Genomic DNA, 56,357 nt, shown 5'->3' with positions numbered 1-56,357 from the left:
GTGCGGCCGGGCCAGCAGGTGCGCTTCACGCTGGCGGTGGACCGCGCCGCGGCTGGTTTTGTCTCGGTCAGCGGCCAGGCCGCGGTCGACGGGCAGCGGGTGGCCGAGCTGTCGTTTGTGCTAGGCCTGGCCGGTCCGGCCGAGCTGGGTTTGTCATGACCCTGGCGCTTCGGATTGCCAGCTTGCGCAAGGTCTACGACAGTGGCTTTGTCGCGCTGCAGGACCTGAGCCTCAGCGTGCCGCGCGGCGAGGTGTTTGCGCTGCTGGGCCCCAATGGCGCCGGCAAGAGCACGCTGATCAACATCGCCTGCGGCATCGTGCGCGCCAGTGGCGGCACGGTGCAGGTCGAGGGATTCGACACGGTGCGCGAAGCCCGCCAGGCGCGGGCCCGCATCGGCCTGGTGCCGCAGGAGCTGCCCAGCGATGCCTTCACCACGGTGCAGGCCGGCGTGGCCTACAGCCGAGGGCTGTTCGGCCATGCGCCGAACCCGGCCCGCATCGAGGCGGTGCTGCGCAGCCTGTCGCTTTGGGACCAGCGGCGCAGCCCGATGAAGGCGCTCTCGGGCGGCATGAAGCGCCGGGTGCTGATCGCCAAGGCCCTCGCCCACGAGCCCACGCTGCTGTTCCTGGACGAGCCCACCGCGGGCGTGGACGTGGCCTTGCGGCGCGACATGTGGGCCACCATCCGCCAGCTGCGCGAACAGGGCGTGACCATCATCCTGACCACCCATTACCTCGAAGAAGCCCAGGCGCTGGCCGACCGCATTGGCGTGCTGCGGCGCGGCGAGCTGGTGCTGGTCAGGCCGACAGCCGAGGTGATGCAGGAGCTTGGCGGCAAACGCCTGACGCTGCAGCTGCAGCAGCCGCTGGTCGAACTGCCGGCGGGCCTGGCCGACCTGGCGCTGCAATGCTCGGCCGACGCGATGCAGCTGAGCTGCGACTGCACGCCGCGCGAAGGCTGGCCCGGCATCGGCCCGCTGCTGCAGCGGCTGGCCGCGCACGGCATCGCGGTGCAGGACCTGCAGACGGCGCAGCGCTCGCTGGAAGACATCGTGATCGACCTGGTCGAGGAGACCGGGGCATGAATCGTCATGCCGTGAGGGCCATGTACTTTCATGAACTGCGGCGCATGCGGCGCACGCTGACGCAGAGCCTGATCGCGCCGGTGGTCACCACCACGCTGTACTTCATCGTCTTCGGCGCCATCGTCGGCGCGCGGGTGCCCACGGTGGCCGGCGTGAGCTACGGCGCCTTCATCGTGCCGGGGCTGCTGATGATGGCGCTGATGTCGCAAAGCCTGTCGCACGGCTCGTTCAGCATCTTCTTCCCGCGCTTCACCGGCACGGTCTACGAGCTGCTGTCGGCGCCGGTGTCGCCCTACGAGATCCTGCTGGGTTTTGTCGGTGCGGCGGCAACCAAGGCGGTGCTGGTCGGCGGCGTGATCCTGCTGACCGCGCGCTGCTTCGTGCCGCTGCAGATCCAGCACCCGGTGTGGATGCTGGTCTTCAGCCTGCTGGCGGTCCTCGCCTTCGGGCTGGTGGGCTTCCTGATCGGGCTGTGGGCCGACAGTTTCGAGAAGCTGCAGATGGCACCGCAACTGGTGCTGACGCCGCTGACCTTCCTGGGCGGCAGCTTCTACGCGCTGGAGATGCTGCCGCCGGCCTGGCAGCAGCTCGCGCTGTTCAACCCGCTGGTCTACCTGATCAGCGGGCTGCGCTGGAGCTTCTATGGCCAGGGCGATGTGCACCTGTGGACCAGCCTGGCGGTGGCGCTGGGCTGCGTGGCAGCAGCCACTGCCACCGTCGCCTGGACCTTCCACACCGGCTACAAGCTCAAGGCCTGAGCCTCCCCGACCCATGCCAGCCTTGTCTGCCCTGCGCTACACCCAGCCCTTCACCGTTGCGGTGGCACCGTGGGGGCCGGCGCGGCTGCTGACGGTCGAAGTCTCGGCCGGCCCGGAAGACGAAGCACCCGCGCTGCGCGTGCGCTGCCTGGCCGACGGTGAGTCGCGCGAGCTGATGGCCTTGCCGACCATCCGCCCGCTGTGGCTGCGCTGCGGCCAGCAACGCTTTGCGGTCGTCAGCGCCAGCGAGGTGCAGCTGTTCGACGCCCACGGGCCGGTGGCGCGGCTGCCGCTGGGCGGCGTTTCGGCCGCCGAGTTTGCGGACGACGACGCGTTGTGGCTGCTGCAAGGCCAGCGGCTGTACCGCGCTGCGGCCGACACGCCGGGCCAGCCGCTGGCGGTGGCCTCGGGGGTCGCGGCCTTCACGCTGGGCGCCGAAGGTGCGGCCTGGATCGAGCGCGACGAAGCCGGGCTGGCCGACCTGGTGCGCTTTGACGGGCGGAACCAGCAGCGCCTGCCGCTGGGCAGCGTGCCGGGCCAGCGCCTGTCGCTGTGCCTGTCTGCCGGGCTGGCCTGGGTGATGGCCCAGCCGGCCTTTCACACCGGCCGCCAGGGCGCGGTGATCCATCGCCATGCGCTGGCCGACCCTCGCGCGCTGACCCCCCTCGCGTTGCCGGCGCTGCGCCACGCCGGGCTGCGCAAGCTGCCGCTGGTCGGCTGGGGCGAAGCGGGCGTGCTGACGCTGGCCGAACCGGGCGACGAGATGGCGGTCTGCCTGCTGCCGGCCGATGGCGGCCCGCTGCAAAGGCTCACGCCCGCAGGCGACGAGGTGCTGGACTTCGACGCCGATGCAGCGCACGACACGCTGGCCTGCCTGAGCCAGGCCACGGCCGCGCCGGGCCAGGCGCGCAGGCTGAAACTCTGGCGCGGGCTGCTCGCCGGTGCGCCGCGGCTGTCGCAGCACGACGGCGTGGCGCCGGCCTTTGGCCTGCAGGGCGGCAACCTGGGCTTTGTGCAGGCGACTGGCGCCGGTTTCCAGGCCTGCGTGGACGGCCAGGACCATGCGCAGGCGCAGGTGCAGGTGCTGGACCGCTGGGCCCGGCATGCGCTGCCGGCGCTGCCGGTCTGGTCGGCAGCGCCCCAGGGCGGCTGGCGCTGCCGCGGCCAGGCCACGCCGGGCCGGCCCTTGGTAGTCGTGCTGCCGGGGCTGCACAAGATCGTCACGCCCGAGCTGCAGACCAATTTCCTGCAGGACTTCCTGACCCGCAGCGTGGCCGACCTGGCGCAGCAGCAGGGCTTCGACGTGGGGCTGCTGCAGGTGCCCGGCAGCGCCGGTGCCGGCAAGGCCTACCGCGAGGCCGCGGGGCTGGACGACCTGGCCGCGCTGGCCTCCCAAACGGCTGCCGCGCTGGAAGCCCTGGCCGATGCGGCGGGCGGCCCGCTGGGCGTCGTCTCGGCCAGCCTGGGCACGCTGGGCCTGTTGCAGGCACTGGGCTGCACCGAGGCGGTGGCCGCCTGCGCGCTGGTGGCGCCGGTCTACACACCGGCTGTGCTGGACGGCGCGCCGGCGCACCAGGCGGACTTCCCGACCCATTGGCCCACGGGCCGCTGCGAGCTGCTGCTGCTGCACGGCGAGCGCGACGAGGTCACCCCGCATGCCCACTCGGCCGCCTTCGTGCGCGGCCCGGCCGAGGCCAGGCGCCGGCTGTTCACGCTGCCCGGCGAAGGCCACATCTTTGCCCACCCGGCCGCCTGGCAACGCGCGGCGGCCGAGCTGTGTTCCTTCTTCACGGCCACGCTGCAAGCCCGGCAAACCACCTGATGCGCAACGACACGATCACCACCTTCGGCGTCTCGGAAATCCAGCGCCGCTTTCTCGCGGCCGAGGCCAGGCATGCGCAGCTCGCGCCGCACCTGCAGCGCTCGGTCTGCCTGCTGCCGGCCGGCGTGGACCTGGGCCGGCTGCGCCAGGTGTTCGCGCAGGTGAGCCAGTTGCAGGACGCTTTTCGCACCTCGTTCGAGCGCGGTCCTGACCTGTTCACCTTCTTCCAGCATGTGCAGCCCGAAGGCGGCCTGCAGCTGGACGAGCAGGCCTTCGACGGCAACGCCGACGACCTGGTGCAGGCGCTGAACCATGGGCCCTTGTTCGACCAGCTTCACCCCGGCATCGACCCCTTCGGCCGGCCGCCGCTGGCCCGCGGCAGCCTGCTGCACACGCAGGACGGCGTGACCGCGCTGGCGCTGTCGGTGCACCACGCGATCTTCGACGGCTGGTCGGCCGTGGTGCTGTTCGGCCAGCTGATCGAGCTGTTCGAGGCCGAGGACGCCGCCGCCTGCATGGCCGGCATCCAGGCCCGCTTCGACCCGTACCCGGCCTTCGTCGAACACGAGCGGCAGACGCTGCAAGGCGAGCGGCTGGTCGCGCTGCAGGGCTTCTGGCGCGATTACCTGGCCGACCCGCCAGGCGTGGCGGCTGCCGATGCCGCCGCTGCGGCGCTGTCCCTCGGCCAGGAGGGCGAGGTGCGGCACACCGAGATTGCGCTGCCGGCGGACATGGTGCAGCGACTGGACGCGCTGGCCGGCGCGCACCGGCTGACGACCCATGTGCTGCTGCTGGCCTGCATGCAATGGGCGATGGCGGCGGGCAACGGTGTGCTGGACGTGCTGACCTCCACGCCCACGCGCAACCGACCGACGCGTTTTGCCGAGACCGTTGGCTGCTTCGTGAACCCGGTCATCGTGCGCCAGCGCATGGACCCGCAGCGCTCGCTGCTGGACAACCTGGCTGCCCTGCGCGGGGCGGCCACCGCCGCCTACCGGCACGGCGCCTTCCCTGCGGCACGCGTGGTGCGCGAGCTGTTCCCCGAGCTGCTGCGCCAGCGCATTCCGCTGGCCAGCAGCTGGTTCGCGATCCAGGTCGGCACCGCGACACAGGAGGTGCAGCAGCGCCACCAGTTCCGCCTGCTGAACCTCGCGGCCGGCCGCGCGATGGGCGCCGGCCACGCGCTGGAGCTGCGGCCGGTGGACGGCGTGCTGCGCGGCCCTTTCCTGACCCGCCGCCACTTCGATCCTGACCACCTCGCCCCGCGCCGCTTCCTCGACCTGGTCCACGCGCTGCTGAGCGACCCGCAGCAAACCCTGGCCCAGGCCTGGCGCCGTCCACTGTCGAACTGAAAACCCATGGACTCACTGAAGCAGACCGCCGAGCGCCTGCTGGCGCAATCCGACCTGGTGGCCCGCCTGCAGCCGCTGGGCGAGCCTTATGTGCACGGCAGCTTCGACCTGGACCTGATGGTCTGGCCGGAAATCGACGTCTTCCTCGCGGTGGACCCGCCCAGCGTGGCCATGGCGTGCGCGGTGACGCAAACGCTGTCCGAGGCGCTGGCGCTGCGCGACATCCACATCATCAACCAGGTCGACCACGCGCCCCGCTTCGCGCTGAAGGACATGGTGCTGCTGGACCTCAGCACCGAGTTCGAAGGCGTGGAGTGGAAGCTGGACATCGGCATCATCCCGACGGCCATGCTGCCCAGCGTGCGCAAGTACAACGCCACGCTCAAGCCGCTGCTGGCGCCGGCCACGGCGCAGGCCATCGTCGACATCAAGCGGCAGAGCCTGGCTTCGCCGCGCTACCGCCGGCACAACTGGAAGTACATCGAGGCTGGCGACTGGTTCTTCTCCGGCGACATCTACCGCGCCGTGGCCTTCAACCAGGTGACCAGCTTCGACGAGTTCGCCAGCTTCCTGAAGCGCACCAAGGGATTGGACCCGCTGCCGGCGTGAGCCGGGACGCTGCGGGCTCAGGGAATGTCAGAGCGGCGCCTCGGGCGTGCCGACCGGCGCGGCCTGGGCCTGGCGCACCACGTCGGGCTGCAAATGCGGTGCGAAGGTCTGGATGAAGTCGTAGGCGTAGCTGCGCAGCAGGCCGCCGCGCCGCACCGCCACGCTGGTGGTGTTGATCGAGAACAGGCTGCGCGCCTCGATGGCCCGCAGTTGCGTGTCGCGCGCTTCGTCGTAGGCGATGGAGGCCATGATGCCCACGCCCAGGCCCAGCTCGACGTAGGTCTTGATCACGTCGGCGTCCATCGCGGTGAGCACCACGCGCGGCGCCAGGCCGGCGCGGCTGAACGCATCGTCGATGCTGCCGCGGCCGGTCAGCCCGGTTTCGTAGGTGATGACCGGGTGTTCGGCCAGGCGCTCCAGCGTCAACGGCTGGTCCAGCAGCGCATGGCCCACCGGCACGACGACCGAATGCGTCCAGCGGTAGCAGGGCAGCGCGACCAGCTCCGGGTTGTCGGCCAGCACATGCGAGGCAATGCCGATGTCGGCCTGGCCGGTCAGCAGCATCTGCGCGATCTGGTCCGGCGAGCCCTGGTGCATCTGCAGCTGCACCTTGGGGTGCAGCGAACGGAAGTCATGCACTGCGCCGGGCAGCGCGTAGCGGGCCTGCGAGTGGGTGGCAGCAATGCTCAGCATGCCAACCTCGCCGAGGCGGAAGTCCTCGCCTGCGCGGTGCAGGTTCTCAGCGTCCAGCAGCAGCCGCTCGACCCAGGGCAGCACGCGCTCGCCGGCCGGTGTCAGCCCGGTCAGCCGCTTGCCGGCGCGCACGAAGATCTCCACCCCCAGCTCGTCTTCCAGCTCGCGGATCTGCCGGCTGATGCCGGGCTGCGAAGTGTGCAGTGCCTCGGCCACATCGGTCAGGTTGAAACCCCGGCGCACGGCCTCGCGCACAGAGCGCAATTGCTGAAAGTTCATGATTTTTGTGAGCCGCTGGCGAAACACAGCGGCAGGAACGGGTGATCAGACGTTTTCCGCATTATTGAAAATCCCGCCCCCAAACACCAACAACTCAAAAAGCGATTCCTTCATCGCTGAGCGAATAAGGGCGGCGCGGCTGCCGACTCATCCGGCCTTGTCCCGCAGCCGCACCGGGCCGACGATCGTGTCGCGGCCGGCATGCTTGGCCTGGTAGAGGTACAGGTCCGCGGTACGCAGCAGCTCGCTGGGGTTGACCGGCGGGGTGCCGAAGGCCAGCCCGAGGCTGGCGGTGACGGGCAAGTCGCCGGCAATGTCGGTGAACGAGGTGGCGCGCAGCCGTTCGCGGATCTCGTCGCCGCGCACCATCGCGGCGTCGCAGGGGATGCCGCACCAGGCCAGCAGGAACTCCTCGCCACCGAGCCGCGCCGCAAGCATCGGCGTGCCCGGCCCGCTGTCGGACCGGTTGAACACCTCGTTCAACATCGCACCGAAGCGCTGGAGCACCAGGTCGCCAGCCGCGTGTGAACAGGTGTCGTTGATGCGCTTGAAATGATCCAGGTCGGCGATGGCCAGGCTGAGCGGGGCGTCGGCGTGCTCGGCCAGCCAGCGTTCGGCGTGGCGGCGGTTGGGCAGGCCGGTGAGCGGGTCCGTCATGGCCAGTTGCTCGAAGTGCCTGGACTGCCTGCGCGCCTCGTCGACCGCCACCGCCTGGCTCGATTCGGCCACCGCCCGGTCGCCCTCGATGGACCGGACCTGCTCATACGCCGCCACATGGCGGACCATCCATTGGTAGGCCTCTTCCCAGCGCCGCAGCCCGGCCATCACCCGCGCACGCACGTCCAGGTCGCGCGCATTGGTCCAGGCGGAACTGGCGTCGCGGGCGCGGCGCCGGGGGTGTTCGAGCATCGCCAGGGCGCCGGCCGCGTCGCCGCGCGCCAGCGCCACTTCGGCGCAGCTCAGCCAGGGGTCGCCGTTGACGTCGCAGCAGCCAAGTTGTTCCTCCAGCCGCAGGGACTCCTGGCAGGCGCGCTCGGCGGAGGCAAGCTCCGACAGCGCCAGCCGGGCCCGCGCCACGGACTCCCAGCTGAGCGCGGAGGCGGCCTCCGGGTGGCGCCGCATGATGGCCTCGGCCTCATCGGTGAAATGGCTGGCCATGCCCAGCCCGCCACACTCGGCGCAGACTTCGGCAAAGTTGGCCGCCGTCGCCGCCATCATGGCCGGCAGGCAAGCGGCGCGGACCGCAGCCATGGCCTGGTGCACCAGGGTGTAGTCGGCCCCGGCGCGGCTGGTCGAGAACAGCGCCGCCACCATCAGCGCCTCGGCATGCCAGGCCGACAGGTCTTCGTTCGGCACCCCGCGCATCGAGGCCTCGACCCAGCGCATCGCTTCCGCCCGGTAGCCCAGGCGGTCGCAGGAAGAAGCGAGGTAGGTGGCGGCATGCCCGGCCAGCGCGGGCCATGCCTGTGCGGCTTCATGCAAGGCCAGCTGTTCCACCCGCGCCGCCTCGGCCATGCCCTGGCGGCTGCGAGCGTCACTGGCCAGCAAACGCGCGCGGATCGCCTGCGGCACCAGTCCGAACGCATCGGCCTGCGCCGCGATCTCGTCACAGGCCTGGATGACCCACATCAATGACCGGTAGGCCTCGGCCTCCCAGCGACTGAGTTGCGCGTCCAGCTCGGACACCAGCTCATCGACGTGGGCACTTGTCATTCAGCCAAGGCTAGCACCGATCCCGGGGCCGGCCATCGGCGCAGGTCCGGGGTATGCGTGGCAAGAAATCACACTGCCACCGTGGCGTGACGGAATTGGCGAAGCGCGGCCGGGCCTTGATCCTGCAACGCCATTAGGGGGTTCGCATGCGACATGACCCATGCCTAGACTCGCCACAGCTGTAACAGATGGTTTCACCCGCAGGCCGGCGTGGGATCGCAAAGAGGTTCCCCCGTGGCATTGCAATCGCTTGTTCCCTCTTACGACCCGTCGCTGGTGGCGGCTTCATTCGTGATCTCGGCCGTGGGCGCCTACAGCGCGCTGGCGCCCGCCAGCCTGGTGCGCGGGCAGCGCGGGCTGGTCAGCCGCCTCAATGCCCTGCTGGCCGGCCTGGCGCTGGGCGGCGTGGGGATCTGGTCCATGCACTTCCTGGGCATGCTGGCCTGGAAGACCAGCGTGGCCGTGGGCTACCAGCCCTTGTGGACCTGGCTGTCGCTGGCCGCCGCGGTGCTGGCCTCGGCAGCGGCGCTGGGCTACCTGGCGTCCGGGCCGTTTTCGTATCGCCGGCTGGCGGTGGCCGGACCCTTGACCGGCATGGGTGTTTCGGTGATGCACTTCCTCGGCATGGCCTCGATGCAGTTCGGCGGCTTCCTGCTATGGAACTGGTCCATGGTCGCGCTGGCCGTGGGCATCGCCGTGGTGGCGGCCACCGCAGCGCTGTGGCTGGCGTTCCACGTGCGCAGCGTGGCGCACCGGGTGGCCGCTTCGCTGGTGATGGCGGCCGCGGTCTGCGCCATGCACTACACCGGCATGGCCGCCGCCAACGCCATCTGCGAAACCAGCAACCTGCTGGGCCGCCTGGGCGGGCTGCTCTACAACGACGAGCTGCAATTCCTGGTCATCACCGTCGCCGCCTGCGTCTCCACCATGGTCGCGGCCGACGCCTTCCTGCAACGCACCCAGCGCCAGCAGCAGGCGCTGGAAGATGGGCTGACCCGCCAGGCCTGAGCCTTCTCAGACCGTCCGCTCGCGTCCCTGGTCACGCGCCCCCGCATCACCTCCGGGCGGCTGGTGGTACCAGGCCTCGTGCGGCGAGAACTGTCCGCACTCGAAACACTGCGTCCGCGGCCAGCGCACCGCGCAGCCTGGGCAGACAGCGTTCGTCCAGAAAGTGTTCCACACGGTGCCGCATGACGGCACGCAATGCCAGCGGTCTCCTGGCCCGGGTCACCAAGCGCACTTGGGACAGTGAATCTCTGGCTTGTCGTTCACCTGGCCGCCTTGCGCGTCAACGCTCACATTGCCGGCCATCGTGGTTCCAGCGCCCACCGCTGTCCAGACACTTGTCCTGCAGCAGCGCACGGTGAGCGCTTGGCCACACTGCCAGCACCAGGGCCGCCATCAGCAAGCCGGTGGAAACACGGCGCCACGTCTGCGCCCCCCGAATGATCCGGAACAGGCCCACGCCTGCCGCAGCCGCAGCACCGGCATAGGCCAGCTGGCCTTGCGCCCGCAGCGCCCAGCCATGGGGATAAGCATTGGGCGGACCGCCAGACATCCATGCGGAGAACGCGGCGCCGTTGAGACACCACAACGAAAAGATGGCGGCAGCAGAAAGCACCATCCAGGCAAGCGCCAGACGCATGAGAGAACTGGTTGAAGGAGGTCCTGCCAGTCTATTCCGCGCGACGGGATTGGCCGTCGGTTGGTAACCGCATCAACCCCTGCCCCATGCGGATGGTCTTGCCACTGACTACACCCTCGCAAAGCACAAACCCCGGCGGGGCAAACACGATCACCGTCGAACCGTGCTGGAACCAGCCGAGGTCCTCGCCCTTTTTCACCTCGACCTGGCAGGGCAACTCGTTCGGGCCGCTGTAGCGCTGCGGGTAGCGCGCGGGGATCAGGAGGTCCAGGAAATTCAGCCGCAGGCTGGCAACCAGGATGGCGGCGACGGGGATCAGCGCGACGGGGTGGCCGCTGTGCGTGAGTTTCAAGTGCACCGCCGCGCGTTCGTTCTTGCAGAACAGGCGCTCGACACGCTTGAGCGCGATCGGGTTGACGTTCCAGGTGTCGCCGGCCATGTGGGTGACGTGTTCGATGGTCGCGTCGTGCGGGGCGTGGAAGTGGTGGTACATCGCCGAGGTCAGGCGCAGCGTGACGAAGCAGCCTTCGGCAAACGGCGCGGCGCGGGCGGCGTCGCCGAACAAATCTGCCGCGCTGTACGGGAAGCCCTTGGCCTGCCAGAGCTGGCCTTGATGCACGCGGCCGCAGGCGCCGACGATGGCGTCGCACGGGGAGACGAGCACGGCCGGGTCTTGTTCGACCGGCCGGGCGCCGTCCTTCAGCTCGCGCACGAAGCAGGCGTGCAGGCTGCGGAACTGCTGCGCCTTCGCCTCGCCCAGGTCCAGCTTGGTGAACTGGCGCCAGACGGCAATCGACAGCCGCGCCAGCCACGGCGATTCGATCTGGCTGAACCAGCCCATCAACCAGGTGGCTGCACTGCGCGGGATGCGGTTGGTCAGCAGGAAATTCAGGTCTTCCTGCTGCAGCAGCAGGTCACGCCAGCGGCGAGCTTTCATGGTTGGGCAGGGGCAAGCACAGCCTGCCAGTGTCCCGGGCCCGTGTGACAGCCGCACACATCAGCCCCGGCGGGGCTGGCTTTCACGCTGCTGTCAAAGGCAGCGGTTCAGATCGGGGCTTCGTCCGTCTTTGCCGGTGCCCGCCCATGATCCCCAGCCTGCTCGCCTCCTCTTCCTCCCTGCTGCTGACCAGCGCGCTGGCCGGCGCTGCCGTGCTGGCGCTGGCGCCGCGGGCCTGGCAACGGCTGTCGCTTTCGCGCGCCAAGCACCGCTCGCTGACCGGCCACTCGCGCATGGCCCAGCGCGTGGCGCGGCTGCTGCCGGGCTATGCCTACGACGAGCAGCGCTTCTTTGCCTGCGACGACGCACCGGCCGAGGTGCTGGCCCGCCGCCGCGCCGGTTTCCACGCGCTGGCCGGCCAGCTGGGCGAGCGCCATGCGCGCTCCATCGCCTGGACCGATGCGCTGCGCAGCGGCCTGTCGGACCTGCAGTTCACCGGCGCCTACCGCGTGCCCTTCCCGTTCAGCCCCTACCTGCGCCAGCACCTGAAGCTGGGCAGCGTGGGCACCGGCACGCATGGCGTGTCCCTCACGGACCTGGACGGCCAGACCTACGAGGACCTGACCGGCTCCTATGGGGTGAACCTGTTCGGCCACGACCTCTACAAGCGCACCATCGCCCAGGGCGCGGCCATGGTGGCCGACTTCGGCCCGGTGCTGGGCACGCTGCACCCCTGCGTGGCCGACAACGTGGCGCGGCTGCAGGCCATCTCCGGGCTGGACGAGGTGAGCTTCCACATGTCCGGTACCGAGGCTGTGATGCAGGCGGTGCGGCTGGCCCGGTACCACACCGGCAAGCGCCACCTGGTGCGCTTCTGCGGCGCGTACCACGGCTGGTGGGAAGACGTGCAGCCAGGCCCCGGCAACCCGCTGCCGCCGCGCGAGACCTACACACTGCAGGACATGAGCGAGCGTGCGCTGCAGGTGCTGCGCCAGCGCAAGGATGTGGCTTGCGTGCTGGTCAACCCGCTGCAGGCGCTGCACCCGAACCGCGCTGCGCCGGGCGACTCATCGCTGGTGGACGGCTCACGCAGCGCGCACTACGACCGCGCCGCGTACACCCGCTGGCTGCAGCAGCTGCGCGAGGTCTGCACCGAGCGCGGCATCGTGCTGATCTTCGACGAGGTCTTCGTCGGCTTTCGCCTCGCGCCCGGCGGCGCGCAGCAGTATTTCGGCGTGCAGGCCGACATGGTGACCTACGGCAAGACGCTGGGCGGCGGCCTGCCGGTCGGCGTGGTCTGCGGCAAGCGCGCGCTGATGAAGCGCTTCCGCGAGGACCACCCGGCCGACATCTGCTTCGCCCGCGGCACCTTCAACGCTCACCCGTATGTGATGGGCGCGATGTCCGCGCTGCTGGACCACCTGGCACTGCCCGCCACGCAGGCGTTGTACGAGGACCTGGACGCGAAGCAGGACCGCCGCGCCGCCGCGCTGAACCAGCGCCTGGCCCAGGCCGGCGTGCCGGTGCGCGTGGCCAACCTGTCCACCATCTGGACGGTGAGCTACACCCAGCCCTCGCGCTACCACTGGATGTTCCAGTTCTACCTGCGCGAGCAGGGCCTGCTGCTGAGCTGGGTCGGCACCGGCCGCCTGATCTTCAGCCTGGCCCACACCGACGAAGACTTCGAACGCATCAGCGAACGCTTCGTCGCCGCCGCCCAGGCCATGCAGGCCGACGGCTGGTGGTGGCAGGCCCCGGGCCAGACCAACAAGGGCATCCGGCGCGGGATGTTGAAGGAGATGCTGGGGCGGCTGGTCTGAGTGCCCGGGCCTCCCGCTGGGCGCGCCCACATGCTCGCTTTCCCCGGGGCGAGGCGCGCGCGCCCCCGGCCTTCCACTAGACTGCCAACTTCGGTCCAGGCCAGGCCCAGGGAGGGCAATGCAAGCAACGCCCCAGAGGACGACACGCTGCGCCATGCGGGTCGCCCCCATGCCCCAGGACCCTCGGGCCCGCGTCGGGTGCCGGTGAGGCCTTGAAGCTCGCCAGACTGCTGCCGTCCGCGCCCTATGCCGTGGCCTGGGCCGGCACAGTGGTGATCGTGGCGCTGGCGGCCTACCTGCTGTGGAACGAGCGGGAGGAAAGCCAGCGTAACGCCACGGTGTCGCTGCGCAATGCCGCCGTACTGCTGGCCGTGCGCGTGGAGCACGCCTTTGAAGAAACCGACGCCCTGCTTGAGTCCGTGGGGTTTCGCTATGAGCAGGTCCGCCAGGGCGGAGAACCCGAGATGGCGCGCCTGCTGGCGCAGGTGCGCCATGACGTGGCGGCCCGGCCCCTGATCCGGCGCCTGGGCATCATCGACCGCAACGGCCTGAACTTCTTCAACACAGGTTTCAGCCAACCCGGCGAGCCTCGCCCCGTCACCCTCGACAGGACCTACTTCCAACGCGCGGCGGCGGGCGAGAAGGGCCTGATCTTCGACGGGCCGCTGCAGCCCAAGGTCAGACCGGAGTGGTCAATGATCCTGGCCCGGCGCATCGAGGCCCCGAATGGCGAATTCCTCGGCGTGGTCTTCGCCACGCTGCCGGTCGAAGCGATCGGCAAGCTGCTCCCCAGTGTCGAGCTGGGCCCTTCGGGCATCGTGAACCTGCGGACGCTGGACCTGGCGCAGGTTGCCCGGGTGCCGGCCTTGCCGGGCCCGGACAGCGGCGTTGGCAACCGCAACGTGTCCCAGACCTTGCGCAAGCTGTTGCGCGACCGGCCCGGGCAGCGGCAATACGAGTACCGGACCGTCGCGCCCATCGACGGCGTGGAGCGCCTGTACGTGTACCAGCGCTTCCGCGCGGCCCCGTTCTGGATGACGGTGGGCCGCACGGCCGACCCCGAAGCGTGGCGGCGCTCAGCCGCGCTGCTCACCTTGCTCATCCTGCCTTTGTCCGCGTTCTTCTTCTGGACCGCGCGCAAGACGCTGCGGGCCCGGCAGGCCCTGGAGGCCGGCATTGCAGAACGCACCCGGGAACTGGAACGCAGCACCCGCTTCCTCCGGGGCCTCACCGATGCGCTGCCCAACACCATCGCCTACTGGGACGCGTATCTGCACAACCGCTTCGCCAATGCGGCCCACCTGGACTGGTTCGGCAAGACCCCGCAGGCGCTCGCCGGCCGCCCGCTGGACGACCTGCTCGAGCCGCGCCTGCTGGCCGAGGGACTGCCGCACTACCAGGCGGCACTGGCAGGCCAATCCCGGACCTTCGACCGGCGACTCATGCGGCCGGATGGTCGAGAGGCCACGCTCCAGGTCACGCTCACGCCGTATGTGGTGGACGGCCAGGTGCAGGGCGTGTTTTCGGAAGCGACCGACATCACCGCCCGCAAGCAGGCCGAAGCCAAAGTGAGCCGCCAGGCCGATGAGCTGGAGGACCTCTACAACGAGGCGCCCTGCGGCTACCACTCGCTGGACGCAGGCGGCAAGGTGCTGCGCATCAACGCCACCGAGCTGCGATGGCTGGGCCGGCAGCGCGACGAAGTCGTCGGCCAACCCATCCAGGCCTTCCTCACCCCGGCCTCCGCCGAGACCCTGCGCGAGCATTTTCCGAAGCTACAGGCCACCGGCGAGCTGAAGGAACTCGAGATGGCCTTCGTGCGGCGCGACGGCAGCACCTTTCCCGTGCTGGTGTCGGCCTCGGTGGTGCGCGATGCGCAAGGCCGCTTCCAGGGCATACGGTCGGTCCTGGTGGACTACTCCCGCCTGCGCCGCGAGCAGGAGACGCTGCGCCGCGTGCTGGCCGCCTCACCCATCGCGGTGCGGCTGGCCGCGGCAGCCGACGACCGCATGATGTTCATGAACCAGGCCTACTGCGACCTGGTGCAAAGGCCCGAAAGCGAGGCAGCGGGCGTGGACGTGCTGGCCGACCATGCCGACCCCCAGGTCTTCGCGGACATTCGCGAACGCCTGGGCCGGGGCGAGCCGGTGCTCAACCGGCTGGTGGAGTTGCGGCTGCCGGATCGGCACGAGGATCGACCGGCCTGGGTCATGGTGAGCTGCATGCCGGTGGAATACGGCAACCAGCCCGCGCGGCTGGCCTGGCTCTTCGACGTGACGGTGTTGCAGGAGGCGCGGGCTGCCGCGGAGACCGCCAACCGTGCCAAGAGCACCTTCCTGGCCAACATGAGCCACGAAATCCGCACGCCCATGAACGCCATCATGGGGCTCACGCACCTGCTGCTGCGCGACGAGGCGGCCCCGCTGCAGCGCGATCGCCTCGACAAGGTCCAGGCCGCGTCGCGTCACCTGCTGCAGGTGATCAACGACGTGCTGGACCTCTCGAAGATCGAAGCCGGCCGCATGACCCTCGAGCAGCGCGAGTTCGCACTCGACGAGGTGGTGCAGCGCTCGGTGGAACTGGTCCGCCCGCGGGCCGACGACAAGCGGCTGGAACTGGTCGTGGACACCGACCACCTTCCCGCCCGACTGCTGGGCGACCCGACCCGCCTGGCCCAGATGCTGATCAACCTGCTGGGCAACGCCGTGAAGTTCACCGATGCCGGCTGGGTGCGCCTGCGCTGCTCGCAGCTGGAAGAGGATGCGCAGGCCCTGCTGGTGCGCTTCGAGGTGCAGGACACCGGTCCCGGCATCCCGCAAGCCCAGCACTGGCGCCTGTTCGAGGCCTTCGAGCAGGGCGACACGTCCACCACGCGGCTGCACGGCGGCAGCGGCCTGGGCCTGGCGCTCACCCGCCACTTCGCGCAGCTGATGGGCGGGGAATGGGGCGTCTCCAGCCTCCCCGGCCATGGCAGCACCTTCTGGTTCACCGCCAGGCTGGGCAAGCCCGACGCGGACCAGATCCCCCGGCCCAGGCCCACGATGGCCGGCCTGCAGGCGCTGCTGGTGGACGACCTGCCCGAAGCGCGCGAAGCCATCGCCGAGCAACTGGGCCTGCTGGGCCTGCAGGTGCAGGCCTGCAGCAGCGGCGAGCAGGCGCTGGCGCTGATCGAACAGCACGCCAGCCGTGGCCAGCGCTTCGACCTGATGCTGGTGGACTGGCGCATGACCGGCATCGACGGCGTGGAGACGCTGAACCGGGCCGCGGCGATGCTGGGGGCCGGCATGCCGCCGAGCATCCTCGTCACCGCCCATGACGATCCCGAGATGTGGGCCCGCAGCCGCGCGGCGTCGGTCAACAGCGTGCTGCTGAAGCCGGTCACCCAGTCGTCGCTGCAGGACGCGCTGGCGGCCGTCCTGCAACGCCGGGGTTTCATCACCGCCCCCACCTCCGCCAGCGCCGTCGCGGCGGAGGCGCGGGTGGCCGGGCGGCATGCCGGTCTGGAGGTCCTGCTGGCCGAGGACAATGAAGTCAACCGGGAAGTTGCCGTGGCGCTGCTGCAGGCCGCAGGCCTGTCCGTGGACTGCGCGCATGACGGCCGTGCCGCAGTGGCGATGGCGCAGCAGAAGGCCTATGCGCTGATCCTGATGGACATGCAGATGCCCGGCATGGACGGCTTGCAGGCGACGCGCCAAATTCGCGCCATGGGCCAAACCAGCATCCCCATCGTCGCGATGACAGCAAACGCTTTCAGCGAAGACCGTGCGGCCTGCCTGCAGGCCGGGATGAACGATCACCTGCCCAAGCCGGTCGACCCGGGCAGCCTCTATGCCACTTTGCTGCGCTGGCTGGCGCCGGGCGCATCGGCCAACAGCGCCCACCCCTGAAGGCCCAGCCGCCGCGACACAGGAAGCCAACCTAACCCAGCGGCGCCCCAGGATCCGGCTCTGCCGGTCCTGCAGGCGCGCCCCCTTGAGGGGGCCGGCGAAGCCGGCAGGGGGTGGGCTCAATCACCGCGAATGCTGCGCGTGATGCGGGTCTATCCATTCGCCGCGCAGCAGGGCCAGCGGGGCCTTGCGGTACAGCAGGATGTCGTGGAAGGGGTCGGTCAGGATCTTGGTCATCCAGGCCAGGCCGGTCTGCACGTTGAACAGGAAGAACAGGTGCACGGTGCGGAAGATCAGGCCGCCCACGCCGAGTGCGAGCCAGAAGATGCCGACGTCGTGGATGTAGCCTGCGGTGTCGGTCGCCGGCTCGATCAGGCCGCCGAGTGACGGCGTGAGCCACAGCAGCACCGGGGCCAGCGCCCATGCGGCCATCAGCACCACCTTGCGGCGCAGGTTGTAGCCGACCTTGATCTCTTCCTTGTGCTCGTGCGTGGCCTGGTTGACCTGGTCGTAGCCCTTGGGCTCGAAGAAGAAGTGGCCGGCCTGGCGGCTGGTCATGGACACACCCCAGGCCAGCAGCGCGGCCATGGCCGGGTCGACGAACAGCAGGGCATAAGCGACCACGAAGCTGCAGGCGCTCAGCAGGTGCAGCGACTGGTTGATTCGGCTGTGGTGGTAGTAGCGGTGGTCATCCCAACGCTGCACGCGCAGGGTCTCCAGGAACTCGCGGACGACAGGCACGGACATGCACTCCTTCGATTGACGGTGCGGCAGCATGCGTCCGGCAGATGAAGCGGCCGTGAAACGCGCGTGACAGCACGGTGTCGGTGCTGCCGTGGTGCCGTCATCGCGCTGTTGCATTGCCATCGCAACATCTTGCAATGGAGACGTGCGTGATGACCCCCAAGAAGCTGCTGGCTGCGCAACTGGACATGGCGCCCGATGACATCGTCGTGGACGACTACCCGCCCGAGCGCCGCTCGCTGCGCATATCGGTCGTGACCGAGACCTACCCGCCGGAAGTCAACGGCGTGGCGCGCACCATTGCCAGCGTGGTCGAGGGCCTGCGCGCGCGCAACCATGCGGTGCAGCTGATCCGCCCGGGACAGCGCCGTGGTGAGCAGGGCAGCGACGCGCCGGGATTCCACGAGGTGCTGATGCGCGGCCTGCCGATCCCGCGCTACCCGCAGCTGCGCATGGGGCTGACCTCCAAGCGCACGCTGGTGAAGCTGTGGTCGGTGCGGCGGCCGGATGTCGTGCACATCGCCACAGAAGGGCCGATGGGCTGGTCCGCGCTGCAGGCCGCGGTGCACCTGAAGCTGCCGGTGTGCTCGGACTTCCGCACCAACTTCCACGCCTACAGCAAGCACTACGGCGTGGGCTGGCTGCACAAGCCCATCATGGCCTACCTGCGCAAGTTCCATAACCTGACGCAGTGCACGATGACGCCCGACGAGGGCCTGCGCCAGGCGCTGACCGACTACGGTTTCCGCAACGTGATGGTCGTGGCGCGCGGCGTGGACACGCAGCTGTTCCACCCACGTTTCCGCAGCGAGGCCTTGCGCGAAAGCTGGGGTGCCGCGCCGGGCGATCTGGTGGTGGTGCACGTGGGCCGGCTGGCCGCCGAGAAGAACCTGGGCACGCTGATGCAGGCCTTCGAGGCGGTGCGACAGGTGCAGCCGCGCGCGAAGCTGGTGCTGGTGGGCGACGGGCCGGCGCGCAAGGACCTGCAGGCCCGCTGCCCGCAGGCCGTCTTCGCCGGCATGCGCCATGGCGACGACCTGGCGGCCCACTACGCCAGCGGCGACCTGTTCATGTTCCCCAGCCTCACCGAGACCTTCGGCAACGTGACGCCCGAGGCGCTGGCCAGCGGCTTGCCGGTGCTGGCCTATGACTACGCCGCGGCCAGCCAGCTGGTGCGCCCGCAGCTCAGCGGCCTGCTGGCGCCGATGAACAACCCGTCCGAATTCGTGCGCATGGCCGCCTCGCTGGCGGCCGACAGAGAAGGCCTGCGCGTTTTGTTTTTTAATGATACGGCGACCACCGAGACGCTGGGCTGGGACCGCATCGTCGCCAGCATCGAACACATGTACCACGGCCTGCTGCAGCGGCCGCTGGAGACAGTGCACGCGCTGCCGCCGGCCGGCTTCGGTTCGCTGCGCGCCTGAACGCAAGAGCGCATGGCGCCTGAGGAAACGCCGGGCCGCCCCAAGTTTCCTCATCCCCCTCGGGGGGGCGGGCCGGGCGAAGCCCGGACCTTGGGGGCGGCATCGAGCAAGCTGCTGCGCGCCGCGTGCACCTCGGCACGCCGGCCGCGCCAGATCAGCCAGCCCATGGCCGCCGAGACCGCCAGGCCGAAGCCGCTCATCAGCGGAACCAGAGGCACCTCTGATGCGATCAGCGCGGCATAGCCACCCAGCATCAACAGGATGCTGAGGTTCTCGTTGAAGCCTTGCACCGCAATCGAGCGGCCGGCCGTCAGCAGCGCATGGCCGCGGTGCTGCAGCAGCGCATTCATCGGTACCACCAGGATGCCGCCCACCGCCCCAGCCAGCGCCAGCAGCGGCAGCGAAGGCAGCAGCGTGTCCTGCAGCGCGATCAACACGATGAGGCTGCCCAGTGCGACGCCGGCCGGCAGCACCCGCATGGCCTGGTTCAGCGGCACGCAGCGGCCGGCCAGCGCGGCCCCGGCCACCACGCCCAGCGCCACCACGGCCTGCAGGTAGGCGGCCTGGTCCAGCCGCAGGCCAAGCCGTTCCACGGCCCAGCGCAGCACCGCGAATTGCAGCGTGGCGCCCACGCCCCAGAACAGCGTGGTGACGGCCAGCGACAAGCCGCCAGCACCGTCGCGCCACAGCCGGCGGTTGGCAGCGCGGAAGTCTCGCACCAGCGCCAGCGGATGCAGCGTCGCGCGCGGGTAACGCACGCCGCTGTCCGGCACACCCAGTTGAAGCAGCGCGGCCAGCGCATAGGTGAGCAAAAGCCCGCCCAGCGAGACCAGCAGCGGCGAGGCCAGCGGCCAGTCGCCCGCCAGCGCCAGCGCATGCGCCCACTGCGCCAGCGCACTCGCGCGCAGCGGTTCGGCCACCAGCGCACCGCCCAGCACCGTGCCCAGCAGCGCGGCGCCAACGATGGAGACTTCGATCCAGCCGTTGGCCGCCACCAGCCGAGGCCCCGGCACCAACTCGGTCACCAGCCCGTACTTGGCCGGGGCATAGGCCGCCGCCCCCAGGCCGGCCACCGCATAGGCCGCGACCGGGTGCAGCCCCAGCAGCAACCCGCCAATGCCCAGCAGCTTCACGCCGTTCATCCAGGCCATCAGCCTGGCCTTGGGCATCGCGTCGGCCAGCGGGCCGAGCCAGGGCGCGAGCAGCACATACGACAGCGTGAACGCAAACTTCAGCAGCGGCGCCCACCAGGCCGGCTGCCCCTGCTCGGCCAGCAGCGCCATGGTGACGATCAACAAGGCGTTGTCGGCCAGCGCCGAGGTGAACTGCGCGGCGATCAGCAGGTGGAAGCGTGGTGGCATGGAGACGGCTTGAAGGTGGCCGGATTGGACCGGCGCCGCGTGCCAGCGCCGTGACAAGGCGGTGACGGGACCGCGTCGATATAGTGCCGGCCATGCTCCGTCTCACGCTCCTGCGGCTGGGCCTGGCCTTGCTGCTGGTGCCGGTGCTGCTCAGCCTGTCCGCCAGCTGCGGACCGCGCCACCTGCACCCCGCGCTGGCCACGCTGCCGCCGCGCATGCTGTGGGCCTGGGAGCGGCCGGAAGACCTGCGCGGGTTGCCGGCGGACGTGGGCGTGGCCTGGCTGGCCCGCACCATCGAGCTGGACGGCCGGCACACCCTCGTGCGGCCCCGCGGGCAGGCGTTGCAGGTCTCGCCCGGCACGGTGTTGCTGCCGGTGCTGCACGTGGACCTGATCTGGCGCCGCCCGCCGCGCTTCAGTGACGACCAGCGCGAACGTGTCATTCAAGAAGCGCTGGACCTGCAGCGCAGCACTGGCGCCAAGGTGCTGCAGCTCGACTTCGAGATCGGCCGCTCGCAGCGCCCGTTCCTGGCCGAGGTCGTCAGCCAGCTGCGCCGCCGCCTGCCGCCGGACGTGGCACTTTCGATGACCGCGCTCGCTTCCTGGTGCGCAGGCGACGCTTGGCTGGCCCACATCCCGGCCGACGAGATTGTGCCGATGGCCTTCCGCATGGCGAGCGACGACACCGAGATCCGCGCCCTGCTGGCCCGCCGCGGCCAGTTCCCGCGCGCCCGCTGCCAGGCCGCCGCCGGCAGCGCCACCGACGAGCCGATGCCCGCGCTGCGCACCCCGCGCCGCTACTACTTCTCTCCCCGCTCCTGGACACCCGAACAATGGCAACAACTGCCCGCCGCCAGCGCCTCGCTCTGAGCTTGCGCATCGCGCTTCACGCGACTTGGATGCTGATCGCCTCGTCGACCTGGGCCAGCGGCGGGGGTGACGAATTCAGCGACAGCGTCTTCGCGCCAACTTCTGCAGTCGACGCCTCCGCGCTGCCTGGCTATGTGGGAGGCCAGCTCGGCGTGCTGCAACCGGGTTACAGCCGCATCTACCTGTTCTTCGCTTGGCGCGCTGCCCAGGCTCAAGCACTGAGCCCGGCGGAGGCACAGTCGCTCACCATCAACGGCTGGCAGTCAAGACCATCGAGCGACGTCGGCGCTGCGGTGGGTGCATGGCTGCAGGCCCGTCAAGCCGCGCTTGAAGGCTTGCCTCCGGCGAGCCGCCCCGCGGCTTTGACTGTGGACGATCCCTGGACCTATGCCGGTCGTGGCGACTGGAGCTACTTGACCACCAACTGCGCGCAGGACGCTTTTGTGCGCGCCCGCCAGACACTCGCCGAGCGCCAGCAGCTCGGCGCGGCCTGGCCCGCCTGGGGGGGGCGCTGGTTGACGCAGCAGGACCAGGTGTTCGCCCAGTGCCGAGGCAAGGCTGATGCAGCTTTGCCCGCCCCACCGCCTGACGGGGCGCCGAGCTGGCTGCGACAGGACCACGCATATCAACTGGCCGCGGCACACTTCTACCAAGGCGACTACGCCACCGCCCGCGCCGGCTTTCAGGCTGTGGCGCAAGACATCACCTCGTCATGGCACACGCTGGCCGCGTACCTCGCTGCGCGCTGCCTGATCCGCGAGGTGTCTTTCCGCCCCCAGGCCAGCAGCGAGCCAAGCTGGATTGCCGAGACGCTGGGCGTCGCGCGAACCGAGCTGGTGCGGCTCGCGCCGGCCTATCCGCCGGCCACCGACCTGGTCGGTTGGATCGACATGCGTCTGCGCCCTGCCGAACGCCTGAAGGCGCTGGCACTGCAGCTCGACCACGGCCGCTTCGATGCCAGGCGGCAGGCAGAACTCAACGACTACCTGGTCAGCCTGGCACCGCTGCCGCCGCAGCGCCTGGTGGCGGCGGCCGAGCCGATGACCCGCTGGATCGGCGTGATGCAGGCCATGGTCGACCAGGGCAACGCAATGACCCTCCAGGCCGAAATGCAGATCGCGGCCGTGCAGGACCCGCTCACCGGCACCGCGCTGCGCAGCCAAGCGCTGGCCGTGGCGCGGGCGCAGTGGCAGGCCACGCACGCCCCCGTCTGGCTGGTGCCCTTGCTGTCCCAGGCGCTGCCGCCTGGCCCGAAGGTGCCGCCCGAGCGCCTGCTGAGCACAGAAGAGCGCCAGGCCGCATTGGCCGTGCCGCCCAGCTCGCCGCTGTACCAGCACCTGCGCTACCACCTGCTGCGGCTGCGCATCGCGCAGGGTGACGGCGCTGCGGCAGACGCGGAACTCGCCGCGCTGCTGGTCGACCCGAAGCAGCCGATGGGCGACGCCACGCGCAACCGCTTCCTCGGCCTGAAGGTCCAGAGCGCAAGCACGCTGCCGGGCTTTCTCGCCACCGCGCCGCGCCGCATCGTGCTGCCGCTGGGCCGGCCCATCATCGACGCCGACCGCGCCAGCCGCGACACCCCGCAGGCCGCCGCGCCCATCGTCGGCCTGGACGGCGACTTCCTCTGGCCGCTCTACCACCAGCTGCCGCTGGCGATGCTGATGGCGATCCGCCAGGCGCCGGAACTGGCCACCGAGCGCCAGCGCCTGACCGAGGTGATCTGGACCCGCGCGGTGCTGCTGGGCCAATGGGCCGTGGCGGATTCGCTGGTCGACGAGCTGGCCCGCCCGCGCGGCACCACCCAGGAACTGTGGCGCCGCTTCAAGGCCGCCAGCACCCCGGCCGACAAACGCGACGCCGCCACCGTGATCTGGGTCAACACACCCGAGCTGCACCCCGGGCTGAACCTGCCGGACCCACAGGCCTACGGCGAATGCAACAGCGTGGGCTGGTCGCTGCCGCAGCAGGGCGACGGCAGCGAGGCAGCGCCCGGACCTGCGCCCGCCTTCCTGTCCACCGCCGAGCGCGCACAGGCTGCCGAGCAGCTGCGCCAGCTGCGCACGCTGAAGGACCGCAATCCCGCACTCGCACCGGCCCTGCTGGCCTGGGCCAAGGCCCACCGAGACGACCCCGAAGCCCCGAAGGCCCTGCACTTCTTCATCGCCAGCACCCGCAAGGAGTGCCGCCGCTACGACCCCGCGCATCCCGATGCGCCGCCACCCGCACACCCGCGTGAAGCCTTCGAGCTGCTGCACAAACTGTGGCCGAAGAGTGAATGGGCCAAACAAACCAAGTACTACTACTGACCTCATGCGCCGCACCTCATTGCGTCCCAGGCCGTTGGCCATCGCCGCGCTGGCCAGCTTGCTCAGCTTGCCGGCCCTCACACACGCCAGCGGCGGCGACGGCTTTGCCGAAAGCCCGTTGACGCCCGAATGGCATGTGCCGGCCAGCGAGCTGCCGGCCTATGCAGCGGGCCGGCTGGGCGTGCTGCCGGGCAGCCACTGGCGCATCTTCCTGTTCCTGGCCTGGCGTGCCGCGAACGGCCACCCGCTGAGCGCCGAAGAGGTCAAGGCGCTGGACCTGAACGCGTGGCGCGTAGGCCCCTGGTCACATGGCATTTCGATGGAGACGGACAACGCGGACAGCATGCTCAAGGCCTGGCAGGCGGCTCGGGATTCGGCCGCTGCCGCATTGCCTTCGGCGAACCGGCCGGCGGCGCCAGCCCGCATCGGCACCGAACGCAGCACCGAGGACTGGAGCAGCTACCTGAACTGCCCGGCGGATGCTTTTGCACGCGCCGCGCAAACGCTGGCCACACGCCAGCGCCTGCCGGATTGGCCGGCCTGGGGCGGCGTGTGGCTTGCGCAGCAGGACCAGGTCTTTGCCAACTGCGCGCCCGACGACGCCCGCCCCGGCCAGCCGGCGCCACCGCCACGCCTGCCCGCCGCGCTGACCGCTGGCGCACCGGCCTGGCTGGCGAAGGACCGCGCCTACCAGTTCGCCGCAGCACAGTTCTACGCCGGCCAGTACCCGGCCGCGCGCAGCGGCTTCCAGGCCATTGCCAAGGACGGCACCTCGCCCTGGCAGCCGCTGGGCGCCTACCTCGCGGCACGTGCGCTGGTGCGCCAGGCGACGCTGGCCATCGGGCCGGAACGCCAGCCCGACCGCAGCGAGACCGGCTGGCGCCAACCGCTGAGCACCGCGCGACAGGAACTGCTGGCGCTGGCGCCCACCCAGCCCGCGGCGGCCGCGCTGGTGGGCTGGGTGGAGGCGCGGCTGCGGCCGCGCGAGCGCGCACAGGAGCTGGGGCAACAGCTGGCCAGTGCGCCGATGAACCGGCAGACCATCGCCGCGCTGGGCGACTACCTGCGGCTGCTGGACGGGCTCTCGCCGCAGCAGCTGGCCCAGTCGCCGGACCCGATGACGCGCTGGATCGGCCTGATGCAGGCCAGCCAGGATGGCCCCACCGGTGCGGACCCGGCGTCGCAGCAACCGGCGGACGATGCCACCGAACGCGAGGCCGCAGACCGTGGCGCGCTCGAAGGCGGCGCGCTGCAGCGCCTGGCCGCAAGCTTGGCCCGGCAGTCGGCGGCCAAGGACAGCAAGGCGCCCGCCGGCCTGTGGCTGGCGCCGCTGCTGGCCCTGGCGCGGCCGGCCGGTGCCGGCATGCCGCCCGAGCGGGTGCTGACCGAAGCCGAACAGCGCGCAGCCCTCGCCGTGCCGGCCACCTCGCCGCTGTACCAGCACCTGCGCTACCACCTCGCGCGGCTGCAGATCGAGCAGGGCCAGGGCGCCGCGGCCGACGCCGGCATCACGGCGATGCTGGCCGATGCGAAGCAGCCGATGAGCATTGCCACGCGCAACCGATGGCTGGGCCTGAAGATGCTCAGCGCACCGACGCTGGCCGGCTTCCTCGCCGCGGTGCCACGCCGCGTGCCGACCGAGGAGGCGGGACAACCCATCATCGACGCCGACCGCACCGCCGAAAAAGGCACCTCAAATCCGGAACCGCCACCCCCGCAGTTCCAACCGGCCGACGACTTCGCGCTGCGCCTCTACCGCAACCTGCCGCTGTCGGTCCTGAAGCTGGCCCAGCGCGCCCCGGCGATGCCAGGCACTGAAACCACCCGCCTGGCCGAGGTCATCTGGACCCGCGCCGTGCTGCTGGGCGACTGGGCCAGTGCAGACGACATGGCGCCGCTGCTCGCCGCCCCGCGCTCTACCACCAAGCCCCTGTGGGACCGCTACGCCGCGGCCACCAGCCCGGCCGCCAAACGCGAAGCAGCCGTCGTCATCTGGGCCAACACACCCGAGTTGGACCCGGCCGTCGTCAACGACCAGGGCCTGCAGCAGTCCTGGGGCTGCATCACCTACGCCAACACGGACACCACCGCCGACCCCACCCACCTCGCCGGCCCCGCCTTCCTCAGCGCCGCGGAGCGCGACGCAGCGCAGGCCGAAAGGGCCAGGCTCCAGGCCCTGCCGCTGCGCAGCGAATACCTCGGCCCGCCGCTGCTCGCCTGGGCCCGCAGCCACACGGCGGACCCCGAAGCCCCCAAAGCCCTGCACTTCTTCATTGCCAGCACCCGCATGGAATGCCGCGGCGTGCCCGCCCACCCCCGCCCCAAGGACGACCCCGCCACCGACTCGAAAGACGCCTTCCAGCTGCTGCACAAGCAGTGGCCGAAAAGCGAGTGGGCGGCGAAGACGAAGTATTACTACTGAATCCATCTCGATGAGCAAGCCTGTCAACACTCCGCCTTCGGCACCTGACACCGCCCCACCACCACTGCTCACTTGGCAACACGCCGCCGCCCTCTCCACCTTGATTGTCGGGATCAGCACCGTGGTGCTGCACACCGTTGGCAGCATTCGTCACAACAACTACCTCGCCGCTTGGGGCTTGGATGCAGACTTGTTCCCGAAGTCGCTGGACTGGATGTTGATCCACGGCTTCTATGGCGTGTTCAACCGGCTGAGCTGGCTGTTCTCGTTTGCCTGGAACAACCTCGGTCGGTTCTTGCTAGCCGTTGCCGCCTTGGTGGCGTACTTCTTCCTGCTCAGCACGCCAGGCCCCGAAGGCGACGGCTTGCGACGGTGGCTGCAGGCCAGCAAGGCCTGGGTTCGGCGCCTCATCAAGGTCGCGTTGTTTACTTTCATTGGCAGCATGTCGGCGCTGCTGGCAATGTTGCTGATTTACCTGGCCATCGTCCTCCTCGGAGCGTTGGGGGAGTCAGCAGGCCTGGCCGGTGCCGAGCAAAGCAAGCTGGAATTTAGGAAGGGCTGCGCTGCCTCGAAACCCCGCTGCGTCACGCTGCTGCGCGACGACAAACCCATTGCGCATGGCTACTTGCTGGATAGCTCGCCCGAGCATATTGCGCTGTTCGACGTGGACCTGAAGCAAGCCCGAGCCATTCCGCGTGACGGGCTGGAGTTGCGCAGCGATCCCGAGCGAACAGCGCTTGCCACCAGCGCAGCCAGCGCCGCCTCCCAACCTTGAGTCATCGCGCCGATGCTGGACTCGGTGAGCAACACAGCGCCGAATTGTTCGGCCAGCTGCGCAATCTCGGTCAGGGTCAGTGGTAGTCCTCTTCGCGCTGGTGACGCGCGCCGATCACGAGGACCAGCTCGGGGGTGCGGATGTCGAAGCGAAGGACGTATCCAGTGGCGCCGAAGGGCACGATGAGTTCGCGCAACGATGGGCGGGCACCCACCTTGCGGTAGCTGTAGGGCGTGGTCGCGAGGTGGCTGTTGGCCACCGTGCGGAGCACCTCGATGGCGTCTTGAGCGCGCATGGCCTGCTCGACCGTCTCGGCGCGGGCCAGCAGAAAGTCAAAAAGACGATCCAGATCGGCATCCGCCTCGGGGGTGAACTCGACTTTGAACGTCATTTGCGCAGCTGTTTCACCCGCGCTGCGACCTTCGCCTCCAGTTTCGACAGGACAACATCCGCCGCGACGGAAATCCCGGTGCGTTCGTAGTTCGCCAGCGAGGCGTCGCAACGGGCAGCGAAGTCCGTTTGCATTCGCCGGAATTCGACGGCGTTGCGAACCGCGGTCTCGACAAAATCGGTCAGGGTCTCTCCGGGCAGCAGCGCAGCGTCGAGATCGGCGCGCAACTCGGGCTCGACGCGCACTTGCGGAATGACGGCGGTTTTCATGCGCGAAGTGTAGTGCGGGCGCACTACATGCTCAAGCCGGTGTTGGCCGGTGGCTTCTCGGCTTTCTGGTGGACGCCGAACACATCAAGCAGCCGTTCGCTACCGCATCAGCGCGCTGGCGATCGTCCCGACCGTCTGGAGCGCCTGCTCGAATCCGGGATGATCGGGATGCCCGAAATTGATCCGCACGTGATGGCTGAAACGCCGGTCGGCCGAGAACAGCTGGCCCGGCGCGAGGCTGATGTCCTGCGACAGGGCCAGCCGGTGCAGTTCCAGCGCATCGACCTGCGGCGGCAGTTCCACCCACACGAAGTAGCCGCCCTCCGGCTGCGTGGCCCGCGTGCCGGCGGGGAAGTGCTCGGCGATGGCCCGCTGCACCACGTGCAGATGCCGCGCCAGCGTGGCGCGCAGCTGGCGCAGGTGGCGCTCATAGCCGCCATGTTCCAGGTACTCGCTCAAGCCCTCCTGAGAGGGCAGCGGCGCGGCGAGGGAGCTCATCAGCTTTCGCTGCGCCACTTCGCGCGCGAAGCGGCCTGCGGCCACCCAGCCCACACGGTAGCCCGGCGCCAGCGTCTTCGAAAACGAACTGCAGTGCATCACCAGTCCCTGGCGATCCCAGGCTTTCGCGGGCCGTGGCTTGTGCGCGCCGAAGTAGAGCTCGCCGTAGACATCGTCCTCGATCAGCGGCAGCCGATGCTGTGCGAGCAGCTCCACGAGCGCCTGCTTGGCGCCATCGGGCATCAGGCTGCCGAGCGGATTCTGGAAGTTCGGCATCAGCCAGCAGGCCTTGACGGGATGCTGGGCGAGCACGGTGGCGAGCGCTGCCACGTCAATGCCGGTGCGCGGGTGCGTGGCGATCTCCACCGCGCGCAGGCCGCGCCGCTCCAGCGCCTGCAGCGCGGCGTAGAAGGTCGGCGATTCAACGGCCACCAGGTCGCCCGGCTGGGTCACGCTCTCCAGGCAGAGGTTCAGCGCCTCCATCGCGCCGTTGGTGATGACCAGTTCTTCGGTCTCCACGCCGCAGCCCATGCCGAGGTAGCGCAGGCCGATCTGGCGGCGCAGCGCGGCGCTGCCGGGCGAGAGGTCCTCGACCGTGCGCCACGGGTCGAGCCTGCGCAGCGCCTTGCCGGTGGCCATGGCCAGCTTGGGCAGCGGGAACAGCGCGGGGCTCGGGAAGGCAGAACCCATCGGCACCAGCGTGCGGTTCCTGGTGTGGCCGAGCACCTGGAAGACGAGCTCGGAGACAGCCACGGGCTGATCGCTCACTGCCGGCCTGGCGCTCTCTGGCTCCACCTGCCGGCCCACGGCGGGGCTGACGAAATAGCCGGCGCGCGGCCGCGCTTCGAGCAGGCCGCGCGCTTCGAGCAGGTAGTAGGCCTCGAACACCGTGGACGGGCTCACGCCGCGGCTGCGGCTGGCCTCGCGCACCGAAGGCACGCGCTGGCCCACGCTCAGCTGGCCGGCGGCGATCGATTCCGCGATCTCATGGGCGATGGCTTCGTAGCGCTTCATGGGCTCTGATCCGCTTTTTCTGCTCAGGATCTGAGCCTGGGCTTTGGGCGCGGTTTTTGGCACAGTCTGCGCTGAAAGCTGGGTCCGGTCATGCGTCCGACCCGGTCTGTGCGAAGGGTGTCGTGGCGCTTCATCGGCCTTGAATGAAGCGCCTTCTCAAGATCGTCAGTGTCAAGCAATCGCCTGGAAGTACCCCAAAATGGAATGGATCCCCATCGTCTTCGTGACCTTCAAGCTAGTCGTGTTCGGCACGGGCATGTTCTTCGCCATCAAGTGGCATCACGATCAAGCGAAGAAGAACAAGAAGAAATGACGCAACCATCACCGCAGCGTCACCGCCCCCATCGCCGGGTCGCTGATGCTGTGCGCGCCGGTTTCCAGGCGGCCGGCGGCGCGGCGGGACCAGCTGCTGGCGGGCTGCCCGCTGACGCTGAATTGCAGGTCGTACCAGCCCTGGGAGCTGCTGAGGTCCAGCAGCCAAGTCTGCTCGCCGCCGGCGGGCAGCACGACGCTCCACGGGCCGTCCTGGCGGTAGGCCAGCGGCTGGATGACCACGGTGCAGGCGCTGCTGCCCGGGTTGCTGAGGTGAACCTGCAGCGACTGACCCTGCGGCTTGGCCTTGACGTTGACAACCGGCGCTGCGCTGGCTGAAGCCGTGCCGCTGAACTGCCGGTGGAAGCCGTTGGGGCCCAGCACCCAGAGGTCGTACTGGCCCTTGTCCTTGGCCAGCGGCCAGCTGCCCGAGAGCGACAGGCCGGCGCCCACGGTGTAGCGGCGCGGGCGCCGGGTCAGGTGCAGGCGGTCATACACGTGGAACACGGCGCCGGCGCTGCCGTTGTTGACGAACTTCAGCGACAGGCTGGGCGAGCTGCCGGTGACCAGGCTGGCCTGCACCGCGAGTGCATACGGCAGCGCGCGCGAGGGCTTCACGCCGGCGGGCTGCACCGGCGCGGTCTGCGTGGCTTCGCTGGGCACCGGCACCTTGGGCAGGGCTTCCTGCTGCACCCGCAGTGCGTCCACGCCAGCCTTGGTCAGCAGCGTCATCTGCGGCGGCTGTTCGGTGTTGGGGTCGAAGAAGTTGAAGACCGACAGCAGGTCGCCAGCGACCACGCGGCGCCACGGGCTGATGTTGCTCTCGGCCACGCCGAAGCGGGCTTCGAGGAAGCGCAGCACCGAGGTGTGGTCGAACACCTGCGAGTTGACCCAGCCGCCACGGCTCCAGGGCGAGATGGCCATCATCGGCACCCGCGGGCCCATGCCGAACACGCCCTTGTCCGGCTTGGGCTGGCCTTTGGACCCGGGTGGCGCGGGCTGGGTGAAGCGCTCGGCGCTGACGTCCACGGTGGACGCGCCGGCCTCGCTGCCGTCCGAGTTGAGCGAAGGCGCGCCGGGCGGCGGCACATGGTCAAAGAAGCCGTCGTTCTCGTCGAACATGACCAGCAGCACGGTCTTGCTCCACACGTCCGGGTTGGCCGTCAGCGCGTTCAGCGCCTCTTCGACGTACCAGGCGCCCTGCGCCGGGCAGGACGGCGACGGGTGTTCGGAGTAGGTGGCTGGCGCGACGATCCACGACACCTGCGGCAGCGCGCCAGCGGCAATGTCGTCGCGCAGCGCCTGCAGGAAGCCGCCGTCTGGCATGGTGTTGGTCGTGCCCTTGGCCAGCGGGTTCAGCGCGTCCATCGCCGGGGTGTAGGCCGGATAGGGCGAGCCATCGGGCTGGTTGCCCACGTCCAGGTTGGCCTGGCGATAGGGCACGAAGCCGGCCAGCGGGTTGTCGGTGAAGTTGTCCGGCAGGTTCTGGTAAAGCTTCCAGCTCACGCCGGCCTGCTGCAGGCGCTCGGGGTAGGTGGTCCACTGGTAGCCGCTGGTGGGCGCTTCCATGCCGTCCCATTCGTTGACCACGACCGCCACGCCGGCGGGCTGTGCGCCATTGCTGCCGGTCCACAGGAACAGGCGGTTCGGGTTGGTGCCGCCGTGCAGGCTGCAGTGGTAGGCGTCGCAGACGGTGAAGGCATTCGCCAGCGCGTACTGGAACGGCACTTCGGCCTCGGCGTAATGGCCCATCGCGTGGTTGGTCTTGAACAGCGGCCAGTGCGAAAGCCGGCCGTCCCCCCAGGCGCCTTGCGCGTCATGCCAGCTGTGCGGGTTGCCGCCGTCGCGCTGGGCGTTGCCGATGCTGCTGTCCAGGTGATAGGGCATCACGGTGCGCACGCCGTTGCTCTGCTGCCAGACCGTCTTGCCACCGGGCAGCGGGATGGTGAAGCGGTCGCCATAGCCGCGCACGCCGGGCAGCAGGCCGAAGTAATGGTCGAACGAGCGGTTCTCCTGCATCAGGATCACCACATGCTGCACGTCCTGGATGCTGCGCGTGGCGTTGTGCGCCGGGATGGCCAGCGCGCGGGCAATGGCGGCGGGCACGCCGGCACTGGCGGCAGCGGCCGCGGCGGTTTGCAGGAACTGGCGGCGGTCGACTGCGCTCATGAAATACCTCGGTTCGGTCGTTGCCGGCCACGGTAGCCGAGCGACCGGGCCAGCGGCATCCCCAGCTTGTCAACCAGCGGTGACAGAACCAAGACAGGACCGCAGCTTGCGCTAACGTCTGCGCTTCATTCCTGGAGAGTTTGCCGGTGTCATTCGCACGTTCCACCCGATCATCCCAGCGCAACGCTTCCCTGGCCGCCTGTCGCGTGCTGTTGCTGGCCGGGCTGATCCACGCGGGCCTCAGCGCCGCGCAGCCTGTCGTGCCGCCACCACAGCCGGCGGCACCGGTGGCCGCACTGCCCGCCCCTTCGGCCACGCCCTACCCCGGCCGCATCATGCTGGCGGTGGACGCGACCGACCTGGACCACCGCGTGCTAGCCGTCACCGAGACGCTGCCGGTCGTGCCGGGCCGGCTCACCTTGCTCTACCCACGCTGGCTGCCCGGCAACCACGGGCCCACCGGCAACCCGAATCCGCTGGCCGGCCTGCAGGTGATGGCGGGCGACAAGCCGCTGGCCTGGCAGCGCGACCCGGTCGAGATGAACGCCTTCCACATCGAGGTGCCCGCCGGCGTCTCGCAGTTGACGGTGCGCTTCGAGCACCTGAGCCCGCTGAAGTCCGAGCAAGGTCGGATCTCGATGTCGCCCGCATTGCTGGGCGTGCAATGGAACACCGTGCTGCTGTACCCGGCCGGGCATGCGACCGACGGCGTCGACGTGCAGGCCCGGCTGCGCCTGCCCGCAGGCTGGCAGGCTGCCACCGCGCTGCGTGCACCGGACGGCCAGCTGGCCAAGCCTGGCGACGGTGGCTGGCTGGCCTTTGGCAGCGTCTCGGCGACCACGCTGGTCGACTCGCCGTTGTTCGCCGGGCCGAACTTCAAGCGCATCGAGCTGGATCCGCCCGGCACGCCGCACCCGGTGGCGCTGAACCTGTTCGCCGACGAAGCCGACCAGCTTGAGGCCAAGCCCGAGCAGATCGAGGCCCATCGCAAGCTGGTCCAGCAGACCGACAAGCTCTACGGCGCCCGCCACTGGCGGCACTACGATTTCCTGCTGTCGCAAAGCCGGGAGTTCGGCGGCATCGGGCTGGAGCACCACGAGTCCAGCGAAAACGGCGTGCGGCCGGGCTACTTCAAGGACTGGGACAAGGCCGCCCGCGGCCGCGACCTGCTGGCGCACGAGTTCACCCATTCGTGGAACGGCAAGTTCCGCCGACCCGACGATTTGTGGACCGCCAACTTCAACCAGCCGATGCGCGGCTCGCTGCTGTGGTTCTACGAAGGCCAGACCCAGTTCTGGGGCCATGTGCTGGCCACGCGCAGCGGGCTGGTGAGCGCCGCCCAGTTCCGCGACGACCTGGCGCGCAACGCCGCCGACCTGGCCCACCGCGGCGGCCGCGGCTGGCGCACGCTGCAGGACACGACCAACGAAGGCCCGATGGACGCCGGCCGCAACAAGCCCTGGGGCGACTGGCAACGCGGCCGCGACTACTACGAAGAAGGCCGGCTGATCTGGCTGGAGGCGGACATGCTGATCCGCGAGCAAAGCGGCGACAAGCGCTCGCTGGACGACTTCGCCCGCGCCTTCTTCGGCGCAGCGCATGCCAATGCGCCCGACGGCAGCATCCTGCCGCGCACCTACGCTTTCGACGACGTGGTCAAGGCGCTGAACAGCGTACAGCCCCACGACTGGGCCCGCTTCCTGCGCGAGCGGCTGGACCGCACCGGCACCGACGCAGCCCCGCTGGGCGGCCTGGCCCGCAGCGGCTGGCGCCTGGTCTACGACGAGAAGGAAAGCGAATTCGCCAAGGCCGGCGACGGCTGGGGCGACACCGGCGGCCAGGACCTCTCCTACTCGCTGGGCCTGCGCCTGGACAAGGACGGCAACATCGGCGGCGTGCGCTGGGACGGCCCTGCCTTCCAGGCAGGCCTGGCACCCGGCGAACAGGTGCTGGCCGTCGGCATGCAAACCTGGAAACCCGAGCGCCTGGCCGCCGCCATCACCGCCAACAAGGCCGGCCAGGCCCCGATCGAGCTGCTGGTGAAGGTGGGCGAACGCTACAAGCTGGTGAAGATCGACTGCCGGGGCGGGCTGCGGTATCCGAAGCTGGAGCGCATTGCGGGGACGGTGGATCGCTTGGAGGCGGCGTTGAAGGCGCGTTGAAGCGGCCTGACCTTATAGAAAAAAGGCACCTCAATCAACTGTCGGCATTGACGCGCGGGGAAGTCCCTATAGATGGGTAGCCCGCAGCGACAGTGAAGCGCTGCACTGTGCCTTGCCACCAGCCCTGCGTGACCTCGATTTCGGCAAACGCTCCGCGCGTGACGGTGGCTATGGCGTGACGCCAAAACTCTCGTGCAGCGGCGTTGCCGGGCATTTGCCCCACTTCCCAGGCACCCGGGTGGCATGCAAAGACGTGCCTTGCCAGCGCCAGCCCGTTGCCTGCCTTGCGATACTTCTTGAGCACGAAGAACTGCTCCATCCAAAAGCCCTCCTGCAGCGTGACCATGGCCGGCGCGACCAGAGCGAACCCGGCGTGGTGCTGATCGACGAGCAGGATGTGCGCGAAGCAGCCCTGCGCTTGCCGATGCTTCGAAGTGTCGTAGCCGTATTCACCCTGCGCGTCGAGCTCCTGGTCCCAGATGTCGGACAGCTCGTACTGGTACAGCTCCAACATGCGGCTCAGCGCTGCGAAGTCCGCGCTCTGCGCCAAGCGGCATTCGAGTGACATGCGCGGCTTGTGCGGCCTAACGCCCACTCGATGAAAGGTCAGGCCGCCGGTGCATGAGACTTTGACAGTGCAAGTGACATGTGGACCTTGCCCTTGAGCCCGGTGCTTGTGCGAATGGCTTGCGGCTGCGTGCCCCACGCGACAAAGCCCGCCGACCGATAGAGGCCAAGCGCGGGTGCGTTTCCCTCGGTGAGCGTGAGCGTCAGGGCTACCACTTCGGGTCTTGCTGAAGCCGACGCAATTGCAGCATTCAAGAGCGCAAGACCAAAGCCCTTACCGCGCTGCTCCGGCTGGAGGTACATGCCGAGGACAAGGGCCGAATGGCGTGTCTTTGGCTTGGCGGAGTATTCCAGCGCGACGGTTCCTACCAACTTGCTGCCCTGCCAAGCCCCAAACGACGTAGCCAGGCCGACCGCACCGCCGATGCGTTTGACCCACCAGGAATCAGGCTCAGCTTCGCGTTCAGCCGCGGTAGTGGTGAAGGCATCTGGCGCTTGCTCATAGGCTTCGAGCATGAGCGTGCGATAAGCAGCAACGTCAGTGGCGGTGAGGGTAGAAATGCGCATTCGTTCCTTGGCCTGACTTTCGAGCCTCTTCAGACCAGCACATCGCGGATCGAGGCGTCTTTCCCGAACTGTGCCTTCGCGAACGGGCACAGCGGAACGACCTTGATGCCGGCGCTGCGGACCCAGCTGACAAGGGCATCAAGCAGTTTGCGACCGACGCCCTGACCGCTGAAGGAGGAGTCGACTTCGGTGTGGTCGATGATGATCAATGATGCGTTGGTGCGGCTGTAGCTCATCTCAGCGACACGCTGCCCATCCTTCAGCACAAAGAAGGCGCCTTTTGATTGTTCGTCTTCGTGTTCGACTTTGTATGCCATGGCTTCGTGTTTGCGATTTGGGCCTGTTGAGTGTTTCGGTGTACCGATAGATCGTCACAGAACGCCCTGTGTTGTAGCCATCTATCAGCACAAGCACAAGGCTACCGCTTCATGTCCCGAAACGCCCCGAACAGCCAAGCCCGCATGCCGATCAGCAGCGTCATCGGCCGCTTCTGATCCGCTGGCAGCGCCCTGTCCGACAGGTGCTGCTGCGCGAAGTCCTGCGCGAGGCGCTGCAGGCGTTCCTGGAAGGCGATGGCGTGGCGGGGGGCCACCTGGCCGTGCACCAGTGCCAGCAGTTCGGCCTCGCCGTCGAAGCCGCCGCTGTAGAAGTCTTGCACCACGTCTTCGCGGAAGAACTGCATGACCGGGCCGTGCGGTCGCCAGCGGAAGCCTTTGGCGAGCTGCAGCCGGTAGCGGTTCAGCGGGCGCAGCGCGATGATGCCCAGGCGGTCCAGCTGCGCAAGGTGGCGGATCACCTCGGGCTCGGTGATGCGGTAGTGGCCGACCATCTGCTCCAGCGACCACTGGCTCATGCAGCAGATGGCCACCAGCAGCAGCTTGCGGTCGGCCACCACGGCGCGCTCCTGCTCCAGCGTCAGCTCGCGGCGCTCGGGCTGGGCCTCGGCGACCTGGCGTGAGAGCGCGGCGAAATCGGTCTTCAGCACGCGGCAGATCTCGTCCACGCGCGAGAGCGGCATCTCGCCGCGAGAAAACATGCGCTTGACGCTGGACTCGGCCATGTCGAGCTCCACGGCCAGCGCGGCGTAAGTCAGGCCGGCCGCCTTCAGCTCGTTCTTGATGACCTGGATCAGGGCCTGGGTGCTCGCCATGCGGACTCCGCGAGGGGTGACGTATCGAATGACGATACCAGACGTGCCACGCTGAGCAACATGGCATTGAGACAGGCCACTTCCGTCGCCAGCTCGCCAACATCCCGTCCATGTTCAACGTTCTCGTCACCGACATGGACCCCTCCGCCGTTTCGTCCCTCGCCGTCCGCCGCGACACCGCGGCCTGGCGGCTGCAGGTCTGGCTGTCGTTCGGCATTGCCGTTTCGCTGTGCGCCATCGGCCTGGCCTGGCTGCCGGGCGACGACATTGACCGCGCCTTCATGGTCATGGGCTATGTGTTCTGCCTGTCCAGCGCGTTCGGGCTGGCCAAGTTCGTGCGCGACAACCAGCGCCGCACGGTCGACACACCCATGTGGCGGCTGGTGGTCTGGGGCGGCTTCCTGCTTTCGATGGGGCTGACCGGCTGGGGCCTGTGGCGCATGGGCATCCAGCCGGTGTGGAAGGCCTTCCTGCTGGTCTCGTGGCTGTTCCTGATCTCCAGCGTGTTCACGCTGGCCAAGACGCTGCGCGACGCGCACGACGCCGACCTGCTCGAAGCCCGCCTGGCCGGCCGCCGCGAAGCCCAACGTGAGGAGACCCGCTGATGTGCACGACCCCTGTTCTCAAGCCGGCCACCAAGACCGTGCGCAAGACGACTCGCGGCGCCGTGTCGGTCAGCCTCGGCATGGTGCTGGTCCTGGCCAGCTGGCCGCACACGGTGCTGGCCCATCAAGGCCCATCGGAAGCGAGCGAAGCCTCGGCGCTGTCGATCGCGATCTCGGTGGCCACGCCGCTGGCGGTGCCGGCTGCGGTGCTGTCGGCAGGGACGGTGCTGACTGTCGTCTCGGTGCAAGCCGTGGCCGCCAGCACCGTGTGGGTGCTGGCCCGGGCCTCGGACGGCGCGCGCATCAGCCTGACGATGGCCGGGGCCTCGGTGATCGCCGCCGGCACTGCCGTCACCGTTGTCGTCACCGGCACCGGCTGGGTGCTGTCGCAGGCCGGCAAGGCGCTGTGCTTCATTCCCAACGAGATCGGCGCCTCGCTGCTCTACAACGAGCCGGTGACGCGATGAAAGCGCTCCGTGTGTTCGTGGCCGGCTTGGTGTTGACCCTGGCCCTGGCCGCCGGTGCGCACGCCGGCCAGGCTTGCGAAGCGCCACAGCCGCCCAGCGTCGACGCGGTGAATCAGGGCATGGCCATGGCGCAGCGCACCTCGCAGGCGCTGGACGCCAGCGGCGCGCAGGTCGTGCTGCTGGCGCGCGCCGGGCAGGACCTGCGGCGCTACGGGCTGCAGTGGTCCCACCTGGGCTTTGCCTACCGCAGCACCGACGCGCAAGGCAAGCCTGCGTGGCGCGTGGTGCACAAGCTCAACCGCTGCGGCACCGACCGCGCCGGCCTGTATCGCCAGGGCCTGGGCGACTTTTTCCTCGACCAGCCCTGGCGCTACGAAGCCGCCTTCGCCGTGCCCACGCCCGAAGTGCAGGCCCGCCTGCGCCCCTGGCTGGACGACAACAGCCGGCTGGCGCTGATGCACACCGCCGCCTACTCGATGCTGGCCTACCCCTGGTCCGAGCGCTACCAGCAGAGCAACCAGTGGGCCCTGGAAACCCTGGCCGCCGCGCTGGACGACGGTGCCACCGACCGCCACCGCGCCCAGGCCTGGCTGCAACTGCGCGGCTACCAGCCCACGGTGCTGAACATCGACGCCTTCACCCGCCTGGGCGCCCGGGCCACACGCGCCAACATCGCCTTCGACGACCACCCCAACAGCAAGCGCTTCTCCGACCACATCGAAACCGTGACCGCCGACTCGATGTTCAGCTGGCTCACCCGCAGCCAGCTCGCCGGCGCACCGCAACTGGTGCGTTGAACCGCTACATTGCCAGTCGGCACCCGCCGCGCCAAAAACCAAAGCCCCCGAGGAGACTCTGATGTCCACACCTTCGTCCAGCGACCATCCCAGCCAGTTCGCGCTGCTGGGCCAGCGCCGGTTCGCGCCGTTTTTCTGGGTGCAGTTCCTGGGGGCGATGAACGACAACGTCTTCAAGTTCGCGTTCACGGTGCTGGTGACCTACCGGTTGTCGGTCAGCTGGTTGCCTTCGGCCATGGCGGGCCTGGTGATCGGCGCGGTGTTCATCGCGCCTTTCCTGCTGTTCTCGGCCACCGCGGGCCAGTTGGCCGACAAGTACGACAAGGCGCGCATGACACGCTGGGTCAAGAACCTGGAGCTGGGCATCATGGCGCTGGCCACGCTGGGGCTGGTGACGCACCAGGTGCCGCTGCTGCTGGGCTGCATCTTCCTGATGGGGCTGCACAGCACGCTCTTCGGGCCGGTGAAGTTCGCCTACCTGCCGCAGCATTTGAACGAGCGTGAGCTGACCGGCGGCAACGGCATGATCGAGATGGGCACGTTTGTGTCCATCCTGCTGGGCAACGTGGCCGGCGGCATCTTGATCGCGTTGCCCGAAAGCGGCGCCGTGAGTGGGGCGCAGGCGGTTGCCGTGGCCTGCCTGGCACTGGCCGCGTTGGGCCGGCTGGCGGCGCAGTTCGTGCCGGCCACGCCGGCCACCGAGCCGGGGCTGAAGGTCAACTGGAACCCGGTCACCGAGACCTGGGCCAACCTGAAGCTGGCGCACGGCCACCTGGCGGTGTTCCGCTCGTTGCTGGGCATTTCGTGGCTGTGGTTCTTCGGCGCGGTCTTCCTGTCGCAGTTTCCGGTCTTCGCGAAAGACGTCCTGCATGGCGACGAGCACGTGGCCTCGCTGCTGCTGGTGGTGTTTTCGGTGGGCGTGGGCATGGGCTCGCTGCTGTGCGAAACGCTGAGCCGCGAGCATGTGGAGATCGGCCTGGTGCCGCTGGGCGCCATCGGCATGACGGTGTTCGCGGGCGACCTGTGGTGGTCCTCTTCCGCGCTGGTGGCGCCGGCACTGCAGTACGGCCTGGGCAGCTTCATTGCAGAGCCCGCTCACTGGCGCGTGCTGGCGGACCTGTTCCTGCTGTCGCTGTTCGCGGGCCTGTACAGCGTGCCGATGTACGCGCTGATCCAGCTGCGCTCGCCGGCCAGCCATCGGGCCCGCATCATCGCGGCCAACAACATCCTGAACGCGCTGTTCATGATCGCCAGCAGCTTGATCGTTGGCGCGCTGCTCGCGGCCGGCTTCACGGTGCCGCAGGTCTTCGGTCTGCTGGCCGTGGCCAACGCGGTGGTCGCGCTGTGGATCTTCCTGGTCGTGCCCGAGTACCTGCTGCGCTTCATCGCCTGGGTGCTGTCGCACCTGGTCTATCGCTTCAAGCTGCAGGGCACGCGCAACATTCCGGCCACCGGCGCCGCGGTGCTGGTCTGCAACCATGTGAGCTTCATCGACCCGGTGCTGCTGATGGCCGCCAGCCCGCGCCCGATCCGTTTCCTGATGGACCACCGCATCTTCAAGATCCCGGTGCTGGGCTGGCTGTTCAAGCTGGCCAAGGCCATCCCCATCGCCCCGCGTGCCGAGGACCCGGCCGCCTACGAAGCCGCGTTTGACGCCGCCGACGCCGTGCTGGCCGACGGCGAGCTGCTGGGCATCTTCCCCGAAGGCGGCATCACGCGGGACGGCACGCTGCAGCCGTTCAAGGGCGGGCTGATGAAGATCCTCGAACGCCGCCCGGTGCCGGTCGTGCCGATGGCCTTGACCAACCTCTGGGGCTCGTTCTTCTCGCGCGCCGAACGCGGCACCGCAATGGTCAAACCCTTCCGCCGCGGCCTGTTCAGCCGAGTGGGGCTGGTGGCCGCACCGGCGCTGGCGCCCGAAGCGGTGACCACCGAAGGACTGCATGGCCAGGTGGGCGGCCTGCTGGCCACAGCTTCTTCGTGACACTGTGATCGCACTGGACGCCAGCACCGCGGCCTGGCTGCACGGCCTGCTGGAGTACCTGGGCATTGGCGTGGGCATGGCGCTTTACCGACGCGCTTTGCGGGCCGATGCGACAGACCCGCCCGCTGCAGGCAGCGTGTTGGCGCCAGGGCGCTTCGCGGTGATGGTCGGCCTGCTCGCCGGCGCGGCGCTGGGCAACAAGGCGGTCTATCTGGCCGAGCGGCCGGACGTGGCTGCCGCCTGGCTGGCCGGGCAGCCGGCGCCGCTGGGGCAGTCCATCGTCGGCGGGCTGCTGGGCGGCTTGATCGGGGTGGAGCTGGCCAAGGCCTGGACGGGGCAGAAGGCCTCGACCGGGGACGCGATGGTGCTGCCGCTGGCCGTGGGCCTGATGATCGGCCGCGTGGGCTGTTTCCTGGCCGGGCTGCACGACGACACCTACGGCCTGCCGACTGCGCTGCCCTGGGGCGTGGACCAGGGCGACGGCGTGGCGCGGCACCCGGTGGCGTTGTACGAGATCGGTTTCGTGGCGCTGCTGGCCGCCGGCCTCTGGCGCTCCCGGGAGCCGCTGGCGCGGGCACCCGGCCTGCGCTTCAAGCTGTTCCTGGCGGCCTACCTGCTGTGGCGGCTGCTGGTCGACGGGCTCAAGCCAGTGCCGGTGGTGTACCCGCTGGGCCTCTCGGGCATCCAGTGGACCTGCGCGCTGGCGCTTTTGCTGTACCTGCCCTGGGTGGCGCGAGCCTGGCGCCAGGCCGTGACGCCGAATGTGATGGCTAAGGAGACACCTGCATGATGAGCCTGTTCGCCAGCTTGATGATTCTGCTGTTCAACCCGCTGACACTGATCGCGGTGTTCGGCTGGGCCGTGTGGATGTTGCGTGGTACCGCTGCGCTGCCCGGCCCGCTGAGCGAGGGCCAACGCCGCGGTCGTGTGCTGGCGCTGGCTGCGCTGGTGGTGCTGGTCGCGGGATTCGGCTTGTGTGGCGGTGCGGGCACGGTGATGGGGCTGGCCGGGTTGCGCGAAACGAGCTCGGAAGCACGCGCCTATTCGACGCTGTTCCTGGTGCCCGGCCTGCTGGGCCTGGCCGTCGCCTTGCTGTGCCTGTGGCTGATGCGCCGCTACAGGCGACGGGCAGCCGCGCAACAGGACGCGCCATGACCCGCAAGACCCGCCCCTGGCTGTTCTACGACACCACACAATCGGTCTGCACCACCTGCCTGCGCCAGGTTGAGGCCAAGATCCTGATCAAGGATGGGCAGGTGTTCATGGACAAGTGGTGCCCGGTGCATGGCACCGAGCGGGTGCTGGTGGCCGACGATGCGGACTACTACCGCCAGTGCCGCGAGGTCTATGTGAAGGCGCCGGAGATGCCGCAGCGCTTTGCCACCGAGATGCGCCACGGCTGCCCGTACGACTGCGGGCTGTGCCCGGACCACATGCAGCACAGCTGCCTGTCGGTGGTGGAGATCACCGACCACTGCAACCTGCGCTGCCCGACCTGCTACGCCAGCTCCGGCCCGGAGCGGCTGACGCACCGCTCGATGGCCGAAGTGAACGCGATGCTGGACGCGGTGATCGCCAGCGAGGGCGAGGCCGACGTGGTGCAGATCAGCGGCGGCGAGCCCACGCTGCACCCGCAGTTCTTCGAGGTGCTGGACGCCGCGCGGGCGCGGCCCATCCGCCACCTGATGCTCAACACCAACGGCATCCGCATCGCAGAAGAACCGGGCTTTGCCGAGCGGCTGGCGAGCTACGCGCCGGCCTTCGAGGTCTACCTGCAGTTCGACTCGCTACAGCGCGCGCCGCTGCTGGACCTGCGCGGCGCCGACCTGCGGCGCATCCGCACGCAGGCACTGGCGCGGCTCAACGAAGTGGGCCTGTCCACAACGCTGGTGATGACGGTCAAGCGGGGCGTGAACGACGAGGAGATTGGCGAGGTGATCCGCTTCGCGGCGGCGCAGCCCTGCGTGCGCGGCGTGACGCTGCAGCCGGTGCAGGACGCCGGCCGGGTCGAAGGCTATGACGCCGCCAGACACAGGCTGACAGTCAGCGAGATCCGCCGCCGCATTGCCGAGCAGTCCGGCCTGTTCACGCTGGAAGACGTGCTGCCGGTGCCGTGCAACCCGGACACGCTGGCGATGGCCTACGCGCTGCGCGCGACACCCGGCGGCGAGCTGCAGCCGCTCACACGTTTCCTGGACCCGGCCGCGCTGGTGGACGCGGCCAGCAACACCATCGTCTTCGAGCGTGACCCTGCGCTGAAGGACCAGGTCTTCCGGCTGTTCTCGACCAACCATTCGCCGCAGTCGCAGGCGAATTGCCTTTCGGAGCTGATGTGCTGCCTGCCGCAGATCAGCGCGCCGCAGGGGCTGGACTACCGACATGTGTTCCGGGTGCTGATCGTGCAGTTCATGGATGCGCGCGGGCTGGACATCCGGGCGCTGAAGAAGAGCTGCATCCACATGGCGCTGCCCGACGGCCGCATGGTGCCGTTCGAGAGCCACAACCTGTTCTACCGCGACGCAGCCCAGCAGGCGATGCTGGCCACGCTGCGCGGTGAACTGGACGTCCTGCATGCGCAGCGCCGGGACACGCCACGCGGCGCGCTGTCCATCACGCCAGTGAATCGCTGAACACGACGGGGGCAGGCTCGCCAGCCGTCTTAAAATCGTGGGTTCCGCCTTTTGGTCTGTCTGGAAAGAGTCTGCCGTGTCCGCCACCATCCTGCAAAAACTCCCCTCTGGCGAGCGCGTCGGCATCGCCTTTTCCGGCGGCCTGGACACCAGCGCCGCGGTGCACTGGATGCGCGCCAAGGGCGCCATTCCCTGCGCCTACACGGCCAACCTGGGCCAGCCCGACGAGAGCGACTACGACGAGATCCCGCGCAAGGCGCTGGCTTACGGTGCCGACATCGCCCGCCTGATCGACTGCCGCACGCAGCTGGTCAACGAAGGGATTGCCGCGATCCAGTCCGGCGCCTTCCACATCTCCACCGGCGGCGCGACCTACTTCAACACCACGCCGCTGGGCCGCGCAGTGACCGGCACGATGCTGGTGGCCGCGATGAAGGAAGACGGCGTCAACCTCTGGGGCGACGGCTCGACCTACAAGGGCAACGACATCGAGCGCTTCTACCGCTACGGGCTCCTGGTCAACCCCGCGCTGAAGATCTACAAGCCCTGGCTGGACCAGACCTTCATCGACGAGCTGGGCGGCCGCAAGGAGATGAGCGAATACCTCATTGCCAACGGCTTCGACTACAAGATGAGCGTGGAGAAGGCCTACAGCACCGACTCCAACATGCTGGGCGCCACGCACGAGGCCAAGGACCTGGAGTTCCTGAGCGCCGGCATGCACATCGTCAAGCCCATCATGGGTGTCGCCTTCTGGCGCGAAGACGTGGTGGTCAAGGCCGAGCAGGTCACGGTGCGCTTCGAGGAGGGCGTGCCGGTGGCGCTGAACGGCCAGCAGTTCGCCAGCGCGGTGGCGCTGTTCGAGGAGGCCAACCGCATCGGCGGGCGCCACGGCCTGGGCATGTGCGACCAGATCGAGAACCGCATCATCGAGGCCAAGAGCCGCGGCATCTACGAAGCCCCGGGCATGGCGCTGCTGCACATCGCCTACGAGCGCCTGGTCACCGGCATCCACAACGAGGACACCATCGAGCAGTACCGCATGAACGGCCGCAAGCTCGGCCGGCTGCTGTACCAGGGCCGCTGGTTCGACCCGCAGTGCATGATGATGCGCGAGTCGGCCCAGCGCTGGGTGGCGCGCGCCGTGACCGGCGAAGTGACGCTGGAACTGCGCCGCGGCAACGACTACTCGATCATGAACACCGACAGCCCGAACCTGACCTACGCGCCCGAGCGGCTGTCGATGGAAAAGGTCGAGGACGCGCCCTTCACCCCAGCCGACCGCATCGGCCAGCTGACCATGCGCAACCTGGACATCTCCGACACCCGCGCCAAGCTCGGCATCTACAGCCGCGTCGGCCTGCTGGGCACGGCGGAGAGCAGCATCGGGCTGATCAGCGCGCCGGTCAAGGGCGAGTGAGCGGTTCTGACCGTCACACCGAAGGCCCCGCGGGGCCTTTTTTCATGCCCGCAGCCCGCACGCCTGAAAGTGGGATTGCAGCCAGGTCGCCCCGCTGGCAGCATGCCTGGCTGACACGACAACACAGGCGCCCGGCGCGCCGCCAAGGGAGTTTGCATTGGAAGATCTCGACAAGCTGAACCGGCTGGCCGCGTCGCATGGCGCGCTGCAGCGTGGCACCGGCATGGTCTCGGGCGTGATTGCGCTGAGCCTGGCCATCCTGTGTTTCCTTGGCGTGCTGGCCTTCCATTTCCCGCAGTACCTGACGACACCGCAGCTGCGCCAGTCGTACGACGTCGCGGTGATCCGGCAGATCATGCTGGGGGCGCTGGCGGTGTCGGGCGGCATTGCGTTGTTCAACATCCTGTTCGGCCGTGCGCGCTGGCTGGCCTTCAGCGCCTTTGTGCTGGTGGGCCTGTGCCTGCTGCTGGGTGGGCACAAGGTGCCCGTCAACGACTTCCCAGACAACACGCCCTACATCGGGCTGGACTGGTTCATCCTGGACCTGCTGGGCTCGACGCTGATCTTCGTCTTCATCGAGAAGCTGTTTGCGCTGCGGCGCGATCAGCCAGTGTTCCGCGCCGAGTGGCAGACCGACTTCCACCACTTCATCGTCAACCACCTGGTGGTGGGCTTCGTGCTGCTGGCCACCAACCTGCTGGTGCACAAGCTGTTCGGCTGGGCCGCGAAAGACGGCATCCGCGGCTGGGTCGAATCGCTGCCGTTCCCGGTGGCGCTGTTCCTGATCATCCTGGTGGCCGACCTGGTGCAGTACTGGACCCACCGCGCGTACCACGAGGTGCCGCTGCTGTGGCGCCTGCACGCGGTGCACCACAGCGTAAAAAGCATGGACTGGCTGGCCGGCTCGCGCCAGCACATCCTCGAACTGCTGATCACCCGCACGCTGGTGCTGGCGCCGATCTACGTGCTGGGTTTCAGCAAGGAAGTGATCGACGCGTACATCGTCGTCGTCGGTTTCCAGGCGGTGTTCAACCATGCCAACGTCAGCGTGCGGCTGGGGCCGCTGCGCTACCTGATCGTCACGCCGAATTTCCACCACTGGCACCACAGCCAGGACGACGAGGCGATCGACAAGAACTACGCCGCGCACTTCGCGTTCCTGGACCACCTCTTCGGCACGGCCGTGAAGTCGGACCGGCCGTGGCCGGGCCAGTACGGCGTGCAGGGCGACTATGTGCCCGATGGCTTTTTGAAGCAGGTCGCCTTTCCGTTCCGCTGGAAGGGCTGAGGACGCCCTCCCGGGTAGCGCATGCCGCGCCGGCCGGTGGCGCGCGGCGATACCCCCGCGATTCCGGCCAGCGCCAGCCGGCGCCGCACCTAGATTGGCGAGGTGTTCCACCTCCGCACGCCTTACAGGCGTGAACCCGCGTGAAGAAGAAGATCCTGGCCGCCTCGCTGCTCGCCGCCACCACTGCTTTCGCCGCTGTACCACCCACGCCCGACCTCACGACCCCTGCCGGCTTCCAGCGCAGCTGCGCCGAAATGCCCGTGAGCGCCGACAGCCTGCCCAACGACGACGCCCGCCTGGCCTGGGTGATCTGCCGTGACGTGGACCAGGTGCGCGACCTGATCACGTGGGGCACGCGCGGCATGGCGACGCTGGACAAGGCGCACCCGAGCAAGGAACAGGTGGTGGCCGAGGTCACGCGCAAGGTGGACGAGCTGCGCGAGCAGCTGCGGCGCTCGCGGCTGCAACTGCAGCGGGTGCAACTGGGCCAGCGCACGTCCTTGCTGATCGCGCCCGGCCAGTGGCAACTGGACCTGAACGGCAATGGCGAGCAGGAGGCCTGGGAGACCTGGTTCTTCGCGCTGCCGCGCCCGCACGACGGCCCGCCGGAACCGCGGCTGCCGGACAACGACGAGGACCGCTACCGGCGCGAGTTCGACGCCAACGCGCTGATCCGCCTGGACCAGAGCGATGTGCTGTGGGCGCTGTCGTACCACCAGTTCCTCGAAGGCCTGCTGACGGCGCTGCGCGCCTTCGACTTCGACACCGACCACGGGGAATTGGTGCTGCGCCGCCCGGCCTTGCTGCGCAGCGCGCACGGCTTGATCGCCGCCGGCCTCGCCACCTCGGAGCAACTGCGCAGCAGCGTGCTGGCCGAGACCGACGACGAGCATGAATGGGTGGCCAACCCGCGCCAGAAGAGCAGCGTGTTCCCCATTCCCACGACCGCGGCAGACTTCGAGACCTGGCGCGCGCTGCTGCAGGAGCTGGACGCCGTGTGGCAGGGCCGGCACCTGCTGCCGACCACGCGCGGCGGCCGCGGCCTGCTGGCCAGCACCGCGCCGCTCTGCCCGGCGGGCCAGGGGCTGGACGTGGCGCGGCTGTTCAAGTCGCCGCCACCGGCGGGCACACGCGTGGGATTCGAACGGATGCCGGCGCTCAACAACCAGTCCTGCCGCACTGTGGACGCGGCGCACCCGCTGAGCAACCTGGCCACGCGCCTGGACCGCGCGGCCAGCGAAGCCGGCGGCATGGCCGCATTGCGCTACCTCTATTGGGTCAACTGACGGAGGCTCAGTCGTGGTTCAACCAGGACTTCAGCAACCGCACCCAACGGCCCATTCGGCGCTTGACGACCCGCGCGGCGCGCCATGGCCGCGAGGCGCGCACCTGGGCTAGCAGGCGTTCCTTGAACACCGTCCAGCGGGCGTAGTTGCGGGCGAACCAGGCCAGGCGCATCAGCGCCGGCTGGGTCAGCGTGAACAGGCGCGCGACGATGGCGGTGCCGGCCACCTTGGCCGCGACGATGACCAGCGTGCCCAGCAGCGCATGGCCGCGGCTGATGGCGAACAGCGCCAGCAGCTTGACCGGCAGCAGCGCCAATGTGGGCAGCGCAAACAGCGCCAGCGCGCCATACGGCGGCAGCGACTCGATCCAGCGGCCGATCCAGCGAAAGCCTGGCCACTGGCCGATGCGCGCCATCGCGCGCTGCAGCGGCTCCCAGCCCCATTCCTCGAACAGGATCAGCACCGCCAGCGGCCACTCCCACAGGCCGCGAACGAAGCGGCGCCAGAACGGCTTGTGGCGGGGCGGACGCGGCGGGGGGCTGCTGTGCATCAGCCGGAGTGTGCCTCGGCTTCGGGTGGGGTCGCCGCGGGTGCGATGCAGGCCAGCAGTTCGGCCAGCCAGGCTTGCAGCGCGGCGCCGCGGCGCAAGCCGGTGACGGGCTCGGCAACGGCGGCCTTGTCGGCCTGCGCCTCGCGACGGCCGGCAAGGCTGTCTTGCGGCAACAGTTGCCAGACCGGCAGGCTGCGCTGGGTGCGCAGCGCGCGCACGCGCTGCAGGCGGCGCTCCAACACCGCATCGTCCCACGGGCGGTCGAGCAGGATGATCAGCGGGCGCTGCGGCTGCACCGCGATGCGTGCCTCGTCGCCCGGCGCGCCATCGGCCACCAGCAGCACCTGCGGCTCGGGCGAGTCGCGGAACTGGCGCAGCAAGGCTTCGCGTTCGTTCATCGCGCCAGCCAGCGCAAACGCGGGCAAGCCAGCGTCAACGAGTTGCTGAGCGAGCTCCGGCAGCGCTTCGGCGTCTTCGGCGAACACCACCACGCGGCGCACACCGTCGGCCATGGCCTGCTGCAGCAGCGCCGGCAGCGCCGCTTCGCCGGCTTCGCGGCAGGCCTGTTGCTGCGCCCGCAGTTGACGCTGCAGCGCGAGTTGGTCGCTGTCGGACAGGAAACCGCTGCGCTGCCAGCGCGACAGCAATTGCAGCGCGGCGGCCTGCGCCTTGTCATGGGTCTCACGCTGCGACGCGGGCAGTGGGCAGGCCAAGGTCTGCGGCGCCCAGGCGGGCCATTGCGGTGCCACATCGGCAAAGCGGCGTTGCAGCAGCAGCGGCGCGAGCACCGCGTCGCCTTCGCCGTCCAGCCAGTCGGCCAGCGCACCGCTGCGTTGGCGGTCGATGCGGCGCAGCCAGGCCTCGGCGCCAGCGCGGTCGGCCTGCAGCAGATCGGCCGGGCACAGCACCCAGCACCAGGTGGGTTGATCGGCCAGGGCCGGCAGCGGCGCGCGCAGGCCGTCGCGCTGGTCAACGATCAGCACGCTGGCGGCTTGCAGCGCGGCCAGGTCGAGCTCGTCGTTCCAGGCCAGCAGGCGCGGCGGCGCGGCTTCATCCGCAGCCAAGCCCAGCAATGCCTGCCATTCGGCCAGGCGCCCGGCGGGCGCCAGCACGGTCACCGTGTCGGCACCAAAGTGGCGGCGCACCAGCTGCCAGGCCAGCGCAGCTTCGCGCGCCGGTTCAAGTTCGGCATCGTCAGCCACCAGGCAGGTGCCGACGCAGGCCAGGAAAAACGCGCCTTCGAGCTGGGCGGGGCGCGGCGTGAGGGCCTGGGGCGATTCGGGCAAGGCCACGCCGTCCAGCCCTTGCGGGTACTGGGCTTCGAGGTGGTCGATGCGGCCATGCAGGTCGCCCTGGGCGGCAAGGTGCTGCCACACGGCGTCATCCACCACCAGTTTGTGGCCGGCGTGCCTGGCCTCGGCCACCAGGGCCGCCAGCGCGTCTGTGCTGCCCAGCGCCAGCACGCCGCCAGCCTGCTGCAGTGGGGCCACCGCATCCAGCAGGCTGTTGGGGCAGCGGCTGCCGCTTTGCCAACGCAAGGTGCAACGCAGGCCGTCGTCTTGCAGCGTGAGCTGGCTGTGGGCGGGGCGCGGCGGGAGGGGTGGGAGCTGAGGTGCGACGGGCGCGCTGGGCGCTTCGATCGGCGCGACTTCCTCGTCGATGGGCAGCGGCGCTTCGGGCTGGACAGCGGGCGCTGGCTCGAGCTCGACGGGCGGCGCAACGACCAGCTCGGCTTCGACAGCGACCTCCTCGGCCACTGGTGCAAGCTTGGCGGGGCGCGCCGTCTTCGCCGCGGGCTTCTTGGCGCGGGCGCGTGGCGCAGGTGCCGCGGTCTCAACGACCTCGACGATCTCCGCCGCAGGCGCCGCCACCGGTTCAGCCGGCTTGGCGCGCGAGCGCTTGCGCGGTGCCGGGGCCGGCGCCTCGGCGGCCTCGACCACCGGCGCGGCAACTTCGGCCACGGCCTTCGGCGGCTTGCGCGTGCGGGCGGGTTTGGCGGCAGGTGGTGGGGTGTCGACCACGAGGTCAACAGCGGGTTCAGCCGGCGCGGAGCTCGCGCGGCGTTTGGCAGAGGTCGCCATGGGGCGAGTTCATCCGTGGTGAAGAAGGGGAGGTGCCCGGCCGCCAGCGACGGTGCGCCGCGCAATGGCGACGCACGGCCGACGGCGGGCTATGAGGTGGATTTGCTAGACGCCGCGTGCCCGGTCGGCCGCGAACTGCCGGCGGAATTCGGTGAAGGTGCCGGCGTCCAGGGATGCGCGCACTTCGCGCATCAGGTTCAGGTAGTAGTGCAGGTTGTGCACCGTGGCCAGCATCGGGCCCAGCATTTCGCCGCAGCGGTCCAGGTGGTGCAGGTAGGCGCGGCTGAAGCCGCCGGCGCCATTGCCGTCACCGGCGCAGGCGTAGCAGCTGCAGCTTTCGTCGATTGGCCGGTGGTCGCTCTTGTGGCGCGCATTGCGGATCTTCAGGTCGCCGAAGCGGGTGAAGAGATGGCCGTTGCGGGCATTGCGGGTGGGCATCACGCAGTCGAACATGTCCACGCCGCAGACCACGCCTTCGACCAGGTCTTCCGGCGTGCCGACGCCCATCAGGTAACGCGGCTTGTGGGACGGCAGCAAATGCGGGGTGTGCGCCATGATGCGCAGCATCTCGTCCTTGGGCTCGCCGACGCTGACGCCGCCAATCGCGTAACCCGGCAGGTCCAGCTCGACCAGCGCGTTCAGCGAAGCCTCGCGCAGGTTCTCGAACATGCCGCCCTGCACGATGCCGAACAATGCATTCGGGTTCTGCAGCTTGGCAAACTCGGCCTGTGAGCGCCTGGCCCAGCGCAGGCTCAGCTCCATCGAGACCTGCGCTTCCTTCTCGGTCGTGCGGTGGCCCTTGGTTTCGTAGGGCGTGCACTCGTCGAACTGCATCACGATGTCGGAGTTCAGCACCGTCTGGATCTGCATCGAGACTTCAGGGGTCAGGAACAGCTTGTCGCCATTCACCGGCGACGCGAACTTCACGCCTTCCTCGGTGATCTTGCGCATCTCGCCGAGCGACCAGACCTGGAAGCCGCCGGAGTCGGTCAGGATGGGCTTGTGCCAGTTCTCGAAGCCATGCAGGCCGCCGAAGCTGGCCATCACGTCCAGGCCCGGCCGCATCCACAGGTGAAAGGTGTTGCCCAGGATGATCTGCGCGCCCATGTCGTGCAACGAGCGAGGCAGCACGCCCTTGACGGTGCCGTAGGTGCCCACCGGCATGAAGATCGGCGTCTCGACCACACCGTGGTTGAGCGTCAGCCGGCCGCGGCGGGCATGGCCGTCGGTCTTGAGCAGTTCGAACTGGAGCATCCGGAGATTGTCGCCGAGCCAGCTTGGCGACAATCCAGCGATGCCCTTCACGCTGGATCAGCCCGCACACCATGAACTGGTGATCAAGAAAAGCCGCTTCATCGCCTGCGTTGAACCGATGGCCGACCGCGCCGCAGCCGTGGCACGTGTGGCCGAGCTGCGCGCCGCACATCCAGGCGCGAACCACGTCTGCTGGGCGCTGATGGCTGGCGGTCAATCAGCAGCCAATGACGACGGCGAACCTGGCGGCACCGCCGGCCGGCCGATGCTGGACGTGCTGCGCCACCAGGACCTGGAAGGCGTGATGGCCAGCGTGGTGCGCTACTTTGGCGGCGTGAAGCTGGGCGCTGGCGGCCTGGTGCGCGCCTACACCGACGCGGTCGCGCAGGCTTTGTTGCACGCCGAGAAGACGCCGCTGCAAAAGCGCATCGAGTGGCGCTGCGAGGTGCCGTATGCGCTGGAGGGACGCTTTCGACGGGAGCTGGACTTGGCCGGGGCTTCTTTACTGGACGCGGGGCACGGCGATGGCGTGGTGCTGCATTTCTCGGTGCTGGCCTCGGCTTCGGATGCCTTGAGGCTTCGACTGGATGAAGCGGGACAGGGGAAGTTGCGCTGGCTGGAGGACTGAACAGGTTGGCGCGGGCCAAGGTCGCGGGTGACCGATTCCGCGCGTGTCCCCCGCCTTCGGCTCCTCCTTTACTTCGCTGCATCGGCCACCCACACCCTCGGCTCTCCATCGTTGGCCGGGTGTTCCGGTCGAATGGCCAAATGCCTCGCCTGGATCAGGGTGGTCGGGTGTTGCGCAGTGAAGTAAAGGAGGAGGCCGCAGGCCGGGGGACATGAACGGAGCAATGCCCGGCCGGCCTGATCCCACGCCACCCCAAACCCGATCAAACCGAACACCCGGCATCCCGATTCAACGTCGCCGGCACACCTTCGCAAAACGTCCGCCATTCACGCAGGATGAAGCGCCCACGCTGGGCCAACTCGAAGTTGGCGCGGCCTTCGGGGTCGGATTTGAGCCGAGCCCGATAGCGCTCGTAAGCCGCCAGGTCTTCGAACGAGATCAGGCCCCAGGCCTCATGGTTGGTGCCTTCGCAGGGCAGGAAGTAGCCGATCAGCTGCCCGCCGCAACGCGGAATGATGCGGCCCCAGGCTTGGGCGTAGGCCGCGAAGGCTTCGCGTTGGAACGGGTCGATTTCGTAGCGGATGAAACAGGTCACGGCCATGGTGGCTCCTCGGGGTCAATCAGACGGTGACGCCACTGTGAGTGCTTTTCTATCAGGCACGATTCGCCTATGATCGAACCATGATCGCGATCCATTGCCATGGCTGACGGGCCACCGATTGCCCGTGTGGCCGCCCTGATCGGCGACGCGACGCGCGCCGAGATGTTGGCCACGCTGATGGCTGGCCAGGCGCTGACCGCCACCGAACTGGCGCAGCGCGCAGGCGTGGGCAAGGCGACGGCGAGCGCGCACCTGGCGCGGCTGGTGGAAGCGCAACTGCTCGCGGTGAGCGCGCAAGGCCGGCACCGCTATTTCCGCCTGGCCGACCCCGACGTGGCCCAGCTGCTTGAAAGCCTGATGGGCGTGGCCACGCGCAGTGGTGCGAAGCGGCTGCGGCCAGGGCCGAAGGAACCGGCGCTGCGCGAGGCGCGGGTCTGCTATGACCACCTGGCCGGCGAGCGCGGCGTAGAGCTGATGGCCGGACTGCGCCAGCGTGGGTTGCTGCCCGAGGGCGAGGGCGTGCTGCCGCTGGCGCCGCAAGCCGCGCCATTGTTCGAGCGCTTGGGGCTGGACTTTTCGGCGCTGAGCGGGCAGCGCCGGCCCCTGTGCCGGACCTGCATGGACTGGAGCGAACGCCGCCATCACCTGGGCGGGGCGCTGGGGGCGGCAGTGCTGGAGAAGGTGCTGGCTTTGCGCTGGGCCCGCAGGGAGACGGGATCCCGGGTGCTGCATTTCAGCGGCGCGGGCGAAGCGGCCTGGGCGGCGTGGATCCACAGCGCGCCCTGAGGCGCCTGGGGAATGCGACACCTACAGCTGCTCGGGCGGGGACTCGGGCAGCGCCAGGATCCAGCGGACCAGTTGCTGCACCTCCTCGCTGGAGGCCAGCGGCCGGTTGGGCGGCATCGACAAGCCGGCCACGTCACGCCAGTGCGGCGCCTGCGGACGCGAGCCACCTGACACGGTAGCGCTCAGGCGCTGCAAAGCCGATGGCTGGTCGCGGTAGCGGTTGGCCACGTCGCGCCAGAAAGGTCCGACCGGCGGCCGGGGCGCCGGAACCGCTTCCTCCTCGTCCGGCACAGGACGGTCCACCTGATGGCATGCGGTGCAGCCGCTGCGCTCGGCGAGTCGCAGCATCGCCAGGTCGAGATTGGCCTCCGGGGCCGGTGCCACGACAACTGGCGCGACCGCGGCAGGCGGCGCCGGCTCGGCCGGTGGCAGGGTGCAGGCGGTGAGCGCCATTGCGGCGGCGCAGGAGAGAAGGACAAGACGGGAAGGCATGCGGCACCTTAGGGGCAGGCCCGCCGCGCCGACTTGCGCTGGGTCAAGCCGGCCGCAGCCCGCAAAGCCGGGTGCCCCCACGCGGCCACCGCCGGGCCGTCCCAAGGCGGCCGCGCAACCCGCCTGGCGGGTGGTTCGGCGTACCCGCCGAACCGGGTGCACCATCTCACCGGCGATCCAAGAGCATCGCGTCGCCGTAGCTGAAGAAGCGGTAGCGCGCTTCGATGGCGTGGCGGTAGAGCGCCATGATGTGTTCGTGGCCGGCAAAGGCGCTGACCAGCATCATCAGCGTGCTCTTGGGCAGGTGGAAGTTGGTGACCAGGCGGTCGACCACGCGGAACTGGAAGCCGGGCGTGATGAAGATGTCGGTGTCGCCGCTGCAGGCGCGGTCGAGGCCACGTTCGCTGCCGGTCTGCCGGGCGGCAGATTCGAGCGCGCGCAGCGTGGTGGTGCCGGCCGAGACGATGCGGCCGCCAGCGGCGCGGGTGCGGGCAATCGCGTCCACCGTCGCCTGCGGCACCTCGAACCATTCGCTGTGCATCTTGTGCTCAGCCAGGTTCTCGGTGCGGACCGGCTGGAAAGTGCCGGCGCCGACGTGCAGCGTGACCTCGGTGGTGGCCACGCCGCGGGCGGCCAGCGCGGCGAGCACCGCGGCGTCGAAATGCAGCGCAGCGGTGGGCGCGGCGACGGCGCCGGGCTTGTTGGCGAACACGGTCTGGTAGCGCTCGGCGTCTTCGGCAGCGTCCTCGTGTGTGATGTAGGGCGGCAGCGGCACGTGGCCGTGGCGCTCCAGCAGCGCCAGCGGGTCGCCCGGCCAGCGCAGGTGGAACAGCGAGCCGTCCGGCCCGCCCCGACCCAGCACCTCGGCTTCGAAGCCTTCGCCACGGTCGGTGCCCAGGCGCACCCAGCTGCCGGGCTTGGGTGACTTGCTGGCGCGCAGATGGGCCAGCACTTCGCCGGGGCCGGCGGCCGCGTGGTCGTAAGGCAGCACACGCTCGACCAGCGCCTCGACACTGCCGCCGGTGGCCTTTTCGCCATGCAGCCGGGCCTTGAGCACGCGGGTGTTGTTGAAGACCAGCAGGTCGCCGGGCGAGAGCAGCGCGGGCAACTCGCGGAAGATGCGGTCGACCGGCGTGTCGCCGCGGCCGTCCAGCAGGCGCGAGGCGCTGCGCTCGGCTGCGGGATGCTGCGCCACCAGCTCGGGTGGCAGCAGGAAGTCGAAGTCGGCCAGCGTGAACTGGCGGGGCGCCGGGGCGCCGGCAGGGGAAGAGGCTTCGATCAAGGGCATGGCTTGCAGGCTTGACTGGCCTTCAAAGCTGGACATGGGCCGATTGTCCCATCCGGTGCCCAGGCGGCGAGCGGAGATGGCCGCAAGGCCTGACGCGGCGTGAAGTCTCTTGCGTCTGCCGGGCCAATGCGTGGCGCAGGCTCAGCGCGAGGCGCCGTTGGGGTCGGCACTGGCGGCGACTGCCGCGGCGCTGTCCGAATGGTCCCAGGACCAGGCCAGGCCCACGGCCACGCTCAGCACCAGGGCCAGGCCCAACAGCAAGCGACCCACCAAACGACCCATCACACGCAAGGCAACCATACCTGTCCAGTTTGTTCGAGCAGCACCTGACGGCCCCTGCGATTTGCAGGCGAAACCTTGTCTTGGTGCTGCTGCAATTGTCGCTGCCGGCGGCCGCGGTTTGCGGGCGGGAACTGCAAGTGGGTGCCTCTTTTTTGTGTCAGAAAAGAGAACCCCGGGGGGAACCCGAGCCCGGACGGGCAGACCTGCGAGAGCGCGATGTCACGCGAGAATGCCGGCCATGCCGCGTTCACCAGCCGCCAGCCCTGCCATCGAAGCCCCGAGCGGCGCTGCGTCGGGGGACGCCAAGCCGGCCTCGAAGGCCGACCTGCGCAGCGCGCCAGCCAAGGCGCTGGAGCGCATGGGGCTGGACACGCCGCTGGCGCTGGCGCTGCACCTGCCGCTGCGCTACGAGGACGAAACCAAGCTGAGCACGATTGCCACGCTGCAGCCGGGGCAGATGGCGCAGGTCGAGGGGCTGATCGTCGAATGCCGTGTCGACTTCCGGCCGCGGCGCCAGCTGGTGGCGCGGCTGCATGACGACGCGGGCGACGAACTCGTGCTGCGCTTTGTCAACTTCTATCCCTCGCACCAGAAGACGCTGGCGACCGGCCAGCGGGTGCGCGTGCGCGGCGAGCTGCGTGGCGGCTTTTTCGGCCGCGAGATGGTGCACCCGACCTTCAAGGCGGTGGACGAACACACGCCGCTGGCGGCAGCGCTCACCCCGGTGTACCCCGCCGGCGCGCAGCTGCCGCAGGCCTACCTGCGCAAGGCCGTGGCGGCCGGGCTCGCGCGTGCGCCGCTGGACGAGGTGCTTCCGGCCAGCGTGCTGCCGCCCGGCTTGCCTTCGCTGCGCGCGGCGCTGCAGTTCCTGCACCACCCGCCCGCTTCGGCCAGCCTGGCCACGCTGGAAGACCACAGCCACCCGGCCTGGCAGCGGCTGAAGTTCGAGGAGCTGCTGGCGCAGCAGCTCTCGCAGATGCAGTCGCGCCGCGAACGCGCGCAGCTGGCGGCGCCAGTGATGCAGGCGCTGCCTGGCGGCTTGCACGAGCGGCTGCTGGGCGTGTTGCCCTGGGGACTGACCGAGGCGCAGCAGCGTGTCGGCCATGAGATCGCGGCCGACCTGGCCAAGCCGCAGCCGATGCACCGGCTGCTGCAGGGCGACGTGGGCTCGGGCAAGACGGTGGTGGCCGCGCTCGCTGCCGCGGTCGCGATGGACGCTGGCTGGCAATGCGCGCTGATGGCGCCGACCGAGATCCTGGCCGAGCAGCATTTCGTCAAGCTGGTGCAGTGGCTGCAGCCGCTGGGCATCACGGTGGCCTGGCTGACCGGCAGCCGCAAGGGCAAAGGCCGGCGCGAAATGCTGGAACGGGTGGCCAGCGGCGAAGCGAAGCTGATCGTCGGCACGCATGCGGTGATCCAGGACGACGTGCAGTTCGCGCGGCTGGGGCTGGCCATCGTCGACGAGCAGCACCGCTTCGGCGTGGCGCAACGGCTGGAGTTGCGGCGCAAGCTGCGCCACGAGCGCGGCCCGGGTGGCCAGGCGCTGGAGCCGCACCTGTTGATGATGAGCGCCACGCCGATCCCGCGCACGCTGGCGATGACCTACTTCGCCGACCTGGAGGTTTCAACCATCGACGCGCTGCCGCCCGGCCGCACGCCCATCCTGACCAAAGTCTTCGGCGAAGGCCGGCGCGACGAGGTGATGGCGCGCATTGCCGAGGAGGTGGCGCGGGGCCGGCAGGTGTACTGGGTCTGCCCGCTGATCGAGGAGTCCGAAGCCGAGGGCGACGGGCGCGGCAAGCCGCTCTCGGAACTGGCGAATGCGACCGACACGCACCAGGAACTGAGCGACGCGCTGCCGGGCGTGGCCGTCGGCCTGATCCACGGCCGGCTGGCGCCCACCGAGAAGGCCGAAGTGATGGCCCGCTTCGCCAGCGGGCAGACGGCCGTGCTGGTGGCGACCACCGTGATCGAGGTCGGCGTGGACGTGCCGAACGCCAGCCTGATGGTGATCGAACATGCCGAGCGCTTTGGCCTGGCGCAGCTGCACCAGCTGCGTGGGCGCGTGGGCCGCGGCGAGGTGGCCAGCATCTGCGTGCTGCTGTACAGCTCGCCCTTGTCAGAAACCGGCAAGCAGCGGCTCAAGGCGATGGTCGAAACCGGGGACGGTTTCGAGATCGCGCGGCGCGATCTCGAGATCCGCGGCCCGGGCGAATTCATGGGCGCGCGCCAATCGGGCGACGCGCTGCTGCGCTTTGCCGATCTGGCCGAAGACGCACCGCTGTTGAGCGAGGCGCGGCGCGTGGCGCCGTGGCTGT

General features: G+C 69.4%; 50 protein-coding genes (1 of these 50 running past the window's edge). 29 read left to right on the top strand and 21 right to left on the bottom strand.

Annotation, left to right across the window (positions count from 1 at the left end; translation table 11 throughout):
• The 6 genes in view from ACAH41_RS21430 to ACAH41_RS21405 are tightly spaced (at most 13 nt apart) and all read left to right on the top strand, a layout consistent with a single transcriptional unit that may run on beyond the window.
• Positions 1-159 carry the 3' end of a 3-hydroxyacyl-ACP dehydratase gene (locus ACAH41_RS21430; protein WP_325653896.1) on the top strand. The gene continues 345 nt to the left of window position 1, outside the view, so 159 of the gene's 504 nt are visible here — the last part of the coding sequence; its start codon lies off the left edge, out of view; its stop codon occupies positions 157-159.
• The gene (locus ACAH41_RS21425) at positions 156-1,085 is read left to right on the top strand and encodes an ABC transporter ATP-binding protein (protein ID WP_325653899.1); all 930 of its coding nucleotides are present in this window, start codon (positions 156-158) and stop codon (positions 1,083-1,085) included. The genes ACAH41_RS21430 and ACAH41_RS21425 overlap by 4 nt, the downstream gene beginning before the upstream one ends.
• Positions 1,082-1,843, top strand: a complete 762-nt coding sequence (locus ACAH41_RS21420) for an ABC transporter permease (protein ID WP_325653901.1) — start codon at positions 1,082-1,084, stop codon at positions 1,841-1,843. Before ACAH41_RS21425 ends, ACAH41_RS21420 begins: the two co-directional genes overlap by 4 nt.
• Positions 1,844-1,856: 13 nt before the next feature.
• Entirely contained in the window at positions 1,857-3,665 is a 1,809-nt protein-coding gene (locus ACAH41_RS21415) for a hypothetical protein (RefSeq protein ID WP_325653903.1), read from the top strand.
• Positions 3,665-5,017 carry a condensation domain-containing protein gene (locus ACAH41_RS21410; RefSeq protein WP_325653905.1) on the top strand — a complete coding sequence of 451 codons (1,353 nt, stop codon included), beginning with the start codon at positions 3,665-3,667 and terminating at the stop codon, positions 5,015-5,017. Before ACAH41_RS21415 ends, ACAH41_RS21410 begins: the two co-directional genes overlap by 1 nt.
• Positions 5,018-5,023: 6 nt before the next feature.
• Positions 5,024-5,626 carry a hypothetical protein gene (locus tag ACAH41_RS21405; protein WP_325653907.1) on the top strand — a complete coding sequence of 201 codons (603 nt, stop codon included), beginning with the start codon at positions 5,024-5,026 and terminating at the stop codon, positions 5,624-5,626.
• 27 nt (positions 5,627-5,653) lie between these two features.
• Here ACAH41_RS21405 and ACAH41_RS21400 read toward each other — a convergent pair whose 3' ends face one another.
• A complete protein-coding gene (locus ACAH41_RS21400; protein ID WP_141288225.1) occupies positions 5,654-6,598 on the bottom strand; it encodes a CysB family HTH-type transcriptional regulator in 945 nt (314 codons plus the stop codon).
• Positions 6,599-6,745: 147 nt separating this feature from the next.
• Positions 6,746-8,311 (bottom strand): GGDEF domain-containing protein, encoded by a 1,566-nt coding sequence (locus ACAH41_RS21395; RefSeq protein WP_325653911.1) that lies wholly within the window; start codon positions 8,309-8,311, stop codon positions 6,746-6,748.
• Between the two features lie 234 nt (positions 8,312-8,545).
• On the opposite strand from ACAH41_RS21395, the gene ACAH41_RS21390 reads away from it, so the two are divergent.
• Positions 8,546-9,319, top strand: a complete 774-nt coding sequence (locus tag ACAH41_RS21390; RefSeq protein ID WP_325653913.1) for an MHYT domain-containing protein — start codon at positions 8,546-8,548, stop codon at positions 9,317-9,319.
• A 280-nt stretch (positions 9,320-9,599) separates the two neighbouring features.
• On the opposite strand, the gene ACAH41_RS21385 is transcribed toward ACAH41_RS21390, so the two are convergent.
• Both ACAH41_RS21385 and asd read right to left on the bottom strand, forming a co-directional pair.
• Positions 9,600-9,956 carry a hypothetical protein gene (locus ACAH41_RS21385; protein ID WP_325653915.1) on the bottom strand — a complete coding sequence of 119 codons (357 nt, stop codon included), beginning with the start codon at positions 9,954-9,956 and terminating at the stop codon, positions 9,600-9,602.
• A gap of 31 nt (positions 9,957-9,987) precedes the next feature.
• Entirely contained in the window at positions 9,988-10,893 is a 906-nt protein-coding gene (gene asd, locus ACAH41_RS21380) for an archaetidylserine decarboxylase (RefSeq protein ID WP_325653917.1), read from the bottom strand.
• Between the two features lie 146 nt (positions 10,894-11,039).
• Here asd and ACAH41_RS21375 point away from each other — a divergent pair, with 146 nt between their 5' ends.
• Positions 11,040-12,713 carry an aminotransferase class III-fold pyridoxal phosphate-dependent enzyme gene (locus tag ACAH41_RS21375; protein WP_325653919.1) on the top strand — a complete coding sequence of 558 codons (1,674 nt, stop codon included), beginning with the start codon at positions 11,040-11,042 and terminating at the stop codon, positions 12,711-12,713.
• 212 nt (positions 12,714-12,925) lie between these two features.
• Complete coding sequence (locus ACAH41_RS21370) at positions 12,926-16,600, top strand: response regulator (protein ID WP_325653921.1); 3,675 nt, start codon at positions 12,926-12,928, stop codon at positions 16,598-16,600.
• A gap of 123 nt (positions 16,601-16,723) precedes the next feature.
• On the opposite strand, the gene ACAH41_RS21365 is transcribed toward ACAH41_RS21370, so the two are convergent.
• Complete coding sequence (locus ACAH41_RS21365; protein ID WP_370538458.1) at positions 16,724-17,347, bottom strand: hypothetical protein; 624 nt, start codon at positions 17,345-17,347, stop codon at positions 16,724-16,726.
• Between the two features lie 149 nt (positions 17,348-17,496).
• Here ACAH41_RS21365 and ACAH41_RS21360 point away from each other — a divergent pair, with 149 nt between their 5' ends.
• Complete coding sequence (locus ACAH41_RS21360) at positions 17,497-18,768, top strand: glycosyltransferase family 4 protein (RefSeq protein ID WP_370538457.1); 1,272 nt, start codon at positions 17,497-17,499, stop codon at positions 18,766-18,768.
• A gap of 50 nt (positions 18,769-18,818) precedes the next feature.
• Here the strand turns inward: ACAH41_RS21360 and lplT are convergent, their stop codons facing one another.
• A complete protein-coding gene (lplT, locus tag ACAH41_RS21355) occupies positions 18,819-20,129 on the bottom strand; it encodes a lysophospholipid transporter LplT (RefSeq protein ID WP_325650324.1) in 1,311 nt (436 codons plus the stop codon).
• A gap of 92 nt (positions 20,130-20,221) precedes the next feature.
• On the opposite strand from lplT, the gene ACAH41_RS21350 reads away from it, so the two are divergent.
• From ACAH41_RS21350 to ACAH41_RS21335, 4 genes are read left to right on the top strand one after another with little or no spacing between them, the layout of a single operon-like run.
• Positions 20,222-20,998 (top strand): hypothetical protein, encoded by a 777-nt coding sequence (locus ACAH41_RS21350; protein WP_325650323.1) that lies wholly within the window; start codon positions 20,222-20,224, stop codon positions 20,996-20,998.
• Between the two features lie 29 nt (positions 20,999-21,027).
• Complete coding sequence (locus ACAH41_RS21345; RefSeq protein ID WP_325650322.1) at positions 21,028-23,304, top strand: hypothetical protein; 2,277 nt, start codon at positions 21,028-21,030, stop codon at positions 23,302-23,304.
• Positions 23,305-23,308: 4 nt separating this feature from the next.
• Positions 23,309-25,726, top strand: coding sequence for a hypothetical protein (locus tag ACAH41_RS21340; RefSeq protein WP_325650320.1), 2,418 nt, complete (start codon positions 23,309-23,311; stop codon positions 25,724-25,726).
• Positions 25,727-25,736: 10 nt separating this feature from the next.
• Positions 25,737-26,501, top strand: a complete 765-nt coding sequence (locus tag ACAH41_RS21335; protein WP_325650318.1) for a hypothetical protein — start codon at positions 25,737-25,739, stop codon at positions 26,499-26,501.
• Positions 26,502-26,577: 76 nt separating this feature from the next.
• On the opposite strand, the gene ACAH41_RS21330 is transcribed toward ACAH41_RS21335, so the two are convergent.
• The 3 genes from ACAH41_RS21330 to ACAH41_RS21320 all read right to left on the bottom strand — a co-directional run bounded on the left by ACAH41_RS21330 (position 26,578) and on the right by ACAH41_RS21320 (position 28,673).
• Complete coding sequence (locus tag ACAH41_RS21330; protein WP_325650316.1) at positions 26,578-26,892, bottom strand: type II toxin-antitoxin system RelE/ParE family toxin; 315 nt, start codon at positions 26,890-26,892, stop codon at positions 26,578-26,580.
• Positions 26,889-27,161, bottom strand: coding sequence for a YlcI/YnfO family protein (locus ACAH41_RS21325; RefSeq protein ID WP_325650314.1), 273 nt, complete (start codon positions 27,159-27,161; stop codon positions 26,889-26,891). Before ACAH41_RS21325 ends, ACAH41_RS21330 begins: the two co-directional genes overlap by 4 nt.
• A gap of 99 nt (positions 27,162-27,260) precedes the next feature.
• Positions 27,261-28,673, bottom strand: a complete 1,413-nt coding sequence (locus tag ACAH41_RS21320) for a PLP-dependent aminotransferase family protein (protein WP_325650312.1) — start codon at positions 28,671-28,673, stop codon at positions 27,261-27,263.
• 139 nt (positions 28,674-28,812) lie between these two features.
• Between ACAH41_RS21320 and ACAH41_RS21315 the strand changes: the two genes are divergently transcribed.
• Positions 28,813-28,986, top strand: a complete 174-nt coding sequence (locus tag ACAH41_RS21315) for a hypothetical protein (protein WP_325650337.1) — start codon at positions 28,813-28,815, stop codon at positions 28,984-28,986.
• Between the two features lie 8 nt (positions 28,987-28,994).
• Here the strand turns inward: ACAH41_RS21315 and ACAH41_RS21310 are convergent, their stop codons facing one another.
• On the bottom strand, positions 28,995-31,154 hold the full coding sequence (locus ACAH41_RS21310; RefSeq protein ID WP_325650310.1) for a phosphocholine-specific phospholipase C: 2,160 nt from the start codon (positions 31,152-31,154) through the stop codon (positions 28,995-28,997).
• Positions 31,155-31,300: 146 nt separating this feature from the next.
• Here ACAH41_RS21310 and ACAH41_RS21305 point away from each other — a divergent pair, with 146 nt between their 5' ends.
• On the top strand, positions 31,301-33,316 hold the full coding sequence (locus ACAH41_RS21305; protein WP_325650307.1) for a peptidase M61: 2,016 nt from the start codon (positions 31,301-31,303) through the stop codon (positions 33,314-33,316).
• A 34-nt stretch (positions 33,317-33,350) separates the two neighbouring features.
• Here ACAH41_RS21305 and ACAH41_RS21300 read toward each other — a convergent pair whose 3' ends face one another.
• The 4 genes from ACAH41_RS21300 to ACAH41_RS21285 all read right to left on the bottom strand — a co-directional run bounded on the left by ACAH41_RS21300 (position 33,351) and on the right by ACAH41_RS21285 (position 35,600).
• Positions 33,351-33,884: a hypothetical protein gene (locus ACAH41_RS21300; RefSeq protein ID WP_325650306.1), complete on the bottom strand. Its 534-nt coding sequence runs from the start codon at positions 33,882-33,884 to the stop codon at positions 33,351-33,353.
• Positions 33,885-33,922: 38 nt separating this feature from the next.
• Positions 33,923-34,450 (bottom strand): GNAT family N-acetyltransferase, encoded by a 528-nt coding sequence (locus ACAH41_RS21295; protein WP_325650304.1) that lies wholly within the window; start codon positions 34,448-34,450, stop codon positions 33,923-33,925.
• Positions 34,451-34,479: 29 nt separating this feature from the next.
• Positions 34,480-34,767: a GNAT family N-acetyltransferase gene (locus ACAH41_RS21290; protein ID WP_325650302.1), complete on the bottom strand. Its 288-nt coding sequence runs from the start codon at positions 34,765-34,767 to the stop codon at positions 34,480-34,482.
• A gap of 101 nt (positions 34,768-34,868) precedes the next feature.
• Positions 34,869-35,600 carry a helix-turn-helix transcriptional regulator gene (locus ACAH41_RS21285; protein ID WP_325650300.1) on the bottom strand — a complete coding sequence of 244 codons (732 nt, stop codon included), beginning with the start codon at positions 35,598-35,600 and terminating at the stop codon, positions 34,869-34,871.
• A gap of 110 nt (positions 35,601-35,710) precedes the next feature.
• Between ACAH41_RS21285 and ACAH41_RS21280 the strand changes: the two genes are divergently transcribed.
• From ACAH41_RS21280 to ACAH41_RS21235, 10 genes are all read left to right on the top strand, one after another.
• Positions 35,711-36,205, top strand: coding sequence for a YiaA/YiaB family inner membrane protein (locus tag ACAH41_RS21280; protein ID WP_325650298.1), 495 nt, complete (start codon positions 35,711-35,713; stop codon positions 36,203-36,205).
• A complete protein-coding gene (locus ACAH41_RS21275; protein WP_325650296.1) occupies positions 36,205-36,672 on the top strand; it encodes a hypothetical protein in 468 nt (155 codons plus the stop codon). The genes ACAH41_RS21280 and ACAH41_RS21275 overlap by 1 nt, the downstream gene beginning before the upstream one ends.
• The gene (locus tag ACAH41_RS21270) at positions 36,669-37,469 is read left to right on the top strand and encodes a DUF2145 domain-containing protein (protein WP_325650294.1); all 801 of its coding nucleotides are present in this window, start codon (positions 36,669-36,671) and stop codon (positions 37,467-37,469) included. Before ACAH41_RS21275 ends, ACAH41_RS21270 begins: the two co-directional genes overlap by 4 nt.
• Before the next feature lie 61 nt (positions 37,470-37,530).
• The gene (locus tag ACAH41_RS21265) at positions 37,531-39,453 is read left to right on the top strand and encodes an MFS transporter (protein WP_325650293.1); all 1,923 of its coding nucleotides are present in this window, start codon (positions 37,531-37,533) and stop codon (positions 39,451-39,453) included.
• Between the two features lie 4 nt (positions 39,454-39,457).
• Positions 39,458-40,243: a prolipoprotein diacylglyceryl transferase family protein gene (locus ACAH41_RS21260; RefSeq protein WP_325650292.1), complete on the top strand. Its 786-nt coding sequence runs from the start codon at positions 39,458-39,460 to the stop codon at positions 40,241-40,243.
• Positions 40,240-40,608, top strand: coding sequence for a hypothetical protein (locus ACAH41_RS21255; RefSeq protein WP_325650291.1), 369 nt, complete (start codon positions 40,240-40,242; stop codon positions 40,606-40,608). Before ACAH41_RS21260 ends, ACAH41_RS21255 begins: the two co-directional genes overlap by 4 nt.
• Positions 40,605-42,083, top strand: a complete 1,479-nt coding sequence (locus ACAH41_RS21250) for a radical SAM protein (RefSeq protein ID WP_325650289.1) — start codon at positions 40,605-40,607, stop codon at positions 42,081-42,083. The genes ACAH41_RS21255 and ACAH41_RS21250 overlap by 4 nt, the downstream gene beginning before the upstream one ends.
• 76 nt (positions 42,084-42,159) lie before the next feature.
• Positions 42,160-43,503, top strand: coding sequence for an argininosuccinate synthase (gene argG, locus ACAH41_RS21245; protein ID WP_325650287.1), 1,344 nt, complete (start codon positions 42,160-42,162; stop codon positions 43,501-43,503).
• A gap of 157 nt (positions 43,504-43,660) precedes the next feature.
• Positions 43,661-44,791 (top strand): sterol desaturase family protein, encoded by a 1,131-nt coding sequence (locus ACAH41_RS21240; RefSeq protein WP_325650285.1) that lies wholly within the window; start codon positions 43,661-43,663, stop codon positions 44,789-44,791.
• 140 nt (positions 44,792-44,931) lie between these two features.
• On the top strand, positions 44,932-46,077 hold the full coding sequence (locus ACAH41_RS21235; protein WP_325650283.1) for a hypothetical protein: 1,146 nt from the start codon (positions 44,932-44,934) through the stop codon (positions 46,075-46,077).
• A 7-nt stretch (positions 46,078-46,084) separates the two neighbouring features.
• Here ACAH41_RS21235 and ACAH41_RS21230 read toward each other — a convergent pair whose 3' ends face one another.
• From ACAH41_RS21230 to tgt, 3 genes are all read right to left on the bottom strand, one after another.
• The gene (locus ACAH41_RS21230; protein ID WP_325650281.1) at positions 46,085-46,627 is read right to left on the bottom strand and encodes a hypothetical protein; all 543 of its coding nucleotides are present in this window, start codon (positions 46,625-46,627) and stop codon (positions 46,085-46,087) included.
• Positions 46,627-48,708, bottom strand: a complete 2,082-nt coding sequence (locus tag ACAH41_RS21225) for a hypothetical protein (protein ID WP_325650279.1) — start codon at positions 48,706-48,708, stop codon at positions 46,627-46,629. Before ACAH41_RS21225 ends, ACAH41_RS21230 begins: the two co-directional genes overlap by 1 nt.
• A gap of 105 nt (positions 48,709-48,813) precedes the next feature.
• Complete coding sequence (gene tgt, locus ACAH41_RS21220; RefSeq protein WP_325650278.1) at positions 48,814-49,962, bottom strand: tRNA guanosine(34) transglycosylase Tgt; 1,149 nt, start codon at positions 49,960-49,962, stop codon at positions 48,814-48,816.
• Positions 49,963-50,002: 40 nt separating this feature from the next.
• Here tgt and ACAH41_RS21215 point away from each other — a divergent pair, with 40 nt between their 5' ends.
• Entirely contained in the window at positions 50,003-50,590 is a 588-nt protein-coding gene (locus ACAH41_RS21215; RefSeq protein WP_325650276.1) for a YigZ family protein, read from the top strand.
• Between the two features lie 262 nt (positions 50,591-50,852).
• Here the strand turns inward: ACAH41_RS21215 and ACAH41_RS21210 are convergent, their stop codons facing one another.
• Positions 50,853-51,191, bottom strand: coding sequence for an NIPSNAP family protein (locus ACAH41_RS21210; protein ID WP_325650275.1), 339 nt, complete (start codon positions 51,189-51,191; stop codon positions 50,853-50,855).
• A gap of 99 nt (positions 51,192-51,290) precedes the next feature.
• Here ACAH41_RS21210 and ACAH41_RS21205 point away from each other — a divergent pair, with 99 nt between their 5' ends.
• Positions 51,291-51,977, top strand: a complete 687-nt coding sequence (locus tag ACAH41_RS21205) for a helix-turn-helix transcriptional regulator (protein ID WP_325650273.1) — start codon at positions 51,291-51,293, stop codon at positions 51,975-51,977.
• 21 nt (positions 51,978-51,998) lie between these two features.
• On the opposite strand, the gene ACAH41_RS21200 is transcribed toward ACAH41_RS21205, so the two are convergent.
• The 3 genes from ACAH41_RS21200 to ACAH41_RS21190 form a co-directional block, all read right to left on the bottom strand.
• Positions 51,999-52,469 carry a cytochrome C552 gene (locus ACAH41_RS21200; RefSeq protein ID WP_325650272.1) on the bottom strand — a complete coding sequence of 157 codons (471 nt, stop codon included), beginning with the start codon at positions 52,467-52,469 and terminating at the stop codon, positions 51,999-52,001.
• A gap of 166 nt (positions 52,470-52,635) precedes the next feature.
• Positions 52,636-53,757, bottom strand: a complete 1,122-nt coding sequence (queA, locus tag ACAH41_RS21195) for a tRNA preQ1(34) S-adenosylmethionine ribosyltransferase-isomerase QueA (RefSeq protein ID WP_325650335.1) — start codon at positions 53,755-53,757, stop codon at positions 52,636-52,638.
• Between the two features lie 141 nt (positions 53,758-53,898).
• Positions 53,899-54,057 carry a hypothetical protein gene (locus ACAH41_RS21190; RefSeq protein WP_370538456.1) on the bottom strand — a complete coding sequence of 53 codons (159 nt, stop codon included), beginning with the start codon at positions 54,055-54,057 and terminating at the stop codon, positions 53,899-53,901.
• 211 nt (positions 54,058-54,268) lie between these two features.
• Here ACAH41_RS21190 and recG point away from each other — a divergent pair.
• The coding region (gene recG, locus ACAH41_RS21185; RefSeq protein WP_370538455.1) for an ATP-dependent DNA helicase RecG at positions 54,269-56,357 on the top strand (2,089 nt) is incomplete at its 3' end.

The sequence above is a fragment of the Ideonella sp. genome (assembly GCF_041287625.1).
Lineage (GTDB): Bacteria > Pseudomonadota > Gammaproteobacteria > Burkholderiales > Burkholderiaceae_C > Ideonella.
The sequence above is the reverse complement of the archived record's forward strand: the minus strand, read 5'-3'. Positions and strand labels throughout refer to the sequence as shown.

Bases quoted from the DNA above. Each gene is read 5' to 3' on its own strand.
- ACAH41_RS21320 (WP_325650312.1), bottom strand. From the start codon at position 28,673: ATGAAGCGCTACGAAGCCATCGCCCATGAGATCGCGGAATCGATCGCC.
- ACAH41_RS21415 (WP_325653903.1), top strand. From the start codon at position 1,857: ATGCCAGCCTTGTCTGCCCTGCGCTACACCCAGCCCTTCACCGTTGCG.
- ACAH41_RS21335 (WP_325650318.1), top strand. From the start codon at position 25,737: ATGAGCAAGCCTGTCAACACTCCGCCTTCGGCACCTGACACCGCCCCA.
- ACAH41_RS21295 (WP_325650304.1), bottom strand. From the start codon at position 34,450: ATGCGCATTTCTACCCTCACCGCCACTGACGTTGCTGCTTATCGCACG.
- ACAH41_RS21400 (WP_141288225.1), bottom strand. From the start codon at position 6,598: ATGAACTTTCAGCAATTGCGCTCTGTGCGCGAGGCCGTGCGCCGGGGT.
- ACAH41_RS21395 (WP_325653911.1), bottom strand. From the start codon at position 8,311: ATGACAAGTGCCCACGTCGATGAGCTGGTGTCCGAGCTGGACGCGCAA.
- ACAH41_RS21365 (WP_370538458.1), bottom strand. From the start codon at position 17,347: ATGTCCGTGCCTGTCGTCCGCGAGTTCCTGGAGACCCTGCGCGTGCAG.
- ACAH41_RS21300 (WP_325650306.1), bottom strand. From the start codon at position 33,884: ATGTCACTCGAATGCCGCTTGGCGCAGAGCGCGGACTTCGCAGCGCTG.
- ACAH41_RS21200 (WP_325650272.1), bottom strand. From the start codon at position 52,469: ATGCCTTCCCGTCTTGTCCTTCTCTCCTGCGCCGCCGCAATGGCGCTC.
- ACAH41_RS21325 (WP_325650314.1), bottom strand. From the start codon at position 27,161: ATGAAAACCGCCGTCATTCCGCAAGTGCGCGTCGAGCCCGAGTTGCGC.
- lplT (WP_325650324.1), bottom strand. From the start codon at position 20,129: ATGCCACCACGCTTCCACCTGCTGATCGCCGCGCAGTTCACCTCGGCG.
- ACAH41_RS21385 (WP_325653915.1), bottom strand. From the start codon at position 9,956: ATGCGTCTGGCGCTTGCCTGGATGGTGCTTTCTGCTGCCGCCATCTTT.
- tgt (WP_325650278.1), bottom strand. From the start codon at position 49,962: ATGCTCCAGTTCGAACTGCTCAAGACCGACGGCCATGCCCGCCGCGGC.
- ACAH41_RS21310 (WP_325650310.1), bottom strand. From the start codon at position 31,154: ATGAGCGCAGTCGACCGCCGCCAGTTCCTGCAAACCGCCGCGGCCGCT.
- ACAH41_RS21330 (WP_325650316.1), bottom strand. From the start codon at position 26,892: ATGACGTTCAAAGTCGAGTTCACCCCCGAGGCGGATGCCGATCTGGAT.
- ACAH41_RS21270 (WP_325650294.1), top strand. From the start codon at position 36,669: ATGAAAGCGCTCCGTGTGTTCGTGGCCGGCTTGGTGTTGACCCTGGCC.
- ACAH41_RS21345 (WP_325650322.1), top strand. From the start codon at position 21,028: ATGCTGATCGCCTCGTCGACCTGGGCCAGCGGCGGGGGTGACGAATTC.
- ACAH41_RS21420 (WP_325653901.1), top strand. From the start codon at position 1,082: ATGAATCGTCATGCCGTGAGGGCCATGTACTTTCATGAACTGCGGCGC.
- ACAH41_RS21290 (WP_325650302.1), bottom strand. From the start codon at position 34,767: ATGGCATACAAAGTCGAACACGAAGACGAACAATCAAAAGGCGCCTTC.
- ACAH41_RS21350 (WP_325650323.1), top strand. From the start codon at position 20,222: ATGCTCCGTCTCACGCTCCTGCGGCTGGGCCTGGCCTTGCTGCTGGTG.
- ACAH41_RS21425 (WP_325653899.1), top strand. From the start codon at position 156: ATGACCCTGGCGCTTCGGATTGCCAGCTTGCGCAAGGTCTACGACAGT.
- ACAH41_RS21340 (WP_325650320.1), top strand. From the start codon at position 23,309: ATGCGCCGCACCTCATTGCGTCCCAGGCCGTTGGCCATCGCCGCGCTG.
- ACAH41_RS21215 (WP_325650276.1), top strand. From the start codon at position 50,003: ATGCCCTTCACGCTGGATCAGCCCGCACACCATGAACTGGTGATCAAG.
- ACAH41_RS21275 (WP_325650296.1), top strand. From the start codon at position 36,205: ATGTGCACGACCCCTGTTCTCAAGCCGGCCACCAAGACCGTGCGCAAG.
- ACAH41_RS21360 (WP_370538457.1), top strand. From the start codon at position 17,497: ATGACCCCCAAGAAGCTGCTGGCTGCGCAACTGGACATGGCGCCCGAT.
- ACAH41_RS21210 (WP_325650275.1), bottom strand. From the start codon at position 51,191: ATGGCCGTGACCTGTTTCATCCGCTACGAAATCGACCCGTTCCAACGC.
- ACAH41_RS21410 (WP_325653905.1), top strand. From the start codon at position 3,665: ATGCGCAACGACACGATCACCACCTTCGGCGTCTCGGAAATCCAGCGC.
- ACAH41_RS21190 (WP_370538456.1), bottom strand. From the start codon at position 54,057: ATGGTTGCCTTGCGTGTGATGGGTCGTTTGGTGGGTCGCTTGCTGTTG.
- ACAH41_RS21265 (WP_325650293.1), top strand. From the start codon at position 37,531: ATGTCCACACCTTCGTCCAGCGACCATCCCAGCCAGTTCGCGCTGCTG.
- ACAH41_RS21405 (WP_325653907.1), top strand. From the start codon at position 5,024: ATGGACTCACTGAAGCAGACCGCCGAGCGCCTGCTGGCGCAATCCGAC.
- ACAH41_RS21375 (WP_325653919.1), top strand. From the start codon at position 11,040: ATGATCCCCAGCCTGCTCGCCTCCTCTTCCTCCCTGCTGCTGACCAGC.
- ACAH41_RS21205 (WP_325650273.1), top strand. From the start codon at position 51,291: ATGGCTGACGGGCCACCGATTGCCCGTGTGGCCGCCCTGATCGGCGAC.
- ACAH41_RS21280 (WP_325650298.1), top strand. From the start codon at position 35,711: ATGTTCAACGTTCTCGTCACCGACATGGACCCCTCCGCCGTTTCGTCC.
- ACAH41_RS21230 (WP_325650281.1), bottom strand. From the start codon at position 46,627: ATGCACAGCAGCCCCCCGCCGCGTCCGCCCCGCCACAAGCCGTTCTGG.
- ACAH41_RS21285 (WP_325650300.1), bottom strand. From the start codon at position 35,600: ATGGCGAGCACCCAGGCCCTGATCCAGGTCATCAAGAACGAGCTGAAG.
- ACAH41_RS21225 (WP_325650279.1), bottom strand. From the start codon at position 48,708: ATGGCGACCTCTGCCAAACGCCGCGCGAGCTCCGCGCCGGCTGAACCC.
- ACAH41_RS21250 (WP_325650289.1), top strand. From the start codon at position 40,605: ATGACCCGCAAGACCCGCCCCTGGCTGTTCTACGACACCACACAATCG.
- queA (WP_325650335.1), bottom strand. From the start codon at position 53,757: ATGCCCTTGATCGAAGCCTCTTCCCCTGCCGGCGCCCCGGCGCCCCGC.
- ACAH41_RS21255 (WP_325650291.1), top strand. From the start codon at position 40,240: ATGATGAGCCTGTTCGCCAGCTTGATGATTCTGCTGTTCAACCCGCTG.
- asd (WP_325653917.1), bottom strand. From the start codon at position 10,893: ATGAAAGCTCGCCGCTGGCGTGACCTGCTGCTGCAGCAGGAAGACCTG.